59 protein-coding genes, 1 tRNA gene and 1 riboswitch (2 of these 61 running past the window's edge) are annotated in these 55741 nt (G+C 69.4%); of the genes, 20 read left to right on the forward strand and 40 right to left on the reverse strand.

The window, feature by feature from the left end; all coding sequences use genetic code 11:
* Positions 1-1112: the 3' portion of an alginate lyase family protein gene (locus tag ACP4J3_RS04660; protein ID WP_426530650.1), read on the forward strand. It extends 397 nt beyond the left edge of the window; 1112 of the gene's 1509 nt are visible here — the last part of the coding sequence; its start codon lies beyond the left edge, outside the window; its stop codon occupies positions 1110-1112.
* A 183-nt stretch (positions 1113-1295) separates the two neighbouring features.
* On the opposite strand, the gene ACP4J3_RS04665 is transcribed toward ACP4J3_RS04660, so the two are convergent.
* Positions 1296-2663 carry a DUF445 domain-containing protein gene (locus ACP4J3_RS04665; protein ID WP_426530652.1) on the reverse strand — a complete coding sequence of 456 codons (1368 nt, stop codon included), beginning with the start codon at positions 2661-2663 and terminating at the stop codon, positions 1296-1298.
* A 233-nt stretch (positions 2664-2896) separates the two neighbouring features.
* Here ACP4J3_RS04665 and ACP4J3_RS04670 point away from each other — a divergent pair, with 233 nt between their 5' ends.
* On the forward strand, positions 2897-4234 hold the full coding sequence (locus tag ACP4J3_RS04670) for an SGNH/GDSL hydrolase family protein (RefSeq protein ID WP_426530654.1): 1338 nt from the start codon (positions 2897-2899) through the stop codon (positions 4232-4234).
* Positions 4235-4258: 24 nt separating this feature from the next.
* On the opposite strand, the gene ACP4J3_RS04675 is transcribed toward ACP4J3_RS04670, so the two are convergent.
* The 8 genes from ACP4J3_RS04675 to ACP4J3_RS04710 all read right to left on the reverse strand — a co-directional run bounded on the left by ACP4J3_RS04675 (position 4259) and on the right by ACP4J3_RS04710 (position 12218).
* Complete coding sequence (locus tag ACP4J3_RS04675) at positions 4259-5077, reverse strand: DUF1707 SHOCT-like domain-containing protein (protein WP_426530656.1); 819 nt, start codon at positions 5075-5077, stop codon at positions 4259-4261.
* 215 nt (positions 5078-5292) lie between these two features.
* Positions 5293-5973, reverse strand: a complete 681-nt coding sequence (locus ACP4J3_RS04680; RefSeq protein WP_426530658.1) for a twin-arginine translocation signal domain-containing protein — start codon at positions 5971-5973, stop codon at positions 5293-5295.
* Between the two features lie 38 nt (positions 5974-6011).
* Entirely contained in the window at positions 6012-6317 is a 306-nt protein-coding gene (locus ACP4J3_RS04685; protein WP_426530660.1) for a hypothetical protein, read from the reverse strand.
* A 28-nt stretch (positions 6318-6345) separates the two neighbouring features.
* Positions 6346-8556: a glycoside hydrolase domain-containing protein gene (locus ACP4J3_RS04690; RefSeq protein ID WP_426530662.1), complete on the reverse strand. Its 2211-nt coding sequence runs from the start codon at positions 8554-8556 to the stop codon at positions 6346-6348.
* A gap of 445 nt (positions 8557-9001) precedes the next feature.
* Positions 9002-9985, reverse strand: coding sequence for an ABC transporter ATP-binding protein (locus ACP4J3_RS04695; protein WP_426530664.1), 984 nt, complete (start codon positions 9983-9985; stop codon positions 9002-9004).
* A 9-nt stretch (positions 9986-9994) separates the two neighbouring features.
* A complete protein-coding gene (locus tag ACP4J3_RS04700) occupies positions 9995-10816 on the reverse strand; it encodes an ABC transporter permease (RefSeq protein ID WP_426530666.1) in 822 nt (273 codons plus the stop codon).
* A complete protein-coding gene (locus ACP4J3_RS04705) occupies positions 10809-11609 on the reverse strand; it encodes an ABC transporter permease (protein ID WP_426530668.1) in 801 nt (266 codons plus the stop codon). Before ACP4J3_RS04705 ends, ACP4J3_RS04700 begins: the two co-directional genes overlap by 8 nt.
* Positions 11610-11795: 186 nt before the next feature.
* Positions 11796-12218, reverse strand: coding sequence for a hypothetical protein (locus ACP4J3_RS04710; protein WP_426530670.1), 423 nt, complete (start codon positions 12216-12218; stop codon positions 11796-11798).
* Between the two features lie 239 nt (positions 12219-12457).
* On the opposite strand from ACP4J3_RS04710, the gene ACP4J3_RS04715 reads away from it, so the two are divergent.
* Positions 12458-14818, forward strand: a complete 2361-nt coding sequence (locus tag ACP4J3_RS04715) for a transglycosylase domain-containing protein (protein WP_426530672.1) — start codon at positions 12458-12460, stop codon at positions 14816-14818.
* 7 nt (positions 14819-14825) lie between these two features.
* On the opposite strand, the gene ACP4J3_RS04720 is transcribed toward ACP4J3_RS04715, so the two are convergent.
* From ACP4J3_RS04720 to ACP4J3_RS04730, 3 genes are all read right to left on the reverse strand, one after another.
* A complete protein-coding gene (locus tag ACP4J3_RS04720) occupies positions 14826-15146 on the reverse strand; it encodes a DMT family transporter (RefSeq protein WP_426530674.1) in 321 nt (106 codons plus the stop codon).
* Between the two features lie 33 nt (positions 15147-15179).
* Positions 15180-15262: riboswitch (guanidine-III (ykkC-III) riboswitch) on the reverse strand.
* 47 nt (positions 15263-15309) lie between these two features.
* Positions 15310-15666 (reverse strand): GroES family chaperonin, encoded by a 357-nt coding sequence (locus tag ACP4J3_RS04725; RefSeq protein WP_426530676.1) that lies wholly within the window; start codon positions 15664-15666, stop codon positions 15310-15312.
* 54 nt (positions 15667-15720) lie between these two features.
* A complete protein-coding gene (locus ACP4J3_RS04730) occupies positions 15721-16050 on the reverse strand; it encodes a DUF3618 domain-containing protein (protein WP_426530678.1) in 330 nt (109 codons plus the stop codon).
* A gap of 95 nt (positions 16051-16145) precedes the next feature.
* Between ACP4J3_RS04730 and bcp the strand changes: the two genes are divergently transcribed.
* Positions 16146-16613: a thioredoxin-dependent thiol peroxidase gene (bcp, locus tag ACP4J3_RS04735; RefSeq protein ID WP_426530680.1), complete on the forward strand. Its 468-nt coding sequence runs from the start codon at positions 16146-16148 to the stop codon at positions 16611-16613.
* Here the strand turns inward: bcp and ACP4J3_RS04740 are convergent.
* Entirely contained in the window at positions 16594-17112 is a 519-nt protein-coding gene (locus ACP4J3_RS04740) for a GNAT family N-acetyltransferase (protein ID WP_426530682.1), read from the reverse strand. The two genes, bcp and ACP4J3_RS04740, sit on opposite strands and share 20 nt — an antisense overlap.
* 114 nt (positions 17113-17226) lie before the next feature.
* Between ACP4J3_RS04740 and ACP4J3_RS04745 the strand changes: the two genes are divergently transcribed.
* Positions 17227-17313 (forward strand) — tRNA-Leu (locus ACP4J3_RS04745).
* Position 17314: 1 nt separating this feature from the next.
* On the opposite strand, the gene rdgB is transcribed toward ACP4J3_RS04745, so the two are convergent.
* The 3 genes from rdgB to rph all read right to left on the reverse strand — a co-directional run bounded on the left by rdgB (position 17315) and on the right by rph (position 19257).
* Complete coding sequence (gene rdgB / locus ACP4J3_RS04750) at positions 17315-17920, reverse strand: RdgB/HAM1 family non-canonical purine NTP pyrophosphatase (protein WP_426530684.1); 606 nt, start codon at positions 17918-17920, stop codon at positions 17315-17317.
* A gap of 45 nt (positions 17921-17965) precedes the next feature.
* Complete coding sequence (locus ACP4J3_RS04755) at positions 17966-18370, reverse strand: hypothetical protein (RefSeq protein WP_426530686.1); 405 nt, start codon at positions 18368-18370, stop codon at positions 17966-17968.
* A 149-nt stretch (positions 18371-18519) separates the two neighbouring features.
* A complete protein-coding gene (rph, locus tag ACP4J3_RS04760) occupies positions 18520-19257 on the reverse strand; it encodes a ribonuclease PH (protein ID WP_426530923.1) in 738 nt (245 codons plus the stop codon).
* A 248-nt stretch (positions 19258-19505) separates the two neighbouring features.
* Between rph and ACP4J3_RS04765 the strand changes: the two genes are divergently transcribed.
* Positions 19506-20276, forward strand: coding sequence for a polysaccharide deacetylase family protein (locus ACP4J3_RS04765; protein WP_426530688.1), 771 nt, complete (start codon positions 19506-19508; stop codon positions 20274-20276).
* A 74-nt stretch (positions 20277-20350) separates the two neighbouring features.
* On the opposite strand, the gene ACP4J3_RS04770 is transcribed toward ACP4J3_RS04765, so the two are convergent.
* The gene (locus ACP4J3_RS04770) at positions 20351-20584 is read right to left on the reverse strand and encodes a glucose PTS transporter subunit EIIB (RefSeq protein WP_007496374.1); all 234 of its coding nucleotides are present in this window, start codon (positions 20582-20584) and stop codon (positions 20351-20353) included.
* A 521-nt stretch (positions 20585-21105) separates the two neighbouring features.
* On the opposite strand from ACP4J3_RS04770, the gene ACP4J3_RS04775 reads away from it, so the two are divergent.
* On the forward strand, positions 21106-22359 hold the full coding sequence (locus ACP4J3_RS04775) for a PTS transporter subunit EIIC (protein ID WP_426530690.1): 1254 nt from the start codon (positions 21106-21108) through the stop codon (positions 22357-22359).
* Positions 22360-22439: 80 nt separating this feature from the next.
* On the opposite strand, the gene ACP4J3_RS04780 is transcribed toward ACP4J3_RS04775, so the two are convergent.
* Entirely contained in the window at positions 22440-23192 is a 753-nt protein-coding gene (locus tag ACP4J3_RS04780) for an MBL fold metallo-hydrolase (protein ID WP_426530692.1), read from the reverse strand.
* A 238-nt stretch (positions 23193-23430) separates the two neighbouring features.
* Here ACP4J3_RS04780 and ACP4J3_RS04785 point away from each other — a divergent pair, with 238 nt between their 5' ends.
* Complete coding sequence (locus ACP4J3_RS04785) at positions 23431-23967, forward strand: type II toxin-antitoxin system PemK/MazF family toxin (RefSeq protein WP_426530694.1); 537 nt, start codon at positions 23431-23433, stop codon at positions 23965-23967.
* Between the two features lie 55 nt (positions 23968-24022).
* Here the strand turns inward: ACP4J3_RS04785 and ACP4J3_RS04790 are convergent, their stop codons facing one another.
* The 8 genes from ACP4J3_RS04790 to clpS form a co-directional block, all read right to left on the reverse strand.
* Positions 24023-24973, reverse strand: coding sequence for a PLP-dependent cysteine synthase family protein (locus ACP4J3_RS04790; RefSeq protein WP_426530696.1), 951 nt, complete (start codon positions 24971-24973; stop codon positions 24023-24025).
* Between the two features lie 6 nt (positions 24974-24979).
* Positions 24980-25258: a MoaD/ThiS family protein gene (locus ACP4J3_RS04795; RefSeq protein WP_426530698.1), complete on the reverse strand. Its 279-nt coding sequence runs from the start codon at positions 25256-25258 to the stop codon at positions 24980-24982.
* 116 nt (positions 25259-25374) lie between these two features.
* On the reverse strand, positions 25375-25470 hold the full coding sequence (locus tag ACP4J3_RS04800) for a putative leader peptide (RefSeq protein WP_316959376.1): 96 nt from the start codon (positions 25468-25470) through the stop codon (positions 25375-25377).
* Between the two features lie 110 nt (positions 25471-25580).
* On the reverse strand, positions 25581-26003 hold the full coding sequence (locus tag ACP4J3_RS04805) for a Mov34/MPN/PAD-1 family protein (RefSeq protein WP_426530700.1): 423 nt from the start codon (positions 26001-26003) through the stop codon (positions 25581-25583).
* 92 nt (positions 26004-26095) lie between these two features.
* Positions 26096-27529: an amino acid permease gene (locus ACP4J3_RS04810; RefSeq protein ID WP_426530702.1), complete on the reverse strand. Its 1434-nt coding sequence runs from the start codon at positions 27527-27529 to the stop codon at positions 26096-26098.
* Between the two features lie 292 nt (positions 27530-27821).
* On the reverse strand, positions 27822-29357 hold the full coding sequence (locus tag ACP4J3_RS04815; RefSeq protein WP_426530704.1) for an alanine/glycine:cation symporter family protein: 1536 nt from the start codon (positions 29355-29357) through the stop codon (positions 27822-27824).
* A 292-nt stretch (positions 29358-29649) separates the two neighbouring features.
* Positions 29650-30258 (reverse strand): DUF2017 domain-containing protein, encoded by a 609-nt coding sequence (locus ACP4J3_RS04820; protein WP_426530706.1) that lies wholly within the window; start codon positions 30256-30258, stop codon positions 29650-29652.
* Between the two features lie 37 nt (positions 30259-30295).
* On the reverse strand, positions 30296-30613 hold the full coding sequence (gene clpS / locus ACP4J3_RS04825; RefSeq protein WP_426530708.1) for an ATP-dependent Clp protease adapter ClpS: 318 nt from the start codon (positions 30611-30613) through the stop codon (positions 30296-30298).
* Positions 30614-30715: 102 nt separating this feature from the next.
* Between clpS and ACP4J3_RS04830 the strand changes: the two genes are divergently transcribed.
* Together ACP4J3_RS04830 and ACP4J3_RS04835 are read left to right on the forward strand one after the other, a co-directional pair.
* Complete coding sequence (locus tag ACP4J3_RS04830) at positions 30716-32137, forward strand: nicotinate phosphoribosyltransferase (RefSeq protein ID WP_426530710.1); 1422 nt, start codon at positions 30716-30718, stop codon at positions 32135-32137.
* A gap of 136 nt (positions 32138-32273) precedes the next feature.
* Complete coding sequence (locus ACP4J3_RS04835; protein ID WP_426530712.1) at positions 32274-32864, forward strand: isochorismatase family protein; 591 nt, start codon at positions 32274-32276, stop codon at positions 32862-32864.
* 81 nt (positions 32865-32945) lie between these two features.
* On the opposite strand, the gene ACP4J3_RS04840 is transcribed toward ACP4J3_RS04835, so the two are convergent.
* Together ACP4J3_RS04840 and ACP4J3_RS04845 are read right to left on the reverse strand one after the other, a co-directional pair.
* On the reverse strand, positions 32946-33290 hold the full coding sequence (locus ACP4J3_RS04840) for a hypothetical protein (protein WP_426530714.1): 345 nt from the start codon (positions 33288-33290) through the stop codon (positions 32946-32948).
* 121 nt (positions 33291-33411) lie between these two features.
* Positions 33412-35757 carry an immune inhibitor A domain-containing protein gene (locus tag ACP4J3_RS04845; protein WP_426530716.1) on the reverse strand — a complete coding sequence of 782 codons (2346 nt, stop codon included), beginning with the start codon at positions 35755-35757 and terminating at the stop codon, positions 33412-33414.
* 393 nt (positions 35758-36150) lie between these two features.
* On the opposite strand from ACP4J3_RS04845, the gene ACP4J3_RS04850 reads away from it, so the two are divergent.
* On the forward strand, positions 36151-36402 hold the full coding sequence (locus tag ACP4J3_RS04850; protein WP_426530718.1) for a hypothetical protein: 252 nt from the start codon (positions 36151-36153) through the stop codon (positions 36400-36402).
* A 38-nt stretch (positions 36403-36440) separates the two neighbouring features.
* On the opposite strand, the gene ACP4J3_RS04855 is transcribed toward ACP4J3_RS04850, so the two are convergent.
* Complete coding sequence (locus ACP4J3_RS04855; protein WP_426530720.1) at positions 36441-37094, reverse strand: RDD family protein; 654 nt, start codon at positions 37092-37094, stop codon at positions 36441-36443.
* Positions 37095-37185: 91 nt separating this feature from the next.
* Positions 37186-38826 (reverse strand): RDD family protein, encoded by a 1641-nt coding sequence (locus ACP4J3_RS04860; RefSeq protein ID WP_426530722.1) that lies wholly within the window; start codon positions 38824-38826, stop codon positions 37186-37188.
* Between the two features lie 265 nt (positions 38827-39091).
* Between ACP4J3_RS04860 and ACP4J3_RS04865 the strand changes: the two genes are divergently transcribed.
* Complete coding sequence (locus ACP4J3_RS04865; protein WP_426530723.1) at positions 39092-39505, forward strand: SsgA family sporulation/cell division regulator; 414 nt, start codon at positions 39092-39094, stop codon at positions 39503-39505.
* Between the two features lie 40 nt (positions 39506-39545).
* On the opposite strand, the gene ACP4J3_RS04870 is transcribed toward ACP4J3_RS04865, so the two are convergent.
* The gene (locus ACP4J3_RS04870) at positions 39546-40952 is read right to left on the reverse strand and encodes an FAD-binding oxidoreductase (protein ID WP_426530725.1); all 1407 of its coding nucleotides are present in this window, start codon (positions 40950-40952) and stop codon (positions 39546-39548) included.
* 103 nt (positions 40953-41055) lie between these two features.
* Between ACP4J3_RS04870 and ACP4J3_RS04875 the strand changes: the two genes are divergently transcribed.
* Positions 41056-42477 (forward strand): tetratricopeptide repeat protein, encoded by a 1422-nt coding sequence (locus ACP4J3_RS04875; RefSeq protein WP_426530727.1) that lies wholly within the window; start codon positions 41056-41058, stop codon positions 42475-42477.
* Between the two features lie 57 nt (positions 42478-42534).
* On the opposite strand, the gene hppD is transcribed toward ACP4J3_RS04875, so the two are convergent.
* A complete protein-coding gene (gene hppD / locus ACP4J3_RS04880; RefSeq protein WP_426530729.1) occupies positions 42535-43680 on the reverse strand; it encodes a 4-hydroxyphenylpyruvate dioxygenase in 1146 nt (381 codons plus the stop codon).
* Positions 43681-43807: 127 nt separating this feature from the next.
* Between hppD and ACP4J3_RS04885 the strand changes: the two genes are divergently transcribed.
* The 7 genes from ACP4J3_RS04885 to ACP4J3_RS04915 all read left to right on the forward strand — a co-directional run bounded on the left by ACP4J3_RS04885 (position 43808) and on the right by ACP4J3_RS04915 (position 48794).
* Positions 43808-44284: an Lrp/AsnC family transcriptional regulator gene (locus tag ACP4J3_RS04885; RefSeq protein ID WP_426530731.1), complete on the forward strand. Its 477-nt coding sequence runs from the start codon at positions 43808-43810 to the stop codon at positions 44282-44284.
* Between the two features lie 22 nt (positions 44285-44306).
* Complete coding sequence (locus tag ACP4J3_RS04890; protein ID WP_426530733.1) at positions 44307-44954, forward strand: ABC transporter permease; 648 nt, start codon at positions 44307-44309, stop codon at positions 44952-44954.
* Between the two features lie 8 nt (positions 44955-44962).
* Entirely contained in the window at positions 44963-46213 is a 1251-nt protein-coding gene (locus tag ACP4J3_RS04895; RefSeq protein ID WP_426530735.1) for a betaine/proline/choline family ABC transporter ATP-binding protein, read from the forward strand.
* On the forward strand, positions 46210-47070 hold the full coding sequence (locus tag ACP4J3_RS04900) for an ABC transporter permease (protein WP_426530737.1): 861 nt from the start codon (positions 46210-46212) through the stop codon (positions 47068-47070). Before ACP4J3_RS04895 ends, ACP4J3_RS04900 begins: the two co-directional genes overlap by 4 nt.
* Entirely contained in the window at positions 47067-48047 is a 981-nt protein-coding gene (locus ACP4J3_RS04905) for a glycine betaine ABC transporter substrate-binding protein (RefSeq protein WP_426530739.1), read from the forward strand. Before ACP4J3_RS04900 ends, ACP4J3_RS04905 begins: the two co-directional genes overlap by 4 nt.
* 76 nt (positions 48048-48123) lie before the next feature.
* Positions 48124-48363: a hypothetical protein gene (locus ACP4J3_RS04910; protein ID WP_426530741.1), complete on the forward strand. Its 240-nt coding sequence runs from the start codon at positions 48124-48126 to the stop codon at positions 48361-48363.
* An 11-nt stretch (positions 48364-48374) separates the two neighbouring features.
* Complete coding sequence (locus tag ACP4J3_RS04915; protein WP_426530743.1) at positions 48375-48794, forward strand: type II toxin-antitoxin system VapC family toxin; 420 nt, start codon at positions 48375-48377, stop codon at positions 48792-48794.
* Between the two features lie 45 nt (positions 48795-48839).
* Here the strand turns inward: ACP4J3_RS04915 and ACP4J3_RS04920 are convergent, their stop codons facing one another.
* From ACP4J3_RS04920 to ACP4J3_RS04955, 8 genes are all read right to left on the reverse strand, one after another.
* Positions 48840-49619: a YlbL family protein gene (locus tag ACP4J3_RS04920; protein WP_426530745.1), complete on the reverse strand. Its 780-nt coding sequence runs from the start codon at positions 49617-49619 to the stop codon at positions 48840-48842.
* A 66-nt stretch (positions 49620-49685) separates the two neighbouring features.
* On the reverse strand, positions 49686-50795 hold the full coding sequence (gene menC, locus ACP4J3_RS04925; protein WP_426530747.1) for an o-succinylbenzoate synthase: 1110 nt from the start codon (positions 50793-50795) through the stop codon (positions 49686-49688).
* Positions 50792-51592, reverse strand: a complete 801-nt coding sequence (locus tag ACP4J3_RS04930; RefSeq protein ID WP_426530749.1) for a chorismate synthase — start codon at positions 51590-51592, stop codon at positions 50792-50794. The genes menC and ACP4J3_RS04930 overlap by 4 nt, the downstream gene beginning before the upstream one ends.
* A 148-nt stretch (positions 51593-51740) precedes the next feature.
* Positions 51741-52382, reverse strand: coding sequence for an IclR family transcriptional regulator (locus ACP4J3_RS04935; RefSeq protein WP_426530751.1), 642 nt, complete (start codon positions 52380-52382; stop codon positions 51741-51743).
* Positions 52383-52681: 299 nt separating this feature from the next.
* Entirely contained in the window at positions 52682-54475 is a 1794-nt protein-coding gene (locus tag ACP4J3_RS04940; protein ID WP_426530753.1) for a DEAD/DEAH box helicase, read from the reverse strand.
* Between the two features lie 125 nt (positions 54476-54600).
* Entirely contained in the window at positions 54601-54981 is a 381-nt protein-coding gene (locus ACP4J3_RS04945; protein ID WP_426530755.1) for a type II toxin-antitoxin system death-on-curing family toxin, read from the reverse strand.
* Positions 54978-55178: a ribbon-helix-helix protein, CopG family gene (locus ACP4J3_RS04950; protein WP_048821776.1), complete on the reverse strand. Its 201-nt coding sequence runs from the start codon at positions 55176-55178 to the stop codon at positions 54978-54980. Before ACP4J3_RS04950 ends, ACP4J3_RS04945 begins: the two co-directional genes overlap by 4 nt.
* A gap of 39 nt (positions 55179-55217) precedes the next feature.
* A protein-coding gene (locus ACP4J3_RS04955; RefSeq protein ID WP_426530757.1) for an MFS transporter crosses the window boundary here: on the reverse strand, positions 55218-55741 show its 3' portion. Its footprint extends 931 nt past the window's final position; 524 of the gene's 1455 nt are visible here — the last part of the coding sequence; the start codon falls outside the window, past its right edge; the stop codon is at positions 55218-55220.

Here is a 55741-nt window from a genome sequence, read left to right on the forward strand (position 1 = left end):
AGATCCTCAACGCCTGGTCGGCCACGCTGACCAGCCTGCAGGGCAGCGCGGACCGGTTCCTGGCGGCGGGGCTGTACGGTTACCAGTTCGCCAACGCCGCCGAACTCGTCCGTGACCGGGACGACTTCGAGCTGGAGCGGTTCCGGAAGATGCTGCTCGACGTCTTCCACCCGCTCAGCGAGGACTTCCTCGCCAACCACAACGGCGCCGTCGTCAGCAACTACTGGACCAACTGGGACCTGTGCAACATGGCCTGTGTCCTGGCGACCGGGATCTTCTGCGACGACCAGGCCAAGGTCGAGCGGGCCGTCGAGTACTTCAAGCACGGCGAGGGCCTGGGCGCCATCAAGAACGCCATCCCCGTCGTGCACGACGACGGGCTCGCCGAGTGGGTCGAGGCCGGGCGCGACCAGGGGCACGCGCTGATGGGCGTCGGTCTGATGGCCACCTTCTGCGAGATGGCCTGGAACCAGGGCATCGACCTGTACGGCTACGACGACAACCGCTTCCTCAAGAGCGCCCAGTTCGTGGCCAAGTGGGCCATGGGCGGTGACGTGCCCTTCACCGCCAACACCCGTGCGAAGGGCGCCGTCAACGGCTGGTCCGGCAGCGAGACCGTGACCTCGGCCGCTCCCGTCGACCCGGCCATGCAGCGCCCCATCTGGGCCATGATCGCCAACCACTACACCAAGCGCCGGGGACTGGACGCGTCGTACGTCACCCGCATCGCCGCCCAGGCCGCCCCCGAGGGCGGCGGCGGGGACTACGGCCCCGACAGCGGCGGCTACGACCAACTGGGCTTCGGCACGCTGGCGTTCACGCGGGACCGGGCCACGGGGGCGGGAGGCACCGGCGGTTCACCCAGCCCGGCCGCGTCGGGGTCAGCGTCGGCCGCGGCCGGTACGGGGTCGGACGCCCGGCCGCAGACCGGGACCGGCGCCGGGGCCGGCGCATTCCCCTCGGCGTCCGCCTCCGCCGCCGCTACCGGTGACCTCGCCGCCACCGGCTCGAACGACATCCTCGGCTGGACCGCCGCCACCGGCATCACCGCCCTCGCCGGCGGCCTGCTCCTGCTGCGCCGCCGCGACCGGCTCCGGCGCGAGTCGCAGTAAGGGGCACAGGGCCACGGGAAAGCACGGGCACTGGTCCAAGGCACGGGCACTGGTCTCCGGTCCGGGCTCTCCACGGGGGAAGAGCCGGGGCCGGTCCCTTACGCCGGATGTCATACGCGTGATGCCACACGCCCGATGCCATACGCCGGCCGGATGGCATGGCCCCCTGCACCCGGCCACCCCCTACGCCCCCAGCCCCCGCGACAACGTGTAGATCAGCAGCCCGGCGAGCGAGCCCACCACGGTGCCGTTGATGCGGATGAACTGCAGGTCGCGTCCGATGTGCGCCTCGATCTTCCGCGTCGTGTGCTCGGCGTCCCAGCTCGCCACGGTGTCCGTGATCAGGGACGTGATCTCCTTGCGGTATGTGGTGACGACGTACACCGCCGCGCCCTCCACCCAGCTGTCGACCTTGGCCTGCAGCCGCGGCTCGACCGCCATGCGCGAGCCCAGCGACAGCAGCGAGGCCCGCACCCGCAGGCGCAGCTCGCTGCGCTCGTCCTCGGCCGCCGAGACGATCATCGACCGTACGGCGCTCCAGGCGGACGCGATGAGGTCCTGCACCTCGCCGCGGCCCAGCACCTCGCCCTTGAGCCGCTCGACGCGCGCGCGGGTGTCCGTGTCGGACTGCAGATCGGCGGCGAAGTCGGTGAGGAAGCGGTCGAGGGCGGCGCGGGCGGGGTGGGAGGGCATGTCGCGCATCTCGGTGACGAAGCGCAGCAGCTCCTTGTAGACGCGCTCGCCGACCCGCCGGTCGACGAATCTCGGGGTCCAGCCGGGGGCGCCGCCCTGGACGGCGTCCATGATCTCGTCGTCGTGCAGGATGAGCCAGTTCTGCGCGCGGGCGACGACGAGATCGACGGCCCGCTTGTGGCCGCCGTCCGCGACGATCTTGTCCAGCATCTTCCCTATGCCGGGCGCGATCTCCTGGGCGTCGGCGCGCCGGGTGATCGCCTCCCCCACGACCGCCTGGACGTCCGAGTCGCGCATCACCGTCAGGGCGCCTCTGAGCGCCGCCGACAGCTCCGCCGTCACCCGGTCGGCGTGTTCCGGCTCGGCCAGCCAGGCGCCGAGGCGGCTGCCGATGCCGACGGCGCGCAGGCGCTGGCGTACGACGTCCTCGGAGAGGAAGTTCTCGCCGACGAACTCGCCCAGCGAGACGCCGAGCTGGTCCTTCTTGTTGGGGATGATCGCGGTGTGCGGGATGGGGATGCCCAGGGGGTGACGGAACAGGGCCGTGACCGCGAACCAGTCGGCGAGCGCGCCGACCATGCCGGCCTCGGCGGCCGCGGCGACGTAGTTCGCCCAGGCGCCCGCGCCCTCGTTCGCCGCCACCTTGGCGAGGACGTACACCAGCGCCACGAACAGCAGCAGCCCGGTCGCGGTGAGCTTCATCCGCCGTACGCCGCGCCGCTTCTCCTCGTCGGCGGCGGTGAAGGTCGTCATCGCACGTACGGCCGATGCGGGGACGCCCCGGTTACCGGCGACGTCCTGGCGGGCATGCTGCTCTACGCCATGTGTTCGCGTTTCATCCGGATTCGTACGTTCCATTCCGCTCCACCCGTCCAGGATCCCCCGCACACATTGTCCCTTCCTGACCTACTCCTGGAACGAATCAAGAGTTCCCGGCGTCTGTCAGGCGGGGGGAGTTCGACGGCGAACTGAGGATGAACTCCGGCGGCCCAATGGGGGGTCCGCGTGGCCCCCCGCCGCCTCATGCCGCATCATGAAGGTGATCACATCGGAGCCTCGGGCTCCCATCCGCCCGAGGAGATACGCACCGCATGACCAAGCGTTACGGTTATGCCCTGCTTTCCGCGATCATCGCCGTGATCGTGGCGGTTTCCACCGCCATATACGTCGGAGTGGCCTCCGACGACGGAAGCACCACCAGCGCGAGCGGCCGCACCCGGGAGGGGACCGGCCCGGGCCCCGCCGCACCCGCCTCCACCGGCATCTGGGTCGGCGCCTGGTCCGCCTCCCCGGTCGGTGCCGAGCCCGGCACCGAGGTGAAGGGCCTGGCGGGCCACTCGGTGCGCAACGTCGTGCACACCGGCGTCGGCGGTACGAGCGCCCGGATCACGCTGTCCAACCTCTACGGCCAGGCACAGCTCACGATCACCCACGCGTCGGTCGCCCTCTCCTCCGCCCCCGGCACCGCGGCCGCCGTCCCGGAGACGATGCGCCGGCTGACCTTCGGCGGGAACACCACGGTCGTCATCCCGCCGGGCCAGCGGGTGCTCAGCGACGCCGTGCACCTGACCATCCCGGCGGACTCCGACATCCTGGTCACCACCTACTCCCCCACCGCGTCCGGCCCGGTCACCTACCACCCGCACGCCCGCCAGACCAGCTACATCGCCCAGGGCGACCTCACCGAGGACGCGACCGGGACGGCGTACACCGGGCAGGTGGACGCCTGGCGCTATCTGACCGCGCTGGACGTCCTCAGCCACGAGTCCGACGGCACCGTCGTGGTCTTCGGCGACTCCCTGACCGACGGCATCTCCTCCAGCCGCAACGCCAACCACCGCTGGACGGACTTCCTGTCGCGCCGGCTGCGCGCGGCGGTCGCGTCCGGGGCGAACGTGCCGCGCTACAGCGTCGTCAACCAGGGCATCAGCGGCAACCAGATCCTGGCCAGCGGCGCCGGGCGCCCCGCGAACAACGAGGCCGGCCTCGGCCGCTTCCACCGCGACGCCCTGTCCCGTACGAACGTCAAGGTCGTCGTGATCGACCTCGGCGTCAACGACATCCTGCGCAACCCGAACCTCGCCGACCCCGACCGCATCCTCGACGGCCTGCGCGCCCTGGTCCGCCAGGCCCACGCCCGCGGCGTCAAGGTCGTCGGCGCGACCCTGATGCCCTTCCAGGGCCACCGCGGCTACACCGACGCCCGCGAGAACGTGCGGCAGCGGATCAACGCCGAGATCCGCGCGGGCCGGGTCTTCGACGCGGTCGCGGACTTCGACAAGGCCCTGAGGGACCCGTACAACCCCCGCAAGTTCCGCCCCGACTACGACTCGGGCGATCATCTCCACCCGAGCGACAAGGGCTACGAGGAGATGGCGCGGTCCTTCGACCTGGACGACCTGAAGGGATCGGCTCCGGCGGAGCTGTAGCCGCGGCCGCTCAGGCCGGGCGGGTCAGTCCTCGTCCCGCTCCCGCTTCTTCTCCCACCGGCTCCCCCGCTCATCATGTACATGGCGCCACTGGTCCCGGTGGTCCTCCAGCATCCCCGTATGCGCCTGGTACTGCTCGTCCCGGGCCGACGCCCGCAGCCCCCGGCGCTCCGCCCTGCGCTCCAGCTTCTCCCGGCGCCGCTCCTCCCTCAGCTCCTGCTTCTGCGCCCGCGTCAGCTTCCGCTCGACCCCGACGCCGCCGCAGAGGGCGAACCCGGTCACGATCACCCGAGGCGCCCCGGGGTCCCCGGGCACCCCTTCCTCACGGTGGTCGAAGCCCCCCATGATCCCGATGCCGCGCACCACGACCTCGACCCCGGGCGGCACGATCACCTGCATCCCGCCCATGATCGCGACGCAGTTGATCTCGATCTCCCGGTCCGCGAAGTTCGCCTCCCGCAGATCGATCTCGCCGCCGCCCCAGAAGGTGAAACAGTTGAACCGCTTCGGCGCGGTCCACCGCCCCTTGCGCTGGAACCCCGACATCACGGCGACACCCCACGTCGAGGACCCCTCGCCGCCGACGATGCGCCCCTGCCAACTCCCCTCCGGGGCCTCGGCCTTCTTGACCATGTCGACCTTCGGCGCGGCCACCGCGCCGACGGGCAGGTCCCGGGTGATGGGCGCCAGATCACCGTATGTCCGAGCCTGGTACGTCGCGTCGAGGCGTTCCTCGAACTCCGCCATGTCGAGACGCCCCTCCGCGAGGGCGTCCCGCAGGACCTCGGCGACTCGTTCACGATCGGCGTCGGAGGCACGCAGCTCCGGGGCTTCGTCGCTCATGTACAGCAGCCTACGAGGAACCCCGCCGAGGGGCTATGAGATCGCCGGCTCGGCCTGTTCCGGCGACACGAGGAGGGCCCGTAGAAGCGTGGTCGGCGGATGGCCCCCGGTCGCCTTGCGGCCGGTGGTGAACACCGGGTCGCCGGGGTCGTGACGCCCCTGAAAAGGACGGGCCGTACCGCCGACCGGCGGTACGGCCCCCTCGTCACTCGCGGTCAGCTCGCTCGCTGCTCCTTGGCGAGGCGGTCCGCGCGGCCGCGCCGGGACCTGCTGAGCACGTCCACCTCCACGCCGGCGCCGTGACCCGGGGTGGCCTCCGCCAGGCGCAGCCGGTCGGCGACCTTGCGAACCAGCTCGTCGTCCGGGCCACGGTCGATGTAGAACAGCGACTCGTCCACCGGGCTGTCGTCACCGCCCCAGCGCACCACGCCCTCGCAGTCGGCGAGGATGTCGCGCAGTGTCAGCATCTGCAGCGGGAAGAGACCACCGCTCGCGCTCGCACCCGGACGGATCCGGACCGCGGTTCCGGAGGCCAGGTTCGACTCCGGCCGGTTCTTCTTCAGGCCGTCCATCTGCCGCCAGCCCGCGAGGTCGATCCGGGTGAGCTGCTCGACCTCGTAGTGGAAGCGCCGGACGACGTGGAGCAAGATCGCCTCCACGTCGCCGATCCGGATGTCGACCTCAAGGCCGGTTCCGGGGACTGGGCGTGTCCACACCGTGGAGACGTGATTTGCCTCCTTTTCCAGGGCCCAGCCGTTCATGGATCTGGGCACGTCGGTCGGTGTGGTCTGCGGGGCCTTGACGGGCACGGCCGTCGCCACGCCGGGGACCAGGGTGGTCACGGCCGCTGCGGCTGTGACGATGCCCGCGTGTGTCAGCACTGTCCGTCTGGACACGCCACCTCGTGTGTCGTGCTGCACGTCTCGTTCCTTTCTCACGGTGAGTAGATGATGAGCGCCGTGGTCGGCAGGAGGGTGGCCAAGACGCTGACCAGCCAGTAGGTGCGTGGCGCAAGGGAACTCCGGCGTGCGAGCGACCGGTTGACCGTGCTCCAGAGCAGGGCGTAGAGGCCGACGACGACGGTGGCGATGACCACCCAGACCGCCATACCGTCGTTTTCCTCCGGCTCGGGGCCTGTCACCAGGCTCGATGCCAAGAACCACAGCAGCCAGACAGGCACCACGGCTGGGATCCCGAGAAGCAGATTCGCCCCCAGGGCTGCCGCCCATCGTCTGGTCATCTCTCCAGCTTTCTTTCGTTCGCCTGTGTTACGACGCGGCGCGAGACAATGCGTTGTACTGCTCCAGGACGTTGTACAGGCCCATCAGTTCTTGTCCGTACTTCTCGGCGTCCGGGCCCGTACCGTTGTACCGGCCGAGTACGGCTTCGGTGATGTGGACGTCGCCGTCCAGGCCCGGGCGGTCGATACCGAGCAGTTCCGCGTTCCAGAGCAACGTGTACGCGACGCTGCGGACGTTGTATTCCTGGTCGTCGTGGAGTTTGTCCCACACGGTCTTCAGGTCGGTCTTGGAGTCGGGGTCCAGTCCGGTGCCGTTGATGATGCCTTCGCCGATGCAGTAGTTGCGGGCCTGGATGGCGGTCGCGGCGAAGATCTGTCCCCAGCCGGTACTGGAGTCGTCCTTCAAGCCTGCTTGGACCGCCGCGTCGGCGGCGAAGTCGCCGGGATTGAGTTTGCGCAGTTCCCATATGACCGGGGCCTGGATGAGCGCCTTGCGCATCCGCAGTGACCGGGCCAGTGAGGTGAAGAGCCAGTCGGCGTCCACCACTGCGTCGAAGGCCTCGGTGGTGGAGATGCCGCCGAGAGTGGCCCAGTCCTTGTCGGTCCAGCCGTCTCCGCCGGTCTCGGGAACGCCGATCGACTCCAGATAGTTCTTCACGTCCTGCAGCATGGAGGCTCGGTGGGCCTCCTTGTTCAGGCTCGTGTCCAAGCCGTCGAAGGAGACACCGGGATTGAAGTCGCTCTGGCCGAAGTCGCGTCCGGAGACGATGTTGTTGTCGATCTCGATCGAACCTGCGCCCGAACCGACCGTGATGGTGGATATCTGGTCGAACGCCCAGTTGGTGGGCAGCGGGTAGCCGAGGTTGCCGGAGAAGCCGCTGGACATGTCGGAGACGAAGCTGGTCGCGGCGTACCCGGCGTCGGCGACCCGCTGGCAGACGTTGCGCGGGCCGTAGATGCCCACGCGGTAACCGGAGTTCTCGCCGATGGTGCGCGTGACCGCACGGAAGTGCGGGAGAATGTACGTGGTGACCTCGCCGTCCATCGCGTCGTAGTCGACGGCGAAGTAGATGATGGTGCCGGACTTGAAACCGTGGTACTTGGCCCACTCGATCGCCCGGAACGCGTCGGCGGTGCCCTGGTTGTGACTGAAGTAGTCGGCGGACCGGCTCCACGTCTGGAAGATCGGGAAGCAGCGCAGCCCGTAGTCCTTGATGGTGGCCAGCTCACCCGGCTGGATCGCCTTCTCCGGCAGGGACGTCGTGGAGGGGTTGAAGAGGTAGCGGCCGATGTACTTGTAGCCGGCGTCCTTGAGCGCCTGCGCCCGCGCGGGGGTGATCTTGGTGACGCCGTCGCAGGCCTCGCCCTTGCGGGACTGGTCGCCGTAGGAGACCAGCAGGGAGGCCCAGGTCGGGAAGTCGCCGACGCCGGTGACAGGTAGCTTGCTGAAGGACTGGAAGCTCTGCACACCCGCCTGAACCGTGGAGGTGAAGCTTCCGAAGGGAATGTTCCGCTTGTTCAGGATCATGGCCGCGGTGAACAGCTGCGCCCAGACGCCAGTGGTGCCCAGCGACACGCTGTGGCTCTTCAGACCGGCCCGGGTGCCGGGCCCGAACACGCCGTTCGCGACGCCGTCGGCCATGCCCAGCTCGTACTGGATGGCCAGCAGCATCGACTTGGCCACATCGCGGGAGTGGTGTCCGTCGCAGGGGATGACGTAGTAGTCCTTGCGCAGGATGTACCGGCCGTTCAGCCACTGCTGGATGGAGCGGATGGTGTCCGAGCCGTCGAGGACGGTGACGTAAGCGTCCATGTTGAACAGGCCCTTGACGACCTTCGGCCACAGGGAAGTGCCCGGGTAGACACTGTCCACGCCCATGTTCTGGTTGAGCTTCGCGACAGCGGCCTTGACGCGGTCGTTGTACTTGCCGTCGATCTCACCGCCGTCGTAGCCCTTGCAGTACAGCGCGGACTGGATGATGCGGCAGAAGTTCGCCGAGGGGATGGTCGTCTCGTCCAGCTTGCCGTACTTCTCCCCGATCGTTGCCAGGGTGGTCGGGCCAAAGGAGTTGGACAGGGCGGAGATGCCCATCTCGTACTGGAGCGCCCGGGTCAGGGCGTACATCACGGGCCAGCCGGTCCGGCCGTTCTCCTCCAGCTTGGATATGCCGAGCGTCGCACCATTGTTGTAGGTGGTGTTCACGAATCTCTGGGCGCGAAGCACCAACTCGTCGGCCATGATTCCGTCTTCTCCTGTCGTCCGGCGTGGGGAAGTTGATGCGGTGAAGAGAGGGGCATCGCGACATCGCACTGTCGACCTGGAGGTCAACTCATGGGGACACGTGGGCAATAAGGTCCGCTACTCGGCGGACGCATACCTCGGTACCGCACCTCGACAGCGCGACGGATGCAGGACGACTGCGATGAATCGGCAAGCAGACGTCGTACGGCAGCCCAAAACTGCCCTCCCCCTTGACTCGAATGCCTGGCGCGCTGGTCGGGTGCGCCTACGGCAACTGGTGTGATCTTCCGTCGCGTATGAAAGGCGGTCAAGTCCGGTATGGATTGAATATGGTGTTGCGCGGCTGAGCGGGCTCAGCCTGTCACCCGACTGTGATCTCACCGGAATGAAGCCGTTTCAACCAATGGCGAAGTCTCCCGATGACGGACGATCACCGCTGTGGCTAGGGGATTTCAATATGAAAGGGCTTCAACCTATGCAGCATCTCCGCGATCACGGCCTCGATGTCGGGCTCCCGCACCGACAGATCCACCAGCGGATACTCCGCCGCGATCCGCGCCACCAGCACCGCCGCCGACTCGGCCGCCGGGAACGCCAGCCACTGCCGCGGCCCCTCCACCTTCACCACGCGCGCGGGCGGCGCCTCGATCGGCGGCAGCTCGCGCTCCAGGTCGACCACGAGGGTCCGCTCGCTCTGGCCCACCTCGTGCAGCCCGGCGAGCGGGCCGTCGTACATCAGCCGCCCGTGGTCGATGACCATCACCCGCGAGCACAACTGCTCGATGTCCTGGAGGTCGTGCGTGGTCAGCAGCACCGTCGTGCCGCGCTCGGTGTTCACCTCGCGCAGGAACTCCCGTACCTTCGCCTTCGAGATGACGTCGAGCCCGATCGTCGGCTCGTCCAGATACAGCACGTCGGGGTCGTGCAGCAGGGCCGCCGCGATGTCGCCGCGCATGCGCTGGCCCAACGACAGCTGCCGCACCGGTACATCCAACAGCGCGCCCAGGTCGAGGAGTTCGACGAGCCGGTCGAGGTTCTCGCGATAACGGCCGTCGGGGATGCGGTACATGCGGTGCATCAGCTTGTACGAGTCGATCAGCGGCAGGTCCCACCACAGCGTCGTGCGCTGCCCGAACACCACCCCGATGCGGTGCGCGAGGCGCTTGCGCTCGCGGGAAGGGTCGATGCCGGCGACGCGCAGCCGTCCGCCGCTCGGTGTCAGGATCCCCGTCAGCATCTTGATCGTCGTGGACTTCCCGGCACCGTTCGGCCCGATGTAGCCCACCATCTCGCCGCGCGCCACGGTGAAGGAGATCGAGTCGACGGCCCGCACCTGCCGCCGCTCCCGTTTGAGGAAGCCGGTCTTCCTGCGTACGTCGAAGACCTTCTCGACGCCGTCGAGTTCGATGAACGCGTCGTCCCGCATGGCCTGCCCCTAACTTCCCGTACTCCGATACGACCGCAGCCCGGTCCGCCACGCCAGACCGGCCAGCGCACAGCACACCGCGGCCACCAGCGGCGACGCGAAGGCCGTCCACTCGGGCAGGCCGATCGGGTACGGCCGCCCCAACACGTGGGCGGCGGGCACCCAGTTGACGAAGGCGAGCGGCAGCATGAAGGTCACGCCGCGCACCAGGTCCTTGCCGAACACGGTCGGCGGATACTGCAGCAGGGTGGTCCCGCCGTAGGTGAACGCGTTCTGCACCTCGGCGGCGTCCTGTGCATAGATCTGGAAGGCCGCGCCCGCCACGAACACCGCCGAGAAGATCACCGCACCGCTGACCACCATCACCGGCACCAGCAGCACCTTCGGCGCGCTCCAGTCGACGTCGACCGAGAACAGCGCCCAGCCCAGCACCAGCGCGCCCTGGGTGATGCGGCCCAGCCGGCGCAGCGCGAAACGGTCCGCGCCTACCTGGGCGAGCACCGGCGCGGGCCGTACGAGCAGCGTGTCGAAGGAGCCGTCGCGCATCCGGGCGCCCAGGACGTCCATCGAGCCGAGCGCGAGGTCGGCGATCCCGAACGCCGTCACCGACAGCCCATACAGGAAGGCGACTTCGGGCAGCGACCAGCCGCCCAGCGTGTCGACCTGAGAGAACATCAGCAGGATCCCGACGAAGTCCATGCCGGTCATGGTCAGGTTGCCGATCATCGTGACGACGAAGGACGTGCGGTAGGTCATGCTGGAGCGCACCCACATCCCGGCGATCAGCCAGTAGGCCCGCAGTCCCGCGACGACGGCGCTCCGCTCACCCACCCTGCACCACCACCCGCCGTGCCGCCGCCGTCTGGAGCAGCCGCCCCGCCGCCAGCAGCACCACCGCCCACGCCGCCTGGAAAGCGAACGCGTTCAACGGGTCGATCTCGCCCATCAGGACGTCGGCCGGCATCTGGATCTGCGCCGCCCACGGCAGCATCTGCACGATGTCGCCGAACGCTCCCGGGAAGGCGTTCAGCGGGAGCACGATGCCGGAGAAGAAGACCCCTGTGATCATCAGGACCTGCGAGACGCCCATGCCGTCCAGCAGCCAGAACACGCTCAGCGCCGCCAGATAGCGGATCGCGAAGCTGACGACCGTCGCCAACAGCAGCGCGAGCAGACAGGCCGCCCAGGGGGTGACCCCCGTCGGCAGCGCCATCGGGAAGAAGAGCGCGCCGAACGCGAACGGGATCACGCCCCGCCCCAGCATCTGGAACAGCGCGCGCCCCACGTCGCCTGCCAGCCACCACAGTTGGAGGTCGGCCGGCCGGTAGAGGTCCACGGCGATCTCCCCGGTGCGGATACGCTCCATCAGGTCCTTTTCCGCGCCGCCGCCCTGGATCGCGAGCGTCGCGTAGAGGCACTGTCCGAGCCACACATAGGTGACCGCCTGCGCCTGGTCGTACCCCCCGAGGTGAGGCTTCTCGTCCCACAGCGCCAGATACGTGTAGACGAGGATCACGCCGAAGACGGTGTTGGTGAAAACTCCGGCCGCCGTCGCCGCCCGATAAGTCGCGTACCGTCTGAATCCGCCCACCGCGACGGTTAAGTACAACCGCCACGAGCCCACACCCACAGCCCTCCTCGCCCGCGCCCGACACCGAAGCTCAGGAGCCTAGTGCGCCGGCAGAGGGCCAGGCCACGAGTTTTCCGACCGGGCGCACCTCTTCAGCGACCTGCGAAGGACAGGCCCACACGCGCCGACCGCCGGGCACGCTCCCGGCGGTCGGACGGTCAGCGGTTGGCGGTCGCCGGATCAGGCGCCGGTGGTCTCCCAGCTGCTGCACTTGTCCCACCGGATGCCGCCGGTCACGGTGCCCTTCCAGTCGCCGAGACACGCCTTGATGGACAGCGGTGTGCCTTCCTTGACGGAGAGGTTTACCGTGCGGGTCGTGCCGACACCGTTGCGGTTCCAGTAGTAGTACTCGTTCCCCTCGCCGCCGATCGAGATGATTCCGATGGTCGAGTGGCCGTCCTTGACGAGGTCGGTGATGGTGAAGATCTCGCCATGGGTCTTTATGTGCGCCTTGCCGCCCCAGTACTCCTTGGGCGTCACGTCGTAGTCGGCGGGGGCATAGGCCGTGCGGTCCGTTCCGTCCGCGTGTGCCGAGGTACCCGAGGCCAGGGCGAGCAGGAGGGCGGCCGTACCCGCGAGGGCGGAGCGTGCCACGAGACGCATGTGTGTTCCCCTTTGGTCAGTCAGTTGGTCAGCCGATCGCGCGCAAGAAAGATCGTCGCACGAACAAGCCCATCACTGTACAAGAGTTCGAATGCGGAACTCGCTGCCGGTGGACCACGCGTTCTGCCCACTGTGAAGTGAGCCGCGCCGGGGAACTGATCACCGGATGGCACAGTCTCCATAAGGGGCGTAGAAGGCGTACGGGAACGCACAACGCGAAACAGGAGTCTGTGCACAACATGAGCGACGAGCCACAGCAGCAGCCGAGCCGTAAGCCCAAGCGGCCGAAACGGACGGGCTGGCGGCGGATCATCCCGACCTGGCGGATGGTGCTCGGCACCTTCGTCATCGGCACCCTGCTGCTCGTCGGCCTGTTCTTCCTCGGCTACTCGATGGTCAAGATCCCGCCCGCCAACTACCTGGCCACCCGGCAGAGCAACGTCTATCTCTACGCCGACGGCAGTGAGATCGCCCGCGACGGCGAGGTGAACCGGGAGAACGTCACCCTCGCGCAGATGTCCAAGGACGCCCAGCACGCGATCCTCGCCGCCGAGGACCGCGACTTCTACACCGAGTCCGCCGTCGACCCCAAGGCGATGCTGCGCGCCGCCTGGAACACGGCCACCGGCAAGGGCAAGCAGTCCGGCTCCACGATCACCCAGCAGTACGTGAAGAACTACTACCTGCGTCAGGAGCAGACCCTCACCCGCAAGGTGAAGGAATTCTTCATCGCGATCAAGCTGGACCGCGAGAAGACCAAGGACGAGATCCTCGAGGGCTACCTCAACACCAGCTTCTTCGGCCGCAACGCCTACGGCATCCAGGCCGCCGCCCAGGCCTACTACGGCATGGCCGCCAAGGACCTCGACCCGGCCCGCGCCGCCTATCTGGCCGCGCTGGTCAACGCGCCGAGCGAGTACGACGTCGTCGCCCACCCGGAGAACAAGCCGGCCGCCGTGGCCCGCTGGAACTACGTCCTGGACGGCATGGTGCAGAAGGGCTGGCTCAGCGCGTCGAACCGGGCCGGGCTGAAGTTCCCGACGCCGAAGGAGTCCGCCGTCTCCGCGGGGCTGTCCGGGCAGCGCGGCTACATCGTCCGGAACGTCCAGGACTATCTCCTCAAGAACAAGATCGCCGACAAGGACTCGCTCGAAGCCGGCGGCTACCGCATCACCACCACCCTGCAGAAGGACAAGCAGAAGGCCTTCGTCGACGCCGTCAACGACAAGCTGATGTCCAAGCTGGACAAGAAGAACAACGAGCCGGACAACAACGTCCGCGCGGGCGGCGCCTCCGTCGACCCGAAGACCGGCAAGGTCGTCGCGATGTACAACGGCATCGACTACGTCAAGCAGTACACCCCCAACGCCACCCGCCGGGACTTCCAGGTCGGCTCCACCTTCAAGCCGTTCGTGTTCACCTCGGCCGTGGAGAACGGCTCGACCACCCAGGACGGCCGCCCCATCACCCCGAACACGATCTACGACGGCACCAACAAGCGCCCGGTCCAGGGCTGGACGGGCGCCTACGACCCGGCGAACGAGGACGACGTCTCCTACGGCGACATCTCGGTGCGCGAGGCCACCGACAAGTCCGTCAACTCGGTGTACGCGCAGATGGCCGTCGACGTGGGCCCGCAGAAGGTGAAGGACACCGCGGTCGACCTCGGCCTGCCCGCCGCCACCCCGGAGCTGTACCCGTCCCCGTCCATCGCGCTCGGCGTGGCCACCGCCAGCGTCCTCGACATGGCGGAGGCCTACGCGACCCTCGCCAACCACGGCAAGCACGGCACGTACACCATGATCGAGAAGATCACGAAGGACGGCACCGACGTCGTCGAGCTGCCCGAGCGCAAGACCTCCCAGGTCATCAGCCGCGAGGCCGCCGACACCACGACCTCCGTCCTGCAGAGCGTCGTCGACAACGGCACCGCCACCGCCGCCCAGGCCGCCGGCCGGCCCGCGGCGGGCAAGACCGGCACGGCGGAGGAGGACACCGCCGCCTGGTTCGCCGGATACACCCCCGACCTCGCCACCGTCGTCGCCGTCATGGGCCAGGACCCGGTCACGGCCGAGCACGAGTCGCTGTACGGCGTGATGGGCCTCGACCGGATCAACGGCGGCGGCGCACCCACGGAGATCTGGGCCCAGTACACGCGGGAGGCCCTGAAGGGGAAGCCGGTCACCGACTTCGACCTGGAGCTCCAGGAAGGCGCCGAGGTGCCCCAGTACCCGACGACGGACCCGACCGAGGGCGACGAGGACAGCGGCGACCAGGACGACGGCGGCAGCACCGGGGACCCCACGACCGGCGGCCAGGACACCGAGGGCCAGACCGGGGGCGAGACCCCGGGCGAGACGGACGGCGGCACCACGGGTGAGCCCACGGACGGCGGCACGACCGACGGCGGCACGACCGGTGACACCACCACCGGCGGCACCTCCGACGGAGGCACGACCGACGGCGGCGCCACGGGCGACACCGATACCGGCGGAACGGACATCGGCGGCAGCACGGCCGGCGACACCTCCACGGGCGGTACGGACAGCGGCGGCGGAGGCGGAGAGACGACGGGAACCGTGCGCGGACCGTTTCAGTGACCGCTGATCAGTGACCGCTGGTCGCCTTGAGGCCCACCACGGCGACGAGCAGCAGACAGACGAAGAAGGTCCGCGCGGCGGTCGCCGGCTCCCCCAGCACCACCATTCCGACCACCGCCGCACCCGCCGCCCCGATGCCCACCCACACGCCGTAGGCGGTGCCGATGGGCAGCGACCGCGCGGCGTACGACAGCAGCAGCATGCTGACGACGATGCCGGCACCGGTGAACAGGCTGGGGAGAGGCCGGGTGAAACCGTCGGTGTACTTCATGCCGACCGACCAGCCGACTTCCAGCAGACCGGCGACGACGAGCAGAACCCAGGCCATGACGCGCACCCTTCGCAAAGACGGAAACCTGGCAGTGCGTCGTCTTTGCCTCTGTCCCTGCTGGGATCCCGGTACGGCGCGTCTCGTCGGGCTCCTTCAAAGCTAGCAAAGGAACGACGAAAGGGCTGGTGACAAGGGTCACCAGCCCTTTCGAACCGTCGATTCAGAGGTAGAGGCCGGTCGAGTCCTCCGACCCCTCGAACCGGTCGGCGGCCACGGCGTGCAGATCACGCTCCCGCATCAGCACGTACGCGACCCCGCGGACCTCGACCTCGGCACGGTCCTCCGGGTCGTACAGGACCCGGTCACCCGGCTCCACGGTCCGTACGTTCTGCCCCACCGCGACGACCTCGGCCCAGGCCAGCCGGCGGCCGACGGCCGCGGTGGCGGGGATCAGGATGCCGCCACCGGAACGCCGCTCGCCCTCACTGGTGTCCTGCCGCACGAGTACACGGTCGTGCAGCATCCGGATGGGCAGCTTGTCGTGCTGGGTGCTGTGCTCGTTTCTGTTGGCGCTCACGCCTCGAACCTACCTGCCTTTACCGCATACGTACGCCGCCGGGTGCGCCGTCACTCAGCGCTTGCGGCGCCGGGTGCCCAGCGTCAGCAGCCCCACGACGCCGACGGCGACGAGCGCGACGGGCACGATCCGCTCCAGCCGGGGCGCGCCCTCCTCGTCGGTGAACTTGGCCTTCACATCGCTCACCACCCGGTTGACCTCGACGTAGGCCCGTCCGAGGGTGTGGTCGATGTTCGAGACGACCTTGGCCTTGGCGTCGCCGACGATCGTCTTGGGGTGCACGCGCACCCCGATCTCGTCGAGTGTCTCGGCCAACGCTGCGCGGCGGGCCTTGATGTCCGCCTCGATCTGCGCCGGGGTTCTGGTGTCCGACGTGTCCGCCACCGTACGGCCTCCGAAGTGAAGCTGATGCTGTTTCCGGACAGTCTGTCAGCTCCGGGCCCGGCCGCACGGTCAGGACCCCCGGTTACGCTGGTTCGATGAGCGAACGACTCCAGCCGGGGGACGCGGCCCCCGCCTTCACCCTCCCCGACGCCGACGGCAACGAGGTGTCCTTGTCGGACCACAAGGGCCGCAAGGTCATCGTCTACTTCTACCCGGCCGCCCTGACGCCCGGCTGCACCAAGCAGGCCTGCGACTTCACGGACAACCTGGAGCTGCTGGCCGGCGCCGGCTACGACGTCATCGGCATCTCCCCCGACAAGCCGGAGAAGCTCGCCAAGTTCCGCGACAAGGAGTCCCTGAAGGTCACCCTGCTCGCCGACCCGGAGAAGTCCGTCACCGAGTCCTACGGGGCCTACGGCGAGAAGAAGAACTACGGCAAGACCTACCTGGGCGTCATCCGCTCCACGATCGTCGTGGACGAGGAGGGCAAGGTCGAGCGGGCGCTGTACAACGTACGGGCGACCGGCCACGTGGCCAAGATCATCAAAGACCTGGGCATCTGAACGAGATCCAGACATCGGGAGCCAGGTCGGCCCGCCCCGGCACCGGCCTGCGCTCCTCACTCCAGGCACCCGGCGCAAGCTCCTCGGCGGCCCGCCGCCAGAACCGTACGGCGCCCGGGTTGTCGTCCTGAAAGGCGACCTCCCAGTCCCCCGGATGCCGCGCCACGACCTGCCGTACGGCCTGCAGCCCGACGCCCGCCCGCCGGGCCCCCCGCACCACGAAGAAACTGTTCAGCACACGCACGGGTCCACCGAGGGCCCGCACGAAGGCGAATCCGACGGGACGGCCACCACTGTCGAAGAGATACGGCGCCCAGTCGACGGCGTCGGCGAAGGCGGCCTCCAGCCGCTCGCTGCGGAAGGTGCCGTCGGGGTTGGGCAGTTGGCCGCCGAACTCCGACATGTCGTGCCGGAACAGAAGCCAGAGGCGTTCGACGGTGGGACGGTCGTCGGGGGTGGCTGGGCGTACGTGCACCGGCACCGCACTGTGAATGGTCATGAAAAAAGCCTCCCGGCGGAGGAAGCTCCGGGCCGGAAGGCTTGACGTGCGCTCAAGAGGATATCAGTGCATGGTCGGCGCGGGCGTCCCGGTAGCATGGCCGGGCAAGGTCACGCGGCCGTGGTGGAATTGGCAGTCACGCTGGGTTTAGGTCCCAGTGGGGTAACTCCCGTGAGGGTTCGAGTCCCTCCGGCCGCACCAACTACTGCGCGAGCAGTTCCCGTACGACCGGCACCAGCGCCCGGAAGGCCTTTCCCCGGTGGCTGATGGCGTTCTTCTCCTCGGGGCTCAGCTCGGCGCAGGTCCGGCTCTCGCCCTCCGGCTGGAGGATCGGGTCGTAGCCGAAGCCGTTCGTGCCCGCCGGCTCATGCCGCAGCACTCCCCTCAGCTGTCCCTCGACCACTCGCTCCGTGCCGTCCGGCAGGGCGAGTGCGGCCGCGCAGGCGAAGTGGGCGCCTCGGTGAGCGTCGTCGATGTCGGCCAGCTGGGACAGCAGCAGCTCCAGATTCGCCTGGTCATCCCCATGCCGTCCCGCCCAGCGGGCGGAGAAGATGCCGGGGGCGCCGTTCAGGACGTCGACGCACAGGCCGGAGTCGTCGGCGACGGCGGGCAGGCCGGTCGCCCGGGCCAGGGCGTGAGCCTTGAGCAGCGCGTTCTCGGCGAAGGTGACGCCGGTCTCCTTGACGTCGGGGATGTCCGGGTAGGCGTCCGCGCCGACGAGGTCGTGGGGCAGGCCTGCGTCGGCGAGGATCGTCCTGAGTTCGGCGATCTTTCCGGCGTTGCGGGTGGCGAGGATCAAGCGGGTCATGCCCTTCAGTATCCAGGGCAGTATCCAGGGCCCGCCCGGCGCCCGTTACGACGTGCAGACCTTGGTCAGCTCGCCGGCCGCGTCCGTGACCGGGCTGACGTCCGGGGTCGAGTCGCCGTTCTCGACGGACTCCCGGACGTTGGTGACGGCCTTCTGGAGGTCGTCCACCGCCTTGTTGACGTCGGCGTCGTCCGTCTTGTCGCCGATCTTGTCGAGGTTCTTGTCGATGGAGGTCAGGGACTCCTCGAGCTGCGTCGGGTCGTTCGACGCGTTCTCCACGGCCTGCTGGAGTTCGGTGACGCTGTCGGCGATGGTGTCGGCCGTCTGGACGCAGTCCAGCGCCTTGTCGACGGCGTCGCAGCCGGTGGTCAGCCCGGCCGTCAGCCCGACGGCCGCGATGGCTGCGGCGGCTATGGCGGTACGGCTCCGGCGGCGTCGGCTCGTGGCCATGGGTGACGTTCCCTCCCTGCTCAGGCCTCGCAGGCCCCCGTGCGGTCACTGGCCGGGCGCACAGCGATCAAGCCGTACGCCCGTACTCCTAGTGACGCGGGGAAAGGCGGCGCGGTTGCCTGAAGGCGCGGCTCTTCTTGGTGCGTCCTTTACTTTTCGAGGACGGTATCAAGTGCCTTGCGCTGGAGTTCGGCCAGCTCCCCGCAGCCCGAAACCGCGAGGTCCAGCAGGGAGTTGAGCTCCTCGCGGGCGAACGGCTCGGCCTCGGCGGTGCCCTGGACCTCGACGAAGCGGCCGTCGCCGGTGCAGACGACGTTCATGTCGGTGTCGGCCTTGACGTCCTCCTCGTAGCAGAGGTCGAGGAGGGGGGCGCCGGCGACGATGCCGACCGAGACGGCGCTGACGGTGCCGGTGAGGGGCTTGCGGCCGGGCTTGATCAGTTTCTTGCCCTGGGCCCAGGAGACGGCGTCCGCCAGCGCCACGTACGCGCCGGTGATGGCCGCCGTACGCGTGCCGCCGTCGGCCTGGAGGACGTCGCAGTCGAGGACGACGGTGTTCTCGCCGAGCGCCTTGTAGTCGATGACCGCGCGCAGGGAGCGGCCGATGAGGCGGCTGATCTCGTGCGTACGGCCGCCGATCCGGCCCCGGACGGACTCGCGGTCACCGCGGGTGTTGGTGGCGCGGGGCAGCATGGCGTACTCCGCGGTGACCCAGCCCTCGCCGCTGCCCTTGCGCCAGCGCGGGACGCCTTCGGTGAAGGAGGCGGTGCACAGGACCTTGGTGTCGCCGAAGGAGACGAGAACGGAGCCCTCCGCGTGCTTGCTCCAGGCGCGTTCGATGGTGACCGGGCGGAGCTGTTCGGGGGTGCGGCCGTCGATTCGGGGGATTGAGGACGTAGCTGCCATGGCGAGAGCCTAGCCGCAGATACGGAAGGGGCCCCTCCCGCGGCGGGAAGGGGCCCCAAGTGCTGAAGCCCGGGACGATGCCCGGGCTTCACATCATGAGGAACTCACGGAGGCGGAAGCCGAGGTGGCCCGCCTGGCCGCAGCTCGCTTCAAAGCGCTGCTCACACGTGTCCTACCTCACAGCCGAGGCCGTTGGGCAACCCTCCCGTCGCTGAAGTCCTCTCCTCGCGGTGAAGATCCTTAAGAGACGGCCTCGTCTGCTCATACTTCTGACCGTGGTTGCGGTGGTGGCCGTGACCGTAGCCATGGCCATCCAGGCGAACAGGATGGAGACGCTCTCCCCCCGCGAGGAACGTAACCGGGCCGCGCCTGAAGCAGGCGTACCGTCGGGGCAGGTGGACTGCCGGAAGGTCAAGTGCATCGCGCTCACGTTCGACGGCAACCCGGGCGAACCCACCGACCGGCTGATGGACCTCCTGAATCAGTACAAGGCGCCGTCGACGTTCTTCCTCGAGGGCCGGCGCATCCACAAGTTCCCGGATGTGGTGCGGCGGATCGCCAACGGCGGCCACGAGATCGGGAACCACACCTGGACGCACCCGGTGCTGACCGATGTCTCTGATGCACAGATCCGCGACGAGCTGCGCCGCACGACACGGGCCATCGCCGGCATCACCGGCAGCGAGCCGACGCTGATGCGCCCGCCCCAGGGGCGCACCGACGACCGCGTCTCCAAGGTCACGGAAAAACTGGGAATGGCGCAGGTGCTGTGGACGCTGACCGCAAAGGACTACGAGACGGACGACACCGCGCTGATCACCAAGCGCGTGCTCGACGGCGCCGGCCGCGACGGGATCATCCTGCTCCACCCGCTGCACAAGGGCACCGTGCCGGCCATGCCTGCCATCCTGAAGGCGCTCAGCAAGCAGGGCTACACCTTCGTGACCGTCTCCCAGCTGCTCGCTCCGGCCAAGGCCGAGCCCGGCAAGATCTACAAGTGACTGCCTGACATGCGAAGCGTCCGCCTCATGGACCCTTCGCCATCACGGGAGCGGCGGCCACCGGTTCCGCCGACTCACATCATGTCTTCGATCTCCGCCGCGATCGGGTCGGCGTCGGTGCCGATGACGACCTGGATGGCGGTGCCCATCTTCACGACGCCGTGGGCGCCGGCGGCCTTCAGGGCGGCCTCGTCGACCAGGCCGGGGTCGCTGACCTCGGTGCGGAGGCGGGTGATGCAGCCCTCGATCTCCTCGATGTTGTCGATGCCGCCGAGCCCGGCGACGATCTTCTCTGCCTTGCTGGCCATTTCGGTCTCCTCACGCACAGGTGGCCCAACTTCGCGAGCGATTGTGTCGTGCGTACCGAAGATGACGTCACAGCAACCCAATCGTCCGTAACTGGTCTACACCACCCGACAGGCGGTCGCCAACCCATGAGCGCCGACAGCCGGGTGAGCCCCGCTCGCGCCCGCTGGAACACCGCGCTCCAGGGCTGCAAAGATGGGGGCCGCGGCTGCCAGGTGCGGGACGGGACGGTTACCCGGGTGTCTTGGCGGCATCGTCATGGGGCTGCCGGCCGCGTGGGTCTGGGCGCCTGGGGTGCGGGCGTGTTCGGCGTCGCCAACCAGGCGCCGCCGGCGGCGACCCTCGCCATCACACACTGCGCGAAGCCGTGGCGCCGCAAGGAGGTCGGCGGCCTGATCCGAAATTTCCTGAAAAGATCCCGCAGAATCCCGCAGGAATCGCGGGTTCCTTATCTCCCCTTCATCGTGCTACAACAGGTCTACACCACTGAGTGGTGTAGACCACCACCCGATGGAGGAAGTCTATGAGCACCGCCACCTCGCCAACGGCGGCCCCCACGAAGAAGTGGGGATCCGGTCTTTTCCAGGGCCTGCAGAAGGTCGGCCGCAGCCTTCAGCTCCCGATCGCCGTGCTCCCGGCCGCGGGCCTGCTGCTCCGCTTCGGCCAGCCCGACGTCTTCGGCAAGGACGGGCTCGGCTGGGACAAGGTCGCGGCCGTGTTCGCCACCGCCGGTGGCGCGATCTTCGACAACCTGCCGATGCTGTTCTGCATCGGTGTCGCGATCGGCTTCGCGAAGAAGTCGGACGGCTCGACCGCGCTGGCCGCCCTGGTCGGCTTCCTGGTCTACAGCAACGTGCTGAAGGCGTTCCCGGTCACCGAGGCGAAGGTCCAGGCCGGCGAGGACATAGCCGCGACCTACAACAACCCCGGTGTCCTCGGCGGCATCGTCATGGGTCTGCTGGCCGCCGTGCTGTGGCAGCGCTTCCACCGCACCAAGCTGGTCGACTGGCTCGGCTTCTTCAACGGCCGCCGCCTCGTCCCGATCATCATGGCCTTCGTCGGCACGCTCATGGGTGTCTTCTTCGGCCTGGTCTGGGAGCCGGTCGGTGAGGTCATCTCCGACTTCGGCGAGTGGATGACCGGCCTCGGCGCCTTCGGCGCGGGTCTGTTCGGTCTGATCAACCGTGCGCTGATCCCGGTCGGCATGCACCAGTTCGTGAACACCGTCTCCTGGTTCCAGCTCGGCGACTTCAAGGACGCCGCCGGTGAGATGGTGCACGGCGACCTCAACCGCTTCTTCGCCGGTGACCCGACCGCCGGCCAGTTCATGTCGGGCTTCTTCCCGATCATGATGTTCGGTCTGCCCGCCGCCGCGCTCGCCATCGCACACGCCGCCCGTCCCGAGCGCCGCAAGGCCGTGATGGGCATGATGATCTCGCTCGCCCTGACCTCCTTCGTCACCGGCGTCACCGAGCCCATCGAGTTCGCGTTCATGTTCATCGCGCCGCTTCTGTACGTGATCCACGCGGTGCTCACCGCCCTGTCGATGGCGATCACCTGGGCGCTCGGCGTCCACGCGGGCTTCACCTTCTCCGCGGGCTTCATCGACTACGCCCTCAACTGGAACCTGGCGACCAAGCCCTGGCTGATCATCCCGATCGGCCTGGTCTTCGCGGCGATCTACTACTCCGTCTTCCGCTTCGCCATCGCCAAGTGGAACCTGCCCACCCCGGGCCGCGAGCCCGAGGAGGAGGTCGAGGACCTCACCAAGGCGTGAGAGGCACGGCATGACGAAGGCCCCGGAACCGGGCAGGTTCCGGGGCCTTCGCGCACATACGGGCCTGAACCCCGTACGGGCTAGATCTCGTACGACCGCCTCGGCACCGCCAGCTCCACCGGACCGTCGTAGACCTCGCGGGCGTCGGCGAGGTTGACCTGGGGGTCGGTCCACGGCGGGATATGGGTGAGGACCAGGCGGCGGGCGCCCGCGCGGGCCGCGGTCTGACCTGCCTCACGGCCGTTGAGGTGCAGGTCGGGGATGTTCTCCTTGCCGTGCGTGAAGGCGGCCTCGCACAGGAACAGGTCGGCGTCGCGGGCGAGTTCGTCCAGGGCGGTGCTGATGCCCGTGTCGCCCGAGTAGGTCAGCGTCCTTCCACCGTGCTCGATGCGGATGCCGTACGCCTCCACCGGGTGGGCCACGCGTTCCGTGTGCACCGTGAACGGGCCGATCTCGAAGGTGGACGGCTTGACCGTGTGGAAGTCGAAGACCTCGCTCATGGAGGAGGCGGTGGGGGTGTCGGCGTAGGCGGTCGTCAGGCGCTGTTCGGTGCCCTCGGGTCCGTAGACCGGGATCGGGGCGCAGCGGCCGCCGTCGTGCCGGTAGTAGCGCGCGACGAAGTACGCGCACATGTCGATGCAGTGGTCGGCGTGCAGATGGCTGAGGAAGATCGCGTCGAGGTCGTAGAGACCGCAGTGGCGCTGCAGCTCGCCCAGGGCGCCGTTGCCCATGTCGAGGAGCAGCCGGAAGCCGTCGGCCTCGACGAGGTAGCTCGAACAGGCCGATTCCGCGGACGGGAACGACCCCGAGCAGCCGACGACGGTGAGCTTCATGAAACAGAAACCTCCGCTGGCTGGAAATCCAGAGAATCCGGAAGATCGGGAATGGGGCGTCGGGGGTCGTGCGGTTTGTCGAGCGTAAGGCGCAAAACCTCCGGTCGCTCCTCCGCAAAGGGCTGTTGTGGGCGAACTCACCTGTGGTGTCACGCGTTCGGCTGGATACGGGGCGCGAGAAACGGGAGGTGCGTGCGAAGGGGCGCACGAGCGGGTGTGCGCCGGTACCTTCGTCACCATGGACACGTCCTGGTGGCTGGCGCTCGCGGCGGTGGTACTGCTGGCGCTGGTCGCCACGCTCGTCGACGGGTGGGGGCGCGGGCGGCGTCCCGCGGGGCGGCGGAGCCGGCCGCCCGGGCGGCCGGGGAAGCGGGCGTCGGTCCGTCCGGAGCCGGCGGAGATCTGGTGGGCGCGGGTGCCGTTCGAGGACGGGCCGGAGTCAGATGGGGCGGCGCGATGGGGGTCCCCCCAGGCTTTCGGCACTGGGGGAGCCTCAGGTAGGGCGGTGGCGGGAGACGGGCGGGCGAAGGACCGGCCGTGTCTGGTGCTGGCGGTGCGCGGGCAGCAGGTCACCGTCGCGAAGATCACCAGCAAGTACCGGGACGAGCGGTACGGGGTCATCCCGCTGCCGCCGGGGTCCGTCGGGGACACCCATGGGCGGGCGAGCTTTCTGGAGACGGACGAGCTGCGGCACGTGCCAGTGTCGGACTTCCGGCGACGGGTCGGGGTGATGGACCCGGTCGTATGGGACCAGGTCCGTCACCTCTCGTCCTAGGGCGCCGTCACACACCCCGTAGCGGGCCTCGCGGGCCCCTAGCCGGTGGACCGGCTCACGCCCAGAGCTGCCCCTGGAGCGTCTCGATGGCCTCTTCCGTGGTCGCGGCGGTGTAGACGCCGGTGGAGAGGTACTTCCAGCCGCCGTCGGCGACGACGAACGCGATGTCCGCGCTCTCCCCCGCCTTCAGGGCCTTCCTTCCGACGCCGATCGCCGCGTGCAGGGCGGCGCCGGTGGAGACGCCCGCGAAGATGCCCTCCTGCTGGAGGAGTTCGCGGGTGCGGGTGACCGCGTCGGCCGAGCCGACCGAGAAGCGGGTGGTCAGGACGGAGGCGTCGTACAGCTCGGGTACGAAGCCCTCGTCGAGGTTGCGCAGGCCGTAGACGAGGTCGTCGTAGCGCGGTTCGGCGGCGACGATCTTGACGTCGGGCTTGTGCTCGCGCAGGTAGCGGCCGACGCCCATCAGGGTGCCGGTGGTGCCGAGGCCCGCGACGAAGTGGGTGATGGAGGGGAGGTCGGCGAGGATCTCCGGGCCGGTGGTGGCGTAGTGGGCGCCGGCGTTGTCCGGGTTGCCGTACTGGTAGAGCATCACCCAGTCGGGGTGTTCGGCCGCCAGCTCCTTGGCGACCCGTACGGCGGTGTTGGAGCCGCCCGCGGCCGGGCTGGAGATGATCTCCGCGCCCCACATGGCGAGCAGGTCCCGGCGCTCCTGCGAGGTGTTCTCGGGCATCACGCACACGATGCGGTAGCCCTTGAGCTTGGCCGCCATGGCCAGCGAGATGCCGGTGTTGCCGCTGGTCGGCTCCAGGATGGTGCAGCCCGGGGTGAGGCGCCCGTCCTTCTCCGCCTGCTCGATCATGTGCAGGGCGGGGCGGTCCTTGACCGAGCCGGTGGGGTTGCGGTCCTCCAGCTTGGCCCAGATCCGGACGTCCTCGGACGGTGACAACCGCGGCAGGCACACCAGGGGGGTGTTGCCGACCGCGGCGAGCGGGGAGTCGTAGCGCATGAGTGATCAGGCCATACCGCCGGCCACGGCCGGCAGGATCGTGACGCTGTCGCCGTCGGAGAGCTTGGTGTTGATGCCTTCGAGGAAGCGGACGTCCTCGTCGTTGAGGTAGACGTTGACGAAGCGGCGGAGCTGGTCGCCGTCCACGATGCGGGCCTGGATGCCCGCGTGCCGGGTCTCGAGGTCGGTGAACAGCTCGGCGAGGGTGTCACCGCTGCCCTCCACCGCCTTCTGACCGTCGGTGTACTGGCGGAGGATGGTCGGGATGCGGACCTCGATGGCCATGGCTCAGGGCTCCTGTCGGGAGTAGTCAGTCGGGGGCGCGCGGCAGCGCAAGTACAGCGGGGTGGTGCGTGGGTACGGCGCCGCGGCTCACGGCCGTACGGCGGCAGGGTGTCGCGTCAACAGATGGCGCTGGCGAGCCTGCACAGGTCGACGTGCAGCCGCGCCACGAGCAGCATGCCCGGCGTCTTTTCGCTCACGTCGTGGAAAACCATGGGGTCATCGTATCGATTCCCGGTCCGGCTTTTGGAATGTGATCCCACATCGCGGACGGATGCGGGCCGGGGAGTGAGACCGTGCTGTTCAGACCGAGATCGCGGATCAATCAGTACGCCTCTACGACCTTGACCTCCTCCTCCGTGATCTCGCCGTCGACGATCCGGAAGGAGCGGAACTGGAACTCGCCGAGGCCGTCGGTGTCGGCGGTGGAGACCAGGACGTAGTGCGCGCCGGGCTCGTTGGCGTAGGAGACGTCGGTGCGGGAGGGGTAGGCCTCGGTGGCGGTGTGGGAGTGGTAGATGACCACCGGCTCCTCGTCGCGGTCGTCCATCTCGCGGTAGAGCTTGAGCAGGTCGGTGGAGTCGAACTCGTAGAACGTGGGCGACATCGCGGCGTTCAGCATCGGGATGAAGCGCTCGGGGCGGTCCGAGCCGGCCGGGCCGGCGATGACGCCGCACGCCTCGTCGGGGTGGTCCTTGCGCGCGTGGGCGACGATCTGGTCGACGAGGGCCTGGGTGATGGTCAGCATGTCCGTCAGGATAAGCAGAGGGGCCGCCCTGTACCGATGGGTGGTATGGAGCGGCCCATATGCCGGACGGACGCCGGGACGTCCGCAGACGGTCAGCCGACCTTCTCCAGGTCGGGCTCGCCGCGGCGGCCGGTGATCTGCGGGTTGCGGCTCTTCAGGACCGCCCAGCCGATGGCCAGCGCGGCGGCCCAGCCGGCCATCACGTACAGGCAGATCCGGGCGTCGGCGTCGTAGGCGATGAGGCCGGTGACGAAGAGCAGGAACACGATGGCGATCCAACTGCACACCGAGCCGCCCGGCGCCGGGAAGGACGAGGCGGGCAGGCGGCCCGCGACGACTTCGCGGCGGTAGCGGACGTGGCTGATCAGGATCATCAGCCAGGTCCAGATGCCGGCCGCGGTGGCCACGGAGGTGACGTAGCCGAAGGCCTTCTCCGGGACGATGTAGTTGAGGACCACGCCGATGCCCATGAACAGGACCGAGACGGTGATGCCGAGCGCCGGAGTCTTGGTGGCCGACAGCCTCGCGAAGACCTTGGGGGCCTCGCCGCTCTCGGCGAGGTTGCGCAGCATGCGGCCCGTGGAGTACATGCCGGAGTTGCAGGACGACAGGGCGGCGGTGAGCACGACGAAGTTGACGATGCCCGCGCCGGCCGGGATGCCGATCACCGCGAACGCCTTCACGAAGGGGCTGACGCCCTCGCCGAACTCGGTCCACTTCACCACGCAGAGGATGACGGTGAGCGCGCCGACGTAGAACAGCGCGATGCGCCAGGGCAGCGTGTTGATCGCCTTGGGCAGGGTCTTCTCCGGGTTCTCCGACTCGCCGGCCGTGACGCCGACCAACTCGACCGCGAGGTAGGCGAACATGACGCCCTGAAGGGTCATCAGGGACGAGCCGACGCCCTTGGGGAAGAAGCCGTCGAAGGCCCAGAGGTTGGAGACCGCTGCGGTGTCGCCGGCCTGGCTGAAGCCGAGGGTGAGCACGCCGAGGCCGATGACGATCATGCCGATCAGGGCGGTGACCTTCACCATCGAGAACCAGAACTCCAGCTCGCCGAAGAGCTTCACGGAGATCAGGTTGACGCCGAAGAGGATCACCAGGAAGACCAGGGCGGTGACCCACTGCGGGATGTGCGGGAACCAGTAGTGGACGTAGATCGCGGCGGCCGTGAGCTCGGCCATGCCGGTGACCACCCACATCAGCCAGTACGTCCAGCCGGTGAAGTAGCCGAAGAACGGGCCCAGGAACTCGCGGGAGTACTCGGCGAAGGAGCCCGAGACCGGACGGTAGAGCAGGAGCTCGCCGAGCGCCCGCATGATGAAGAAGATGATGACGCCGGCCAGGGCGTACATCAGGATGAGGCTGGGGCCGGCCTTGGCGATGTTCGCACCGGCGCCCAGGAAGAGGCCGACGCCGATGGCGCCGCCGATCGCGATCATCTGGACCTGACGACTGCCGAGTCCCCGCTCGTACCCCTCTTCAGGGGTGTCGACAGGGGTGTCGGCGACCTTCTGCGAGGTCATGTGTGGTGCGCCCTTTCTCCATACGGGTGTTCGCCGGGCGATCGTGAAGGTTTATCACGGTCGCCACCCTGATCGACGGCGCCGAATATGGCCTGAATCACAAGGAGAAGCGGATAAAGGGCATGGAGGCAGGCATTCACGACCGCGTCATTGACGTGATCGTTAATCGGATTTGAGTGTCCGCTGAGAGAGCATTTGCCAATCCGTCAGAAGACACCGAAGGGCCCGCCCGTACGGGAAACGTACGGGCGGGCCCTTCAGAGCCTTGCGGCGGACTGCCTCGCTCGGAGGCTCAGAGCGCCTTGGCGGTCTCCTCCTCGGGCTCCCCGCCGCCGACGGCCGCACGCGCCTTGCGCGCCCGGGCGTAGTCCAGGAACTTGTTCAGCTCCTTCTTGACGATCGGGGCCAGCAGGTAGAGGCCGATGATGTTGAAGATCGACAGTACGAACAGCGCCGAGTCGGCCAGGCTGATCAGCGAGTCGAGGGAGAGCAGGGCACCCGCGATCACGAAGAAGCTCCACAGGGCCTTGAAGGTGATCTCGCTGACCTTGCTCTTGCCGAACAGGTACGTCCAGGCCTTGAGGCCGTAGTAGCCCCAGGTCAGGATCGTGGAGAAGGCGAACAGCAGCACCGCAACGGTCAGCAGGTTCGGGAACCAGGGCAGGACGGTCTCGAAGGCGTCGGAAGTGATGGTGACACCGCCGATGCTCTCGCCCGCGCGGGCCTCGGCCCAGCTCGCCGGGTCGGCGATGACGATGGTCAGCGCGGTCATGGTGCAGATGACGACCGTGTCGATGAACGGCTCGAGCAGCGCGACCAGACCCTCGGAGGCCGGGTGGTTGGTCTTGACCGCGGAGTGGGCGATCGGGGCGGAGCCCAGACCGGCCTCGTTGGAGAACGCGGCCCGCTGGAAGCCGACGATCAGGGCACCGATCACACCGCCGGCGACACCCTCGGCCTCGAACGCACCCTTGAAGATGGTGCCGATCGCGTCGGGCACGGCGGTGACGTTGGTCAGGATGACGACCAGGCAGGCCACGATGTACATGGCGGCCATGGCCGGGACGAGCCGGCTGGTGACCTTGGCGATGGAGCGGATGCCGCCGAGCAGCACCAGGCCGACGAGCGCGGCGACGACCAGGCCGAAGAGGACGGCACCGGCGGAGGAGGCCAGGAAGCCGTCCTCGCCGCCGAAGGTCGAGGCGACCTGCGCGTAGCTCTGGTTGGTCTGGAACAGGTTGCCGCCGAACAGACCGAAGAACAGGATCATGATCGAGGCGGCGACGGCGAGCACCTTGCCGAAGATGCGGCCGCCGTTGCCGAAGCGCTCGGCGAGGCCCTTGGGCAGGTAGTGCATCGGGCCACCGGAGACGGTGCCGTCGGCGTGCTCCTCGCGGTACTTCACACCGAGGGTGACCTCGACGAACTTGCTCGCCATGCCGAGCAGACCGCACAGGATCATCCAGAAGGTGGCGCCGGGGCCACCGATGGAGACGGCGACCGCGACACCGGCGATGTTGCCGAGGCCGACGGTGCCGGAGACGGCTGCGGTCAGCGCCTGGAAGTGGTTGACCTCACCGGCCGAACCCTCTTCGTCGTACTTGCCGCGCACGGTGTCGAGGGCGAGCTTGAACTTGCGTACCTGAATGAAGCCGAACCAGGTGGTGAAGACCAGGCCCGCGATCACCAGCCAGGCGACGATGAGCGGGAGCTCGGTGTCGCCGACAGGGACGGTATAGAAGACGACGTCGCCCACGTGCTTGGCGACGGGTTCGAAGAAATCACTGACGGCGTCGTCAATGGATGTGCTGATGGAGTCGAGTGACATCGAGCTACCTCGGAGCGCGGGGACGTGCTGGCGTTGGCGCAGCGGATGGGGTCAGCGAACGCCGTGTCCGATGACCGGCTTCTCGCCCTCGATCAGGGGTTGTGCCGAAAACGAGTTGCCAGTTCTTACCACGTTGTTTATGGGATGTTTAGTGACACAGATCACACGAAACCACCCCCGAGGTACAAAACCCCAGGGGCGGTGACCCGATCGTTATTCGGATTTGAGCGTTCTCTGAGCGAACGCATGATCGACGCAAGAACACTGCAAGACAAACACACGTCCACCCAAATCAGGGCATAAGTGTCGAGACGAGGGTCTCCTGAAGCCCGCCCAGCCACAGATACGCCATCACCATCGGCTTGCGTGAGTCCTCGTCCGGGAGCCGGTAGAGCAGATCGGTGTCGTCCTCGTCGGTGATGTCCAGCCGGGAGCCGATGGCCAGCCGCAGGTCGTTCAGGGCGCCGAGCCAGCACTGGGACTCCTCGGCCGAGAGCTTGAGCACCGCGCCGCCCTCACCGGCGGAGGCACCACTCAGCTCGTCCAGGGACCGGATCACCGCGAGCGCGTTGTCGCGCTTGCCGGCCCGCAGGTCGTTCTCGGTGTAGCGGCGGAACTCCGCGGAGTACGCCCGCTGCTCCTCGGCCTCCTTGGCCTGCGGAGCGCCCTCGGGGTCGACATAGGCGTCCGGGAACAGACGCTTGAGCACCGGATCGGCCGGCGGTTCACTCGGCCCCTCGGCGAACAGCTCGGCGAGCGGGTCGTCGGGGGCCTCCTCGGCGGGGCCCGGGCCGATCAGCTCCAGGAGCTGCACGGCCAGCGACCGGATGATGGAGATCTCGACGTCGTCGAGAGCGACGGCCGCGCCGCCGCCGGGGAGCGGTTCGAAGGTTCCTGGCATGGAGGAGATCGCTACTTCCGGTCCTGCGGACGAGAGGTCATTTTCGGTCCTGCTGGAGGGTGGCCCACAGGCCGTAGCCGTGCATGGCCTGCACGTCGCGTTCCATCTCCTCGCGAGTGCCGCTGGAGACGACCGCCCTGCCCTTGTGGTGGACATCGAGCATGAGCTTGGTGGCCTTGTCCTTGGTGTAGCCGAAGTACGTCTGGAAGACGTAGGTCACATAGCTCATGAGGTTGACCGGGTCGTTGTGGACGATCGTGACCCAGGGGACGTCCGGCTCGGGTACGGCGAAGGTCTCCTCCGCCGATTCGGTGCGTTCGATCTCTACGGGAGCGGGTGACGTCACAGTGCCCATGCTGCCACCGGAGGGGGGTGGTCGCACAAATCCCGGCGGACCCCGGGAGCCTCGACGAGGGTAAATCGTCAAACTGACGAGATGGGGATACCATCGGTTGCCATGAGCACAGCAGACCTGGGGTTGCCAGAAAAAGAAGAGCGCGAAGCGCTTCCGCAGAAGGGCGGTGGTGGGCGACGGGTGGGCGTTCCCTCGACGGCGCTCTTCACGGACCAGTACGAGCTGACGATGCTGCAGGCCGCCCTGAAGGCGGGCACCGCCGAGCGGCGGAGCGTGTTCGAGGTCTTCACCCGGCGGCTGCCCGACGGACGGCGCTACGGAGTCGTGGCCGGCACCGGCCGCGTCCTGGACGCCGTCGAGAACTTCCGATTCGACCCGGGCGTGATCGGCTTCCTGCGCGAGCGGGACATCGTCGACGAGCAGACCCTGAAGTGGCTCGCGGACTACCGCTTCTCCGGCGACATCTGGGGCTACCCCGAGGGCGAGGTCTATTTCCCGGGCTCGCCGGTCATGCGGGTCGAGGGCACCTTCGCCGAATGCGTGCTGCTGGAGACCGTGATCCTCTCGATCCTCAACCACGACTCGGCGATAGCCGCGGCCGCCTCCCGGATGGCGTCGGCGGCCGGCGACCGCCCGCTCATCGAGATGGGCGCCCGGCGCACCCACGAGCTGGCCGCCGTGGCCGCCTCGCGCGCCGCGTACGTCGGCGGCTTCGCCTCCACCTCCGACCTGGCCGCCGGCTTCCGCTACGGCATCCCCACGGTCGGCACCAGCGCCCACGCCTTCACCCTGCTGCACGACCGCGAGCGGGACGCCTTCCGGGCCCAGGTGGACTCCATGGGCCGGGGCACGACTCTGCTCGTGGACACCTACGACGTCGCCGAGGCGGTCCGTACGGCCGTGGAGGTCGCCGGGCCCGAGCTGGGCGCCGTGCGCATCGACTCCGGCGACCTGCTGCTGGTCGCGCACCGGGTCCGGCAGCAGCTCGACGAGCTGGGCGCGACCCACACGAAGATCATCGTGACCTCCGACCTGGACGAGTACGCCATCGCCTCGCTGGCGGCGGCGCCGGTGGACGCGTACGGCGTCGGCACCCGGCTCGTGACCGGGTCCGGGCACCCGACCTGCTCGATGGTCTACAAGCTGGTCGCCCGCGCCGAGTCCGCCGCCCCGGGGGCGGCCCTGGTGCCGGTCGCGAAGAAGTCGAGCGGCGGCAAGACCTCCATCGGCGGGCGCAAGTGGGCGGCGCGGCGGCTCGACGAGTACGGCGTCGCGGAGGCCGAGGTCGTGGGCACGGGGGCGGTGCCCGCCGAGCTGGCCGAGCGGCAGCTCGCGATCGAGCTGATCAAGGGCGGTGACGTGGTGGCGCGGGAACCGCTGGACGTCGTACGGGACCGGCATGTGGCCGCTCGCGGGAATCTGCCGCTGTCCGCTACACAGCTCTCGCGCGGGGAACCCGTTATTCCGACGGAATATGTCACGGAATATGTCAACGGGCGCTCGGGTAACCGGACGGGGGCGTGAAGCGAGCGCGCCCGGCGTGCTCGCGCCATGCCCCCTCCCGCACCGCACCCGAAGTCTCTAGGCTCGGAAGTTCACCGGCCGGGCCCGCACGTTTCACCGTCCCGACCTCAGCGTCCATAACCGAAGGACACCGACCATGCGCCGCGCCTTGATCGTCGTAGATGTGCAGAACGACTTCTGCGAGGGGGGCAGCCTCGCCGTGGCCGGCGGTGCCGACGTGGCCGCCGCCGTCACCGAGCTGATCGGGCAGGCGGCGGGGTCCGGCTACCAGCACGTCGTGGCCACCCGTGACCACCACATCGCCCCCGGCGGCCACTTCTCGGCCAACCCCGACTTCGCCCACTCCTGGCCGGCGCACTGCGTCGCGGGCACGGAGGGCGTCGGCTTCCACCCGAACTTCGCCCCGGCGGTCGCGTCCGGCGCGATCGACGCCGTATTCGACAAGGGGGCGTACGCGGCGGCGTACAGCGGGTTCGAGGGGGCCGACGAGAACGGCGTGAAGCTGGCGGACTGGCTGCGGGCCAGGGAGGTCTCGGAGGTGGACGTGGTGGGGATCGCCACGGATCACTGTGTGCGAGCCACTGCCGTGGATGCGGTGCGGGAGGGGTTCCGTACTCAGGTGCTGCTGGACCTGACTGCGGGAGTGGCCGCGGAGAGCACCGAGCGGGCGTTGGAGGAGATGCGGGAGGCGGGGGTGGAGCTGTCCGGTAAGCCTGTCGTGGCTTAGTACTCCGCAGGGGGGGTGCCACGAATGGCCGTCGGGAGTCTGCGGCGCCATCGTGGTTGCTCGCGCAGTTCCCCGCGCCCCTTAGGGAGTTGCAGCAGGCCTTCTCAGTAGTGCCCGGATCGGATGCCACAGCTCCTGTGCCAGCTCCGGGCCCGGTACGACACCGTTGTCAGGGGCCGTTCGCCATATCAGGCCGTCGGGGTGGTGCAGGACCGCGGTGATCTCGTCGGGGGTCGGTGGGGCGGCGTTGCCGCGTAGGTAGACGGCGCGCATGCCCAGGTTGCGGAGCCTGGTCAGGGCTCGGGCGCGGTTCTGGGCGTGGACGAGGACACGGACGCAGCCCGTGCCGTCGGCGGTGGGTCTGGGCAGGTTCAGAGCCACCACCACGCTGCCGGTCGGCAGCTTGCAGAAACCTCCTGCGGCCATGCGGTCACACCCCCGTGCGAGTCGGTGTCAATAACGGAAGCACAGGGTGCACCTAAACACGACCGGCGGCAACCCGCCAAGGGGCTGCCGCCGATCATGCTCTGACCTGCGAAGATGTCGATTACTTCACCGCAGGGCCGACCTCGAGCTCGATCGTGGAGCCGTTCCTGGCCTCCTTGACGATCTTTATCTTTGTGTTGGTGTCAGTGACCTTGACACCCGCGGCCGGGTTCGACGCGTCGTAGTACGTGCTGGTGTGGTCGTTGAAGACCGGCACCCCGGCACTCGACGGGATCTTGGTCGCGACGTCCGCGTTGTGCAGCCACATGCCGTCCGTGCGGTAGCGGCTGAACGGCGAGTCGTAGGACTGGATGCGGTTGCGCATCAGCGTGCCGTCGGACCACTTCATCGCGGTCGGGTGGGAGTCGATCGGCAGGACCAGGCCGACACCGGGGTGCTGGCTGGTGTTGTTGTCCTGCTGGGAGGTGTCCCACTTCCAGATCAACAGGCCGTTCTGGTACGCGTAGTGCTCCACCCAGTCCGGAAGGGACTTCGAGAAGCCGAAGTTGTACGGGCCGGTCTTCAACGTCTTGTCGTACGACACGTACTGGCGGTTCTCGGCGATGTAGTACTGCGCGTACTCGCCCGTGATGGACGCGCCGATGCGCGAGAAGCCCTTGGTCTTCCAGGCGTCGTCGGCGGTCTCGGCGTCGTCGGAGAACAGGGCCGTGCCGTCGGCGGTCACGGTGATCTCGTCGGCCGCGAAGCCCTTCTGGGCCACGCCGCCGTCGGTCTGGTAGCGGAAGCGCAGGTCGATCTTCTTGCCGGCGTAGGCGTCCAGCGGGAAGGCCAGCTTCTTGTAGGCGTCCACGGTGCCGGTGAGGGCCGGCTTGCCGCTGGCGTCCTTCGGCAGGGCCGCACCGTCGACCGTGCCGTCGATGGCGGTCCAGTTGGCGCCGCCGTCGGTCGAGACCTCGGTGTAGAGGTAGTCGTACTCGGCCTCGATGTCGTACCAGCCGTCCAGCGTCAGCGAGGCGGCGGACTTACCGGTGAGGTCCACGGAACGGGTCAGCGTGTTGGCGAGGTTGTCGCCGCTGCCGCTCCACCACTGCTTCGCGCCCTGCGCCGGCTCCACGACCGGCGTGGTGACCGTCTTCTTGGGCAGCTCGACCACGAGGGCCTGCTTGTGCTTGGTGTTGTACTCGGCGACACCCAGCTTGTGCCACGAGTTGACGCCGGCCTTGGCGGTGTCGTACTTCAGCCAGCCGAGCTGGAGCTTGTCCCAGGCGGTCATGTCGCCGGGCAGGTCACCGATGCTGTCCTTGCCGGTGCCGAGCCAGGAACCGGAGGACATCAGGGTCCAGAAGCCGGTGGAGTTCTCGCCGCCCGCGGTGTCGTAGTGGTCCGGCAGGCCGAGGTCGTGGCCGTACTCGTGGGCGAAGACGCCCAGGCCGCCGTTCTCCGGCTGGACGGTGTAGTCGCCGACCCAGATGCCGGTGGAGCCGATCTGCGCGCCGCCCAGCTTGTTGCCGGCGGGGCCGGTGGCACCCGCGTCGGTGCCGAACGCGTACCAGCGGTGGGCCCAGATCGCGTCGGTGCCCTGGGCGCCGCCGCCCGCGGACTCGTCCTCACCGGCGTGCACGATCTGGAAGTGGTCGATGTAGCCGTCGGCCTCGTTGAAGTCGCCGTCGCCGTCGAAGTCGTAGCGGTCCCACTGGTCGAACTGCGTGACGGCCGCCTTGATCTCGGCGTCGGTCTTCCCAGTTGCCTTCTGCTGGGAGACCCACGCGTTCAGACCGTCGCTGACGACGTTCCAGACGCTGGAGCAGTTGGTCTGGCCGCAGGCGTTGTTGCCGTAACGGGCCTCGTTGTAGGGGACCTTGACCCAGTCGGAGACCTCGCCCTCGATCGAGTAACGGCCCGAGGACTGCTTCTCGTAGTACTTCTTCATCGACTCGGTCTTCTTGCCGGTGCCGAAGTAGAGGTCCTGGTAGTGCTGCCGGTTGTAGTCGGCCTGCCAGGCCGTCGAGTTGTCCTTCTCGCGGTCGGGCTCGGCTATCTGGTTGTGCTCCGGGCCCGGTGTGCCGCCGAACTCGCTTATCTTGTCGCCGAACTCGACCAGGATCGTGAAGATCTTGTCGGTCTTCTCGCGGCCCAGCTCGACGTACTTGCTGTCGCCCTTCTTGCTCTTGAGCTCGACGACCTGCGAGCCGCCGCGCTTCTTCACCTTGCTCTTGCCTGATATGACCTGGTTCAGGGCTTCCTCGCGCTGGGCCTGTTGAGTCTTGCTCATCGGGCCTTCGAGGTCGTGCTCGGCGTGTGTGCGGTCCGCCGGGTCGTGCCGCTCCACGGAGGCCGGCGCGCCTTCGTCGGCCTGAGCCACCGCGAAGGTCGAGAACGTCGCCGCCGCCGTCGCGAGTGCGACGGTGGTGGCCGCCGCTCTGAACGTCCAGGGTCTACTGGTCACTTGCTTCCTCCCCCGCGTCGGGCGCGCGGAAGGAGGATCCTGGTCATGGAGGATCCGCGCGCGTGATCAACGCGTGTAGTCAAGTGACGACATTTGACTAGAGGTTAAGCAGAAAAAACAGACCTTGACTTGAACAGGTCAATTGCACTATGCGGAGTCGATGTTCGTTTAGCGAACAACGATCTCTCCCGAACGGGCGCGCGCCGCCGTCCACTTGCTGGACGCCATGACTCCGTGCGCCCCCCGTGCATCGGCACTGTGGGTTAGGTCATGCTTACGGATTATTCCTCTCGGGCATGCACGCCGTTAGAGTCGGATGGCGGAACGCCCGGACGTCGGCGGAAAGCCAGGCCGAGACCCCCGTGCACCCCTGATTCCGAGGACACGATGATCATGCCTCGTCCGACTGCCGCACAGCTCTCCTACGGCTCGTGCACCGTGATCTTCTCGACGCTCGCCATGCTGCTGCTGTCACAGACCAGTTCGGGTGTGGGGATCGCGGTCATCGCCGTCGCGGCCCTCCTGCTCGGGCTGTTGGTCGCCATGACGGTGCCCATGCCCAAGAAGCCCCGCGTGGTGGCGATGCGCAGGCCCGCCGAAGCGGAGCGGGAGAAGGCCGAAGAGCCCGCGCTCTCCCAGTCCTGACGCCACGTCCGACGCCGGCAGGGGGTGTCACCACACCCCTAGCCTTCGGTGCTGACCACCACCGTCTTGGCCGCCTTGTCGTGCAGGCCCTGTTTGTAGGGCCGGTCGAAGTAGCTCCAGCCGCCGGAGATCGCGGTCCAGATGCAGGCGCACAAGAAGGCGAACGGGATCCACAGCACCGCCGCGCGGATCAGCGCGCTCTGCACGGACGGAGTGGCGCCGTTGTCGAGGTTGGCCACCCGCATGTTGAGCAGCCGCTTGCCGAGCGTCTGCCCCGTCCTGACGGTCAGATAGGTGTCGTAGGCGATGTAGAGCACGGCTGCGATCGCCGACTGCGCGAGTGAATTGCTGTACTCCACCTTGTCGGTGTCCGTATCGAGTTCGGTGACACCGAATCCCCAGGTGAGCAGCCAGACGACGACACCCACCAGGATCATGTCGAGGATGCGGGCCAGCGTGCGCTTGCCGCTGCCGGCGAGCGGCGGCATCCCGGCGAGCGGGTCGGTGGGGGGACCGCCACCGCCGTAGGGGGCACCGCCGTAGGGGGCACCGCCGTAGGGGCCGCCGCCATAGGGGGGCGGGGGCTGATCGCCGTACGGCGAACCGGAGCCCCCGGGTGGCGGGGGCTGCTTCCTGAACGGGTCGTCTTCCGGGGGCGGCTGACCGGAGCCGGGAGGCGGTTCACTGCTCATGGCCCCGAGTCGACCGCGAACCTCGCGGTTTCGCATCCGGCGCGGGGCCGTCCGAGGGACGTAAATCTCCTGGGCCGTTCGCCGTACGGGGTCAGCCCGCGACGAACGTACGCGCGGCCTTGTCGTGCCAGCACTGGTGCCACGGCCGGTCGAACACACACCACAGCACGCCGACGACGCCGATCACCAGCAGGCCCGGGATGCTGTAGACCAGCCAGCGGCGCAGGGCCGCGCCGAACTCTGGGGGCTCGTGGGCCTCGATGTCCCGCACCTCCAGGCCGAGCAGCTTCTTGCCCAGCGTGCGGCCCCACTTGGCGGTGGGCAGCGCCTCGTAGGCCAGGCCGAACAGCAGCAGCACGGCCAGGATGATGCCCAGGTACACCGACGTGGTGCCGTCCAGCAGCCATACGGTGACGGTCTCGCCGGAGAGCTTGGCGGCGTCGATCTTGTCGTTGACGTGGTCGATCGCCTTGGTGCCGAGCGGTACGGCGGCCACGGCGGTGACGGCGGCCAGTACGAGCGTGTCCAGCAGCCGGGCGGCCAGCCGCTTGCCGAGGTTCGCCGGGCGGGCGGCGGCCTGACGCAGGGCGGCTGCCGCGAAGGGGTCCTCCCGCACGGGCTTCCACGGCGCGACCGGCTGGTCCTCGTCGGACGGGCCCGCGAGCCGGTGGACCTGCTGCGCCCAGGAGGACTGACCGCCGCCGGCGCCCGCCGTCATGGGCGCGCCGGAGGGCGCCGCGGACGGGTGGCCACCGTGCGGGTCACCGGACTGCCGGGGGACGCTCGCAGCGCCCTGCTGGGGGCCTGCGGAGGGCGCGGCGGCCTGGCCCTGTGCCTGGGCCACCGCGGCACGCTCTGCGGCGGCCTTGCCGGCGCCGAAGCCCGGTCCCTGCGGCGCGCCGGCCGCCGAGGGGTGGTCCGCGTCCGGACGTGCGGCGCCCGCGCCGCCCGTGCCCGCGGACTGCGCCCCGGCCGCCCCGCCCTGCTGCCCCGTGCGCGGGGACACCGCGCGGATCGCCATGGTGCCGTCGACGGGGGCGGGGCCACCGGGGCTCGGGATGCCGGGAGCGCCCTGGCCCGGGGCGCCGGAGGACTGCGCCGCACCGGGGCCGGGGGTACCCGGAGCGCCCTGGCCGGAAGTGCCGGAGGACTGCGGCCCGCCGGGGCTCGGGACACCAGGAGCGCCCTGGCCCGGGACCCCGGAGGACTGTGCCGCGCCGGCCGCCCCCGGCACCGGTCGGCGGATCATGAACGTGTCGGCGGAGGGGACGGCGCCGGAGTCCGCGTCCGGCTCGGCGGGCGGGGTGCTCGCCGAGCCCTCGGGCCCACCCTGGGGCGCCGTCGAGCGCGGGTCCCTGGGGTCGGCGTCCTGCTGGGCGCCCCAGGAGACCCGGCGGTCCTGCTCGCCGCCGAAGCCGGACTGGTGCGCGGAGTCGGCGCCCCAGGCGGACGCCGGCTCGGGGCGGCTGCCGTGCGGGGAGTTCCCGGAGGCGGGCTGCTGCGCCGGGTCCTCGTCGAAGAAGTGCGGGCCGGTCTCCTCCACCGAGGGGGCCTGGGCCGGCTGCGCGCCCGGCGGCGGGGCGAGCGTCTCGCCGTCCGTGGGCGCCGGACGGCTGGTTCCCGGCACCCAGGAGGCACCATTCCAGTACCGGACATATCCAGGAATGGACGGGTCCGGGTAATACCCTTCGCGGGGCCGGTCGTCACCGGGGGCCGGGGTTGGGGCGCTCATGTCCGTCGTCCGGTATCTGCTCGTGGGTCAAATGGGGGCCTCCACATCTATCAGACGGACGCACCGAGCACCGCCCGTCCCGTGGGACCCACCCCCTTTCCGGGCAACCTCGTACACGTACTTCACAACGGTGGAACCCGCCCCGGAGCAGGCCCGGAAAAAAAGTTCTGCGAACCCGCGTAATGATGGGCACCTCTGTCCCCTCTCCACTCGTACGGGCCCGCCCACACGGCCCGCACGCGGCACGAGAGAGGACGTACACGTCATGCATCACACCGTCGTAGAGCGCGAACTGGAGCTGCGGCTCATCCTGGCGCCCGAGCGCGCCATCCCGGTGCCGGCCCGGCTGAGCTACCACACCGACGACCCGTACGCGGTGCACATCGCCTTCCACATCAACTCCGAGCACCCGGTGCACTGGACCTTCTCCCGCGATCTGCTCGTGGAGGGGGTGTTCCGGCCGTGCGGGCACGGGGACGTGCGGGTGTGGCCGACGAAGGCCGAGGGGCGCAGCGTGGTGCTGATGGCGCTGAGTTCGCCCGACGGGGACGCCCTGCTGGAGGCGCCGGCGGCGCAGGTGTCGGCCTGGCTGGAGCGGACCTTGCGGGTGGTGCCCCCGGGGACTGAGGGCGAGCAGCTCGGGATCGACGACGCGCTCGATCAGCTGCTCGCCCGGTGAGGCGTACAAAGAGGCGTACAAAGCGGCGTACAAGAAGGAGTCAGAACAGCTTGCCGGGGTTCAGGATGCCCAGCGGGTCGAAGACCTGCTTGATCCCGCGCTGCATCTCGATCCCCACCGGGCCGATCTCGCGCGCCAGCCACTCCTTCTTGAGCACCCCCACCCCGTGCTCGCCCGTGATCGTGCCGCCGAGTTCCAGGCCGAGGGCCATGATCTCGTCGAAGGACTCGCGGGCGCGCCGGGACTCGTCGGGGTCGGCGGCGTCGAAGCAGACGGTGGGGTGGGTGTTGCCGTCGCCGGCGTGGGCGACGACGCCGATGGTGAGCTGGTGCTTGTCGGCGATCCGCTCGACGCCCTCGATGAGGTCGCCGAGCCGGGAGCGGGGCACGCACACGTCGTCGATCATCGTCACGCCGCGCACCGCTTCGAGCGCGGTGAGGGACAACCGCCGGGCCTGCAGGAGGAGTTCGGACTCGGCCAAGTCGTCCGCCGGGACCACCTGGGTGGCGCCGGCCGCCTCGCACAGCGCGCCGACGGCGGCGAGGTCGGGGGCGGGGTCCGGGGTGTCGAAGGCGGCCAGGAGCAGGGCTTCCGTCGTCTCCGGCAGGCCCATGCGCGCCAGGTCGTTGACTGCCTTGACCGTCGTACGGTCCATCAGTTCGAGCAGGGACGGCACGTGCCCGCCCGCCATGATCCGGCACACCGCGTCGCAGGCGGCGGCCGCGGACGCGAACTCGGCGGCCAGCACGAGCTGCTGCGGCGGCTGCGGCTTCAGCGCCAGGACGGCCCGTACGACGATGCCGAGCGAGCCCTCGGAGCCGACGAACAGGCGGGTCATGTCGTATCCCGCGACGCCCTTGGCGGTACGGCGGCCGGTGGTCATCAGGCGGCCGTCGGCGAGGACGACGTCGAGGCCGAGGACGTACTCGGCCGTCACCCCGTACTTGACGCAGCACAGGCCGCCGGAGGCGGTGCCGATGTTGCCGCCGATCGTGCACATCTCCCAGCTCGAGGGGTCCGGCGGGTAGTACAGGCCGTGTTCGCCGACCGCGCGGGAGAGGGCGGCGTTGATGACGCCGGGCTCGACGACCGCGATCCGGTCGACCGGGTTGATCTCCAGGATGCGGTCCATCTTGGTCAGGGACAGCACGATGCAGCCGTCGGAGGCGTTGGCCCCGCCCGACAGGCCCGTGCGGGCGCCCTGCGGGACGACCGGCACCCGCAGTTCGGTGGCGGTGCGCATGACGTGCTGGACCTCTTCGACGGTGCGCGGCAGCACGACCACGGCGGGGGCGCCGGCCGGGCAGAAGCTGGCCATGTCGTTGACGTAGGAGCCCGTGACGTCGGGGTCGGTCAGGACGGCCTCGGTGGGCAGACCCGCGAGCAGCCGCTCGGTGAGGTCACCCCGGGCCTGCTCGGATGCGGCTTCGGTACGGCTCATGATCACAGCGTGACACCCGGGGCCATCGGTGTGAACCCCGCGTACGGCAGGCGCCGTAAGGCGGGTGTGGTCGTCGTGTCGGCGTGGTGATTCACGCACAGTGAGCGCCATGGAGAGCCAAGAGGAAGCCCCGAAGCGGCGTCGGGGCGGGTGGCGGGTGCTGGTCGCCGCGGTGGCGGGGTGTGCCGTGCTCGGCGGGGCGCTGGTGCTGGTGCCGTGGGGGCCGGGCGGGACCCGGGCGCCCGAGCTGGCGCCGGGGGCGCAGGCGCTGGCCGCGGTCACCACGGGGGTGGCGGCGGCGCTGCCCGATCTGGCGGTGCTGATCGACGAGCGCAAGACCCACCTGCGCACGCATCCCGGGGACGCTCAGGCGTGGGCGGTGCTGGGGGCGGCGTATGTGGAGCAGGGGCGGCGGACCTCGGATCCGGCGAACTATCCGAAGGCGGAGGAGGCGCTGCGCAGGTCGCTGAAGCTTCGGGAGAAGAACGCCGAGGCGCTGGACGGCATGGCGGCGCTGGCGAACGCGCGGCGGGACTTCCGCGCGGCGCGGAACTGGAGCGAGGCGGCACTGAAGGTCGACCGGGGGCGGTGGACGACGTATCCGCAGCTCATCGACGCGCACACGGGGATGGGTGACTACAAGGCCGCCAAGCGGGCGCTGGACCGGCTGCTGGAGCTGCACTCGGGGCCGGCGGTGCGGGCGTGGGCGGCGGGTGTGTACCGGGACCGGGGCTGGCGGGAGGACGCGGCGGCGGCGCTGTCGGACGCGGCGGCGGCCGCCGAGGCCCCGGCCGAGCGGGCGGCGTATCTGGAGCGGGGCGGGCAGCTCGCCTGGGAGCGCGGCGACCTGGAGGTGGCGCTGCGGCTCTTCCAGGAGGCGGTACGGCTCGACCCGGACCAGCGGGCCGCGCTCGCCGGGCAGGGGCGGGCGCTGGCGTCGCTGGGCCGTACGACGGAGGCGCTGAACGCCTACCGGGTGGCCTTCGCCAAGCAGCCGGATCCCCGGTACGCGCTGGAGCTGGGCGAGTTGTACGAGTCGCTGGGGCTCGGGCAGGCGGCGGGGGTGCAGTACGACCTGCTGCGGGAGCGGGCGGCGCGCGGGGCGGCCGGCGGGGTGGACGAGGAGCTGGTGCTGGGCCGCTTCGAGGCGGATCACGGCGACGCCGACTCCGCGGTGCGGCGGCTGCGGGCCGAGTGGCGCAGGCAGCCGGGGATCGCGGTGGCCGACGCGCTGGGGTGGGCGCTGCACCGGTCCGGGAAGGACAAGGAGGCGCTGAAGTTCGCCCGCCGGGCGACCGACAGGGCGAAGGGCGGTGGGGTGCGCAGCGCCCTGTACTCGTACCACTTGGGGATGATCGAGCGGGAGCTTCAGATGCCGGGGGCGGCGCGGCGGCATCTGCGGGAGGCGCTGCGGATCAATCCGCGGTTCTCGCCGACGCGGGTGCCGCTGGCCGAGGAGGCGCTGGAGGAGCTGGGGGAGCCGTCGTTGGAGGACGTGCCGGACATGGACTCGAAACCGGAGGAGGACTGAGGCGGTCGTGCGGATGCCCCGTGGCACCCGCACGACCTTCGGTGGCTCAGTCGGCCGTCACAGGTTTCCGCGCTTGGCCTGCTCGCGCTCGATCGCCTCGAACAGGGCCTTGAAGTTGCCCTTGCCGAAGCCCATCGAGCCGTGGCGTTCGATGATCTCGAAGAAGACGGTCGGGCGGTCCTGGACCGGCTTGGTGAAGATCTGCAGCAGATAGCCGTCCTCGTCGCGGTCGGCGAGGATCTTCAGCTCGCGCAGGGTCTCGACGGGGACGCGGGTGTCGCCGACCCACTCGCCGAGGGTGTCGTAGTACGAGTCGGGGGTGTCCAGGAACTGCACGCCGGCCGCGCGCATGGTGCGGACCGTGGCCACGATGTCGTTGGTGTTGAGCGCGATGTGCTGGACGCCGGCGCCGCCGTAGAACTCCAGGTACTCGTCGATCTGGGACTTCTTCTTGGCGATGGCGGGCTCGTTGATCGGGAACTTGACCTTGAGCGTGCCGTCGGCGACGACCTTCGACATCAGCGCGCTGTACTCGGTCGCGATGTCGTCGCCCACGAACTCCTTCATGTTCGTGAAGCCCATGACCTTGTTGTAGAAGCCGACCCACTCGTTCATGCGGCCGAGTTCGACGTTGCCGACGCAGTGGTCGATGGCCTGGAAGGTGCGCTGGGCGGGCGGCTCGACCATCGGCGCGGCGGCGACGTAGCCGGGCAGGTAGGGGCCGTCGTAGCCGGTGCGCTCGACGAGGGTGTGGCGGGTCTCGCCGTATGTCGCGATGGCGGCGAGGACGACCGTGCCGTGCTCGTCCTTGACCTCGTACGGCGCCGTCACCGAGCGGGCGCCGTGCTCCAGCGCGTAGGCGTAGGCACGGCGCGCGTCCGGGACCTCGATCGCGAGGTCGACGACGCCGTCGCCGTGCTCGGCCACGTGCTGGGCGAGGAAGTGGCCCCAGGGGGTGGCGGGCTTGATGACGGAGGTGAGGACGAAACGGGCGGAGCCGTTCTCCAGGACGTAGCTCGCGGTCTCGCGGCTGCCGTTCTCCGGTCCGGAGTAGGCCACGAGGCGCATGCCGAAGGCGGTCGAGTAGTAGTGCGCCGCCTGCTTGGCGTTGCCCACGGCGAAGACGACCGCGTCCATTCCCTTGACCGGGAAGGGGTCGGCCTGCCGGGCGGTGTCGGGAGTGTGGTGTGTGGTCTGCGTCATAGGCGCAGCCTCACTCCGATGTGGCAAGGTGCGCAATAGTTCGCGTATTCACTGGGCAATATGACCAGTGCGGTGCCCGATTCTGCGGGCTCTCTGTACAGGATGACCACCCCACCGGGAGGCTGCCGTGGCGATCGATCATCTGGACGGACGGATCATCGTACTGCTGGCGCGCGAGCCGCGGATCGGGGTCCTGGAGATGTCCCGGCGGCTGGGGGTGGCCCGGGGGACCGCGCAGGCTCGCCTCGACCGGCTTCAGTCGAACGGAGTCATCCGCGGATTCGGTCCCGAAGTGGATCCGGCCGCCCTCGGGTATCCGGTCACCGCCTTCGCCACGCTGCAGATCCGGCAGGGGCAAGGGGCCGACGTACGGGCCCACTTGGCGACCGTGCCGGAGGTGCTGGAGCTGCACACCACCACCGGCACCGGGGACATGATGTGCCGTCTCGTGGCGCGTTCCAACGCCGATCTCCAGCGTGTGATCGACCGGGTTGTCGGTTTCGATGGGATCGTCCGGGCCGCCACCGCGATCGTGATGGAGAACCCCGTTCCACTGCGGATCATCCCGCTGGTGGAGCAGGCGGCGCAGGACCCGGAGACGTAGCCGACCCCAGGGTGGTGTGCGTGTGAACTTCTGGGAGTACCTGGGCAACCGCCACCAGCAACTGCTCGCCGACGCCTATCAGCACGCCAGCGCCGTCTTCCAGTGCATGGTGGTGGCGACCGTGCTCGGGGTGCTGATCGGTGTGGTCACCTACCGCAGCGAATGGGCCGGCAACCTCGCCACCCTGACCACCTCGGGCATCCTGACCATCCCGTCGCTGGCCATGATCGGTCTGCTCATCCCGATCGTCGGCCTTGGCGTGCCGCCCACGGTGATCGCCCTGACGCTGTACGGGCTGCTGCCGATCGTGCGCAACTCGATCGTCGGGCTGCGCGGCGTCGACCCGGCCCTGGTGGACGCGGCCCAGGGCATCGGGATGTCCCGGTTCATCCGGCTGCTGAAGGTGGAGCTGCCGCTGGCCTGGCCGCCGATCCTGACCGGGATCCGGGTCTCCACCCAGATGCTGATGGGCATCGCGGCCATCGCGGCGTACGCCTCGGGACCGGGCCTGGGCAATGTGATCTTCCGCGGTCTCGCCTCGCTGGGCAGCTCGAACGCGCTCAACCAGGTCCTCGCGGGCACGCTCGGGATCATCGTCCTGGCCCTGCTGTTCGACGCCGCCTACGTCCTGATCGGACGGCTGACCATCTCCAGGGGGATCCGTGTCTAGGGGGATCCGTGTCCGATGACGTGTCCAGGGGCGGGCACCACGGCGCCGCCATCGAGCTGGAGAACCTGAGCAAGCGGTATCCGGGCAGTGCGCAGCCGGCCGTGGACAACGTGAACATGGAGATCAAGGCGGGCGAGGTCGTCATCTTCGTCGGCCCCTCCGGCTGCGGGAAGTCGACCACGCTGAAGATGATCAACCGGCTGATCGAGCCGACCGGTGGCCGTATCCGCATCGGCGGCGAGGACGTCACCGACATCGACCCGGTGAAGCTGCGCCGCAAGGTCGGCTACGCGATCCAGCAGGCCGGCCTGTTCCCGCACATGACGGTCGCGCAGAACATCGCGCTGGTACCGAGGATGATCGGCTGGTCGAAGGCGCGGATCGGGTCGCGGGTCGAGGAGCTGCTCGACCTCGTCGGTCTCGACCCCGGGGAGTTCCGCGGCCGGTATCCGCGCCAGCTCTCCGGCGGGCAGCAGCAACGCGTGGGCGTGGCGCGGGCGTTGGCGGCCGATCCGCCCGTGCTGCTGATGGACGAGCCGTTCGGCGCGGTCGACCCGATCACCCGTGACCATCTCCAGGACGAGCTGATCAGGCTGCAGCACGAACTGCACAAGACGATCGTCTTCGTCACGCACGACTTCGACGAGGCGATCAAGCTCGGCGACCGTATCGCGGTGCTGCGCGAGCGCTCGCACATCGCCCAGTTCGACACCCCGGAGGCGATCCTGACCAACCCGGCGGACGACTTCGTGTCCGGGTTCGTGGGTGCCGGGGCGGCGCTGAAGCGGCTGAACCTGACCCGCGTACGGGATGTGGAGGTCACCGACTATCCGACGGTGAACGTCGACGACCCGCTCCAGGAGATCTTCAACCGGCTCCGCGCCGGCGGCACCAACGAGATCCTGCTGCTCGACAAGCGGGGCCGGCCGTACAAGTGGCTGCGGCGCGGCGATCTGATGCGGGCCCGGGGTTCGCTGGCCCGGGCCGGGACGCTGGTGACGGACACGGTGACCCGGGACGCCACCCTGCGGGACGCCCTGGAGGCGGTGCTCACCGACAACGCGGGGCGGGCCGTGGTGACCGGGCGGCGCGGTGAGTACACGGGCGTCGTCGACATGGAGACGCTGATGAACTCCGTGCACGAGCTGCTGGAGGCGGACCGGCTGGAGGCCCTGGAGGCACAGCACGAACTGGAGGGGGCGCGGGCCGGCCTGACGCACGCCGAGCAGGAGGGACCCGGAGGGGAGAAGAAAGCGTGAGCACTCCCGAGGCCCCGAGGACGTCCCGGGTGCGGGAGCGGGACGGGGAACCCGAGGCTCCCGGCACCGCCGAACCGACCGAGACCGAGGAGACCCCCTCCCCCGCCACCGCGAAGCCCCCGGCCCGCAAGCTGAGCTGGCAGCGGCTGACCATCGTGCCCGCGATGCTGGTGGCGATGCTGCTCGCCACCTGGCTGTGGTTCCAGCAGGCCGACCTCGACCCGGTATCCGAGAACGCGCTGGCGGACGGTCAGGTCTCCCAGGCCCTGTGGGAGCACATCGAACTCACGGCGATCTCCACCTTCTTCGTGCTGATCATCGCGATCCCGCTGGGGATCCTGCTCACCCGGCGGACCTTCCGCAAGGCGACCCCGGTGGCCATCGCGATCGCCAACATGGGCCAGGCGACCCCGGCGATCGGCCTGCTCGCCCTGCTGGTGATCTGGCTGGGCATCGGCCGCAAGGCGGCCCTGATCGGCATGATCGCCTACGCCGTCCTGCCCGTGCTGTCCAACACGATGGCCGGCATCAAGGCGAACGACCCGACGCTGCTGGAGGCGGCGCGCGGCATCGGCATGTCGCCGCTGGGGGTGCTCTCGCGGGTGGAGCTGCCGCTGGCGGTGCCGCTGATCCTGGCGGGCGTGCGCACGGCCCTGGTCCTCAACGTCGGGACGGCGACCCTGGCGGTGTTCGGCGGGGGCGGCGGCCTGGGCGTGCTGATCACCGCCGGCATCACCAACCAGCGCATGCCGGTCCTGGTCCTGGGCTCGGTCCTCACGGTCGCCCTCGCCCTCCTTGTGGACTGGCTCGCGTCGCTGGCGGAAGTGCTGCTGCGGCCGCGGGGGCTGGACCTATGAGGCGGCGTACGGTCGTGGGGGCGGCGGGCCTGCTGGCGGCGGGGCTGCTGGCGGCGGCCTCGGGGTGCGGCCTGACCAGCGGCTCCCCCATGGTGGACGACGTGGGGCCCGGGACGATCGGGCGGGGCGAGCCGCTCAAGGGCGCCGAGCTGACGGTGACGTCGAAGTCGTTCACCGAGCAGCTCATCCTCGGCGCGATCATGGGCATCGCCTTCGAGGCGGCCGGCGCGGATGTGCTCGACCGCACCGGCATCCAGGGGTCCATCGGCAGCCGGGAGGCGGTCAGGAAGGGCGACGCGGACGCGGCGTACGAGTACACGGGGACGGCCTGGATCACGTACCTGGGCCACAGCGATCCCATCACCGACCCGCACGAGCAGTGGGAGGCGGTGCGCAAGGAGGACGCGGCGAACGGGATGACCTGGCTCGCGCCGTCCGCGCTGGACAACACGTACGCGCTGGCGATGAACCAGGAGAACCACAAGAGGTACGGCACGAACAACCTCTCCGAGGTCGCCGCGCTGTCCAAGTCGAACCCCGGCGCGGTGACGCTGTGCGTGGAGGTCGAGTTCGCCAACCGGGCGGACGGGCTGCCCGGCATGCAGAAGGCGTACGGGATGGACCTCCCGACGCGGAACATCACCCAGATGGACACCGGCATCATCTACACCCAGGCGGCGAAGGGGAGTTGCACCTACGGCGAGGTCTTCACGACCGACGGCCGCATCAAGTCCATGAACCTCGTGGTCATGGACGACGACAGGCACTTCTTCCCCAACTACAACGCCGCCCCGGTGATCAACACCAAGACCCTGAAGCAGTGGCCGGCCATCCCCGAGATCCTCGACCCGATCACCAAGAGGCTGAACAACACGGTCGCGCAGGACCTGAACGCGAAGGTGGACGTGGACGGGGAGGATCCGCATCAGGTGGCGTTGGACTGGATGAAGGAGGAGGGGTTTGTGAAGGGGGGCTGAGGGGCTGAGGCGTCGACTCTCTGCATCATCGATTCACCCTGGCGCATCATGATGCACCCTGCCTATGCTTGTGCGTATGAGGACAACAGTGGACCTCCCCGAGGAGATCATCCAGGAAGCCAAGCTGCGGGCCGCACGCCGGCGCGTCACGGTCAGTGCGGTGATAGAGGATGCGTTGCGGGTGTCGTTCGCGCGGGATGTGACGGCGGCAACGAATATCGCCAAGCTGCCCACGTACGGAACCGGCGGGGTACGTCCTGGAGTCGACCTCGACAACAACGCCGCGCTCCTCGATCTCATGGACGGTCTCGAGTGATCTTCTGCGACGTGAACGTCCTTGTGTACGCCTTCCGCAAGGACCTCGAACAGCACGCGGCGTACAACCCGTGGCTCACCGACCGGCTCCAGGGCGACGAGCCCGTCGCCCTCAACTCGGTGGTGCTCAGCGGCTTTGTGCGCATCGTGACGCACCCCCGGATCTACCGCGATCCGGCACCGACAGACGCGGCCCTGGACTTCGTGCAGGTGCTGCGGGACGCGCCGACCACCATCCCGCTGGTCGAGGGCCCCCGCCACTGGGAGATCTTCGACCGGCTCTGCCGCAAAGTCGGCGCCCGCGGCAGCCTCGTCCAGGACACGTACCTCGCTGCCCTCGCCATCGAGGCGGGCGCGACCTTCTACTCAGCCGACCGTGACTTCGCCCGCTTCCCTGGCCTCCGCTGGCAGCACCCCCTGGAAGAAACCTGACCCACCGAGCTGCTGAGCCGGTCTCCCAACGGAACCGAGCCCGGCTCAGCAACTCGGCACGCTCCCCTTCCCCGACTCCAGCGCCTCCAGCGCGCTCACCGCCCCCTTCAGCGTGGTCACCGGCACCAGGCGCAGCCCCTTCGGCAGTTCCGCCTTCGCGTCGCCGCACTCCTCCTTCGGGACCAGGAAGACCGTCGCGCCGTCCCGCTTGGCCGCCTGGGTCTTCAGGGACACGCCACCGACCGCGCCGACCTTGCCGGCGGGGTCGATCGTGCCCGTGCCGGCGATCACCCGGCCGCCGGTGAGGTCGCCGTCGCCCAGCTTGTCGATGATGCCGAGGGAGAAGAGGAGACCGGCGCTGGGGCCGCCCACGTCCGCGAGTTTCAGGGTGACCTTGATGTTCTGGCCGTTCAGGTCGAGGTGGTTCAGCGCGGCCTGGGTCGCGTCGTCCTGGGACTCCTTCATCTGCTCGGTGTTGTACTGCTCGATCTCCCGGGGACTGCGCCCGCTCGGATAGACCGAGTCACGCGGCATGACCGCCTTGTCGGTGCGGAACCACGAGTCGATCACATCGCCGAGCCGCACGTCCGCGTCGGGCGAGGTCGCCTCGATCGTCGTCATCCGCAGCTCACCGCGGGTGTCCCGGGTCGGCGCACCGGAGACCGTGATCACCGGGTCGCCCCGGTTCTCGCCCAGCACGTCCGCCGTGAGACCGGGCTGCGTCAGCGAGAACGGCAGCGGCGCGAAAGCGGCCGTGGCGAGCAGGGCCACGACGGGCAGGGCGCAGACGGCGACGGCCCGGGGGCGCGTGAGACGAGTGAACACGGAATCAATCTAACGTGGCGACGAGTTCCGGCCAGGCGCAGGTCGGAGCTGCCAAGGGTGCCCCATTCAGGTCACATACAGGTCTCGCCGCTCTCTTCCGAAGCGCCGTAGCGCCTCCGGCAGCGGCTCCACCCCGATCCCCGGCGACCGCGGCACCGGCAGATGGCCGTCCGCCAGCACGAACGGCTCCGTGATGTCCTCGGCGAAGTAGCGGCCGGACGCCGAGGTGTCCCCGGGCAGGGTGAAGCCGGGCAGGGCCGCCAGCGCCAGGTTCGGTGCCCGGCCGATCCCCGTCTCCAGCATGCCGCCGCACCACACCGGCACCCCGTGCGCATGCGCCACGTCATGCACCCGCCGCGCCTCCAGGTAGCCGCCGACCCGCGCGGGCTTGACGTTCACGACCCGGCACGCGTCCATCGCGATCGCGGACGCGGTGTCGCCGGCGCTGTGCAGGGACTCGTCCAGGCAGACCGGCGTCGCGATGCGCTGCTGGAGGCGGGCGTGGGCGTACAGGTTGTTCTCCGCCAGCGGCTCCTCGATCAGCAGCAGCCCGAACTCGTCCAGCCGCCGCAGATGCTCGGCGTCCGCGAGCGTGTACGCCGTGTTGGCGTCGACCTGCAGCGGCAGCTCCGCCCCGAACCGCTCGCGCACGGCCCGCACGGGTTCGAGGTCCCAGCCCGGCTCGATCTTCAGCTTGATCCGGACATAGCCGTCCGCCAGATAGCCCTCGACGTCGTCCAGCAACTCGGCGAGCGTCCGCCTGATGCCGACCGACACCCCGGCCGGCACCCGCTCCCGCACCGCCCCGAGATAGGTGGCCAGCGGCATCCCGTACGACCGCAGCTCCGCGTCCAGCACCGCCGTCTCCAGCGCCGCCTTCGCCAGCTCGTGCCCCTTGATCCTCGCCATCGCCGACGCGAGGTGGGCCGTGTCGAGCACGGGGAGCGCTGCGACGCGCGGCAGCAGGAAGTCGCGCAGCACCATCTCCGCGCCGGCCACGAACTCGGAGCAGTACAGCGGCTCGGGGTCGGCCGCGAACTCCGACCAGCCCTCGGCCGAGTCGGTGACCACCCGCAGCAGGAAGGTGTCCTTCGTCGTCATCGTGCCGAAGGACGTACGGAAGGGGCTGACCAGCGGGATCGCCACATGGACGAGCTCGGCCCGTTCGAGTTTCACGCGGTGGCCTCCCGGCGGGTGAGCGTGTACCAACCGTCCCGGGACATACCCGTCGCGAGGAAGCCGTCGGCGAAGGCCTTCGTGAACACCTCCCGCACGGCCCGCCGCCAGGCCAGCGCCAGCGCGGGATCGGCGGCCCGGACCCGCACTATGTCGTCCGGCACCCGGCACCAGACGCGCCGGTCGTCCAGGGCACGGCAGGCGAGCGGCCCGCCGTCGGGCGCGCGGTGGGTGGTGGGCGCGCAGTCGCGGTCGGGCGTCTCGTCCGGCCTCGGTCTCGGTCCCGGCGAGGAGGCCGAGTACGACGGTGCGGGCCCGGTCAGGTCCCAGGTCACCGCCAGCCGGTCGCTCTCGTCGCCGTCGTTGACGCCGTCCGCCATCGGCCCGTAGAAGTCGACGAGGTAATCGGTGCCGACGGCGCCCAGCTTGACCAGGTTGAACCTCGCGTTGCGCCCGACCAGCGGATCGAACGTCCACCGCATGATCCGCGCCCCGCGCTCCACCGCCCACGCCCGCTGAGCCTGCTTCACCTCGAGCCCGAGCCCCTGCTCGGCCGCGGCGACCAGCGAGTACGCCTCCCTGGACGCGGGCGGCCCGAACACCGCGACGGCCGCCCCGGCCAGCCGCTCCCCGTCGTAGGCACCGTGCACCGCCCCGCCCGCGTGAACGAGACTGTGCAGCACTTCGGCCGGGTACGGCGGGGTACTACGGGGCGTCTGCCATACGTCGCTGAAGTAGTCGGCGACGGCGGACAGCCCGGTGACGTCGTGGACGGTGCGAATGTCGGCGGAGGTCATGTACCGAGTGTCGCCAGGCCCCGGCGACTCTGCCTAGGGCGCCGCACAGCCACGTCCCGGCACCCGCCCTGCCGCCGCCCGGCCACCTCCCGGCACCCGCCCGTACCGCCGGACCTGTGCCGGAGGTGTCGTCCGGCGCGGCGGCCCGTCAGCGCAGCGCCTCCGCGACCTCCTTGGCCGCGTCCATGACCCGCGGCCCCACCCGCTCCGGCACGGAGTCGGCCAGCATCACCACACCCACGCTGCCCTCGACACCGGTCACCCCGAGCAACGGCGCGGCGGCGCCGCTCGCGCCCGCCTCCAGTTCGCCGTGGGTCAGGGTGTAGCCGGGGTCCTGCATCGGCTGCTGCCGGGCGGCGAGTATCGCGCGGCCCGCGGCACCGCGGTCCAGGGGGTGCCGGAAACCGGCGCGGTAGGCCACGTGGTAGTCGGTCCAGGTCGGCTCGACGACGGCGACGGCCAGCGCCTCGGTGCCGTCCACCAGCGTCAGATGCGCCGTCGCCCCGATGTCCTCGGCGAGCGAGCGCAACGCGGGCAGCGCGGCCTCGCGTACCAGTGGATGCACCTGTCGGCCCAGGCGCAGCACCCCGAGCCCGACGCGGGCGCGGCCGCCGAGGTCACGGCGTACGAGTGCGTGCTGTTCGAGGGTGGCGAGCAGCCGGTACACGACGGTCCGGTTCACGCCCAGTTTGTTGGAAAGCTCGGTGACGGTCAGCCCGTGGTCCGTATCGGCCAGCAGTTTGAGGACACGCAGTCCCCGATCGAGCGTCTGAGAGGTCTCCGCGGTCACGACGCCCACTCCTTAGTGGTGAGGTCGGCGGCCTCATCGCGGCGGGTGCGTCGCCGAGTCCCGTTCGGCGACGCGCTTCAGAGGCCGCCGATCGGTCTGCGGTCCGGCCTTCCGGACCGCGTCGCTTCACGGCTGCGCTCCGCGGCGGCGCTGCCACGGGGCGTGTGCGTAGGCGGACATTAGCGAAGCCGGTTCGCTGAGCGGAAGGCTCCGTCCAGAATCCGGGCATGGGTCGGTACGGACCACCACCGTTTGCCCTGATACGTACGGCGCGTATGACGGGGCCCCGCGCCGGGACCTCACCGCATGCGCGTGGCCCACTCCTGCACCTTGGCGATCCGCTGCCTGAGCTGCCCCGCCGTCGCCTCCGCGCTCGGCGGCCCGCCGCACACCCGCCGCAACTCGGTGTGGATCACACCGTGCGGCTTGCCGCTCTGATGGACGTAGGCCCCGACCATCGTGTTGAGCTGCTTGCGCAGCTCCATCATCTCCTTGTGCGAGACGACGGGCCGCCGCTCGGCGGGCAGCTCCAGCAGGTCGGCCTCGGCGTCCGGCTTCTTGCGGCTGTGCGCGATCTGCCGCGCCTGCCGCTTCTGGAGCAGGAGTTGGACCTGGTCGGGCTCCAACAGCCCGGGAATGCCGAGGTAGTCCTGCTCCTCCTCACTCCCCGGGTGGGCCTGCATGCCGAACTCGGCGCCGTCGTAGAGCACCCGGTCGAAGACGGCGTCGGACTCCAGCGCCTCGAAGGGCAGCATGTCCTGCTCGCCGGTGTCCTCGTCCTGCTGCTTCTCGGCCTCCTGAAGGAGCTTGTCCTCCTCGGCGTACGGGTCCTCCTCGCCCTCCTTCTTCGGCTTGTCGAGGGCGTGGTCGCGCTCGACCTCCATCTCGTTGGCGAAGGTGAGCAGATCGGGGATGGTCGGCAGGAAGACGGACGCGGTCTCGCCGCGCCGCCGGGACCGTACGAAACGGCCGACGGCCTGGGCGAAGAAGAGCGGCGTGGAGATGGTGGTGGCGTACACCCCGACGGCGAGCCGGGGCACGTCGACGCCCTCGGACACCATCCGCACGGCGACCATCCACCGGTCCTGGTTGTCGCTGAACTCGTCGATCCGGCTCGACGCGCCCGCGTCGTCGGACAGCACGAGGGTCGCCTTGCTGCCGGTGATCTCCCGGATCAGCTTGGCGTAGGCGCGCGCGGAGTCCTGGTCGGAGGCGATGACGAGCGCGCCGGCGTCCGGGATGGCCTTCCTGACCTCGGTCAGCCGCTGATCGGCGGCGCGCAGCACGCTGGGCATCCACTCGCCGCGCGGATCGAGAGCGGTGCGCCAGGCCTGGCTGACGGCGTCCTTGGTCATCGGCTCGCCGAGCCGGGCGGCGATCTCGTCGCCCGCCTTGGTGCGCCAGCGCATGTTGCCGCTGTAGGAGAGGAAGATGACGGGCCGCACGACGCCGTCGGTGAGGGCGGAGCCGTAGCCGTAGGTGTAGTCGGCGGCGGACCGCCGGATGCCGGCGTTGTCCTCCTCGTACGTGACGAAGGGGATGGGGTTGGTGTCGGACCGGAACGGCGTACCGGTGAGGGCGAGGCGGCGCGTGGCCGGCTCGAAGGCCTCCAGGCAGGCCTCGCCCCACGACTTGGAGTCGCCGGCGTGGTGGATCTCGTCGAGGATGACGAGCGTCTTGCGCTGCTCGACGCGGTTGCGGTGCAGCATGGGCCGTACGCCGACACCCGCGTAGGTCACGGCGACGCCGTGGTACTCCTTGCTGAGCGGCCCGGCGCTGTACTCGGGGTCGAGGCGGATGCCGATCCTCGCGGCCGCCTCCGCCCACTGCTTCTTCAGATGCTCGGTGGGCGCGACCACAGTGACCTGCTGCACGACATGGTGGTGCAGCAGCCAGGACGCGAGGGTCAGGGCGAACGTCGTCTTCCCGGCGCCGGGCGTGGCGACCGCGAGGAAGTCACGCGGCTGCTCCTGGATGTACTTCTCCATCGCACCCTGCTGCCAGGCACGCAGCTTGCTGGCGGTGCCCCAGGGGGCGCGGCCGGGGAAGGCGGGGGAAAGGTGGTGTGAGGAGGAGGCGGCGGTGGTAGTCACGGTCTCCGTAAGGGGGTCGGGCGGCTGGGCTGGGTATGACAACCGGGCCACCTTATCGGCGGCCCGGTGGTGCCATGGCGCGGACGGCACCACGCCACCCAGGGATGGGACTCAGGTCACATCCACTACTCCGCCAGATCCCGCAGCGCCTCCGCGATCACCTTGACTTCCTCCAGGCTCCCGGTAGCCACAGCGATGACGAGTCGCTCGGCCGCGTCGATGTCCGGACGCAACTGCACGTCGTTCATCGCCAGGAAGACGACGCAGGACACCCACGCCGTGCGCTTGTTGCCGTCAACGAAGGGATGATTGATGGCCAGCGACTGCAGGAGCGCGGCCGCCTTGTCGAACAGGTCGGTGTAAGCCTCCTGCCCGAACATCGAGGCGGAGGGGCGATGCACGGCCGACTCCAGCAGACCCGCATCGCGTACGACGACGTCCTGGTCATCAACGGCATGCTTGGCGATGGCCAGGACGTCCTCGGCCGACAGGTAGATGTACGTCACTTGAGCCGCTCCAGCAGCTCGGCCCACTTGGCGGTCTGCTCCTTGGCGGCCTTGCGCACCAGCGCCTCGTGAGCTGTCCTGGCCAGGTAGTCGTCCACGGCCCTCAGCAGTATGGCGTGCATGCTGGTGCCTTCCTCCTCGGCGCGCAGCTTCAGTGCTTCGGTCTGGTCGTCACGGAGACGCAGGTTCATAGCCATACCAAAACGGTACCACAGGTGGGGTCGATTTGATACCAGTCAGGATTGCCGGGCCCGCAACCGCGTAGTCACCCAAGCCCCCACCAACGCCACCCCCGCCATCGGCAGGAACACCGCCGCGAACGCCGCCGGATGCGAACCGGAGGCCTCCACCGCCGCATGGCTCACCGCACCCCCGCCCAGCGCCGCGAACGCCGCACCACCCGCCGCCAGCAGGATCACGTTGGACAGCGCGTCCGAGATCTGCAGCGCGGCCGAGTTGGTGCCGGCCTCCTCGGGCGCGGAGAGCTGGAGCAGCAGCACACTGCTGGAGGTGATCACCAGCCCCATCCCGAAGCAGCCGAAGGCCCAGGCGACGGCCACCGTCCAGGCCGGCACGGAGTCGATCAGCACACTCGGCGCGGCGGCGATGGAGGCCGCCACCAGCACCATCCCCAGCGTCACCAGCCGTTCCCGGTACGGCTCCACCCGCGGCCGCGACTGCACCCACGACCCCAGCGCCCACGTCGCCCCGCCCGCCGCGAGCGAGAACCCGGCGAGCGTCGGCGTGAGCCCCCGCTGGG

It is taken from the genome of Streptomyces sp. UG1, from assembly GCF_049974585.1.
Lineage (GTDB): Bacteria > Actinomycetota > Actinomycetes > Streptomycetales > Streptomycetaceae > Streptomyces.

Excerpts from the sequence above, each read along its gene's own strand:
- ACP4J3_RS04665 (WP_426530652.1), bottom strand. The coding sequence starts at position 2,663 with ATGGAACGTACGAATCCGGATGAAACGCGAACACATGGCGTAGAGCAG.
- ACP4J3_RS04670 (WP_426530654.1), top strand. The coding sequence starts at position 2,897 with ATGACCAAGCGTTACGGTTATGCCCTGCTTTCCGCGATCATCGCCGTG.
- ACP4J3_RS04675 (WP_426530656.1), bottom strand. The coding sequence starts at position 5,077 with ATGAGCGACGAAGCCCCGGAGCTGCGTGCCTCCGACGCCGATCGTGAA.
- ACP4J3_RS04685 (WP_426530660.1), bottom strand. The coding sequence starts at position 6,317 with ATGACCAGACGATGGGCGGCAGCCCTGGGGGCGAATCTGCTTCTCGGG.
- ACP4J3_RS04690 (WP_426530662.1), bottom strand. The coding sequence starts at position 8,556 with ATGGCCGACGAGTTGGTGCTTCGCGCCCAGAGATTCGTGAACACCACC.
- ACP4J3_RS04695 (WP_426530664.1), bottom strand. The coding sequence starts at position 9,985 with ATGCGGGACGACGCGTTCATCGAACTCGACGGCGTCGAGAAGGTCTTC.
- ACP4J3_RS04710 (WP_426530670.1), bottom strand. The coding sequence starts at position 12,218 with ATGCGTCTCGTGGCACGCTCCGCCCTCGCGGGTACGGCCGCCCTCCTG.
- ACP4J3_RS04715 (WP_426530672.1), top strand. The coding sequence starts at position 12,458 with ATGAGCGACGAGCCACAGCAGCAGCCGAGCCGTAAGCCCAAGCGGCCG.
- ACP4J3_RS04720 (WP_426530674.1), bottom strand. The coding sequence starts at position 15,146 with ATGGCCTGGGTTCTGCTCGTCGTCGCCGGTCTGCTGGAAGTCGGCTGG.
- bcp (WP_426530680.1), top strand. The coding sequence starts at position 16,146 with ATGAGCGAACGACTCCAGCCGGGGGACGCGGCCCCCGCCTTCACCCTC.
- ACP4J3_RS04740 (WP_426530682.1), bottom strand. The coding sequence starts at position 17,112 with ATGACCATTCACAGTGCGGTGCCGGTGCACGTACGCCCAGCCACCCCC.
- rdgB (WP_426530684.1), bottom strand. The coding sequence starts at position 17,920 with ATGACCCGCTTGATCCTCGCCACCCGCAACGCCGGAAAGATCGCCGAA.
- ACP4J3_RS04755 (WP_426530686.1), bottom strand. The coding sequence starts at position 18,370 with ATGGCCACGAGCCGACGCCGCCGGAGCCGTACCGCCATAGCCGCCGCA.
- ACP4J3_RS04770 (WP_007496374.1), bottom strand. The coding sequence starts at position 20,584 with ATGGCCAGCAAGGCAGAGAAGATCGTCGCCGGGCTCGGCGGCATCGAC.
- ACP4J3_RS04775 (WP_426530690.1), top strand. The coding sequence starts at position 21,106 with ATGAGCACCGCCACCTCGCCAACGGCGGCCCCCACGAAGAAGTGGGGA.
- ACP4J3_RS04780 (WP_426530692.1), bottom strand. The coding sequence starts at position 23,192 with ATGAAGCTCACCGTCGTCGGCTGCTCGGGGTCGTTCCCGTCCGCGGAA.
- ACP4J3_RS04785 (WP_426530694.1), top strand. The coding sequence starts at position 23,431 with ATGGACACGTCCTGGTGGCTGGCGCTCGCGGCGGTGGTACTGCTGGCG.
- ACP4J3_RS04790 (WP_426530696.1), bottom strand. The coding sequence starts at position 24,973 with ATGCGCTACGACTCCCCGCTCGCCGCGGTCGGCAACACCCCCCTGGTG.
- ACP4J3_RS04795 (WP_426530698.1), bottom strand. The coding sequence starts at position 25,258 with ATGGCCATCGAGGTCCGCATCCCGACCATCCTCCGCCAGTACACCGAC.
- ACP4J3_RS04800 (WP_316959376.1), bottom strand. The coding sequence starts at position 25,470 with ATGGTTTTCCACGACGTGAGCGAAAAGACGCCGGGCATGCTGCTCGTG.
- ACP4J3_RS04805 (WP_426530700.1), bottom strand. The coding sequence starts at position 26,003 with ATGCTGACCATCACCCAGGCCCTCGTCGACCAGATCGTCGCCCACGCG.
- ACP4J3_RS04810 (WP_426530702.1), bottom strand. The coding sequence starts at position 27,529 with ATGACCTCGCAGAAGGTCGCCGACACCCCTGTCGACACCCCTGAAGAG.
- ACP4J3_RS04815 (WP_426530704.1), bottom strand. The coding sequence starts at position 29,357 with ATGTCACTCGACTCCATCAGCACATCCATTGACGACGCCGTCAGTGAT.
- ACP4J3_RS04820 (WP_426530706.1), bottom strand. The coding sequence starts at position 30,258 with ATGCCAGGAACCTTCGAACCGCTCCCCGGCGGCGGCGCGGCCGTCGCT.
- clpS (WP_426530708.1), bottom strand. The coding sequence starts at position 30,613 with ATGGGCACTGTGACGTCACCCGCTCCCGTAGAGATCGAACGCACCGAA.
- ACP4J3_RS04830 (WP_426530710.1), top strand. The coding sequence starts at position 30,716 with ATGAGCACAGCAGACCTGGGGTTGCCAGAAAAAGAAGAGCGCGAAGCG.
- ACP4J3_RS04835 (WP_426530712.1), top strand. The coding sequence starts at position 32,274 with ATGCGCCGCGCCTTGATCGTCGTAGATGTGCAGAACGACTTCTGCGAG.
- ACP4J3_RS04840 (WP_426530714.1), bottom strand. The coding sequence starts at position 33,290 with ATGGCCGCAGGAGGTTTCTGCAAGCTGCCGACCGGCAGCGTGGTGGTG.
- ACP4J3_RS04850 (WP_426530718.1), top strand. The coding sequence starts at position 36,151 with ATGCCTCGTCCGACTGCCGCACAGCTCTCCTACGGCTCGTGCACCGTG.
- ACP4J3_RS04855 (WP_426530720.1), bottom strand. The coding sequence starts at position 37,094 with ATGAGCAGTGAACCGCCTCCCGGCTCCGGTCAGCCGCCCCCGGAAGAC.
- ACP4J3_RS04860 (WP_426530722.1), bottom strand. The coding sequence starts at position 38,826 with ATGAGCGCCCCAACCCCGGCCCCCGGTGACGACCGGCCCCGCGAAGGG.
- ACP4J3_RS04865 (WP_426530723.1), top strand. The coding sequence starts at position 39,092 with ATGCATCACACCGTCGTAGAGCGCGAACTGGAGCTGCGGCTCATCCTG.
- ACP4J3_RS04875 (WP_426530727.1), top strand. The coding sequence starts at position 41,056 with ATGGAGAGCCAAGAGGAAGCCCCGAAGCGGCGTCGGGGCGGGTGGCGG.
- hppD (WP_426530729.1), bottom strand. The coding sequence starts at position 43,680 with ATGACGCAGACCACACACCACACTCCCGACACCGCCCGGCAGGCCGAC.
- ACP4J3_RS04905 (WP_426530739.1), top strand. The coding sequence starts at position 47,067 with ATGAGGCGGCGTACGGTCGTGGGGGCGGCGGGCCTGCTGGCGGCGGGG.
- ACP4J3_RS04910 (WP_426530741.1), top strand. The coding sequence starts at position 48,124 with ATGAGGACAACAGTGGACCTCCCCGAGGAGATCATCCAGGAAGCCAAG.
- ACP4J3_RS04930 (WP_426530749.1), bottom strand. The coding sequence starts at position 51,592 with ATGACCTCCGCCGACATTCGCACCGTCCACGACGTCACCGGGCTGTCC.
- ACP4J3_RS04950 (WP_048821776.1), bottom strand. The coding sequence starts at position 55,178 with ATGGCTATGAACCTGCGTCTCCGTGACGACCAGACCGAAGCACTGAAG.